Here is a 55,347-nt window from a genome sequence, read left to right as displayed (position 1 = left end):
GATTGGCGTGCTGGCATGCGTGCGGAACACGGCCACCGCCTGACGCAGTCCGTCGGCCTGTTCCTGCAGCGACATGGCCGCCGCAGCCGCCTGCTCCACCAGCGCAGCGTTCTGTTGCGTACCCTCATCCATGCGATTGACGGCCTGGTTGACCTGCTCGATGCCCGCACTCTGTTCGTCTGATGCCGAACTGATCTCGCCCATGATGTCGGTCACGCGCTTGACGGCCACCACCACTTCGTCGATCACGCTGCCAGCTTCCGCCACCAGCGTGGTGCCGTTTTCAACGCGGCCCACCGAATCGCTGATGAGTTCCTTGATCTCCTTGGCTGCCGTGGCCGAGCGCTGCGCCAGGCTGCGCACCTCGCCCGCCACCACCGCAAAGCCGCGGCCCTGCTCACCCGCACGGGCCGCTTCCACAGCCGCATTCAGCGCGAGGATGTTGGTCTGGAAGGCAATCCCTTCAATCACGCCGATGATGTCGGCGATCTTCTTGCTGCTTTCGTTGATGCCCGCCATGGTGTCCACCACCCGGCCCACCACCTCGCCGCCTTTCACAGCGATGTCCGACGCGTTGCCGGCCAGTGTGCTGGCCTGCCGGGCGTTGTCGGCGTTTTGCTTCACGATGCTCGTGAGCTGCTCCATGCTCGACGCGGTCTGCTCCAGCGACGAGGCTTGCTGCTCGGTGCGCTGTGACAGGTCCACATTGCCCGCGCTGATCTGCTGGGTGGCGCTGGCAATCGAATCAGAACCCGAGCGCACCTGCGCCACCATCTTCTGCAGACTCTCCTGCATACGCTGCAGGGCCATCAGCAGGCGGCCGGTTTCATCCGCACGGTTCACCTGGATGCTGTGTGTGAGATCGCCCTGCGTGATGTGTTCCGCCTGTTCGATGGCACGCGTCAGCGGCAGCGTGATCGAGCGGCGCAACGCCCACGTCAGCAACCCGCCCACCACGATGCCGCCCAGCAACAGACCGGTCGTCAGCGCGCTCAGACTGGCGTGCTCACGCTGGCCGTCTTCATAGCCAGACTTGGCAGCCGCCAGCTGCATGCGGTTGAGCGCCACCACCTTGTCGCCCAGTGGGCGATACAGGGCCGGCATCACATCCATCACCGTCTTGGTGATGGTCGTCTGGTCATCGGCCTGAATAGCGCGCATCAGCACCTCGGCGCCATCGCGCACGAAGGTGTTGCGCAACCCATCGGCTTCGTCGGCCAGCTTGCGCGCCTCCGATGAAGTCGGCAGCGCGCGGTAGCGCTTCCAGGCCGCATCGGATTGGCCGAGAAACATCCTGGCGCGCTCGATCGTCTTGTCCATGCCGGGCGCACCAGGCGCCATGGCTGCGCGATCCAGCACGATGCGAAAGCTCAGCAGGTTGGAATCGGAGTCGGCCAATGCCACAGCACCCGCCAGTTGCACGGCGTACGTGTCCTGCAAGCGTGTATTGGCGTGACGCATGCCGACAAGGCCCGTCACACCCACGATGACGGCAAGCACACCAATGCCCGCCATCATCAGCCCCAACCGGAGCCGGATGGTCATTCTGCTGAACATGGATTTCCCTCCCCTTTCAGCGCCGCACCTGTGATACGGCGGGCATTTGAGCGCCCGCCGCAAGGTGTCTTGTCGCCTGCCGGGCGCACTTGCGCACCCCGGCCAAACTGATCCGCTGTGCTTAAGCGGCTTCGGCCTCGTCGCACAGCGCCATGTCGGCCGACATCAGCAGGCGCTCGATGTCCACCAGGATCAGCATGCGTTCGTCGATCGAGCCCAGGCCACGGATGTATTCCGTATCCAGCGCGCCCGAGAACTCAGGCGCCGGCTTGATCTGCTGGCTTTGCAGCGTCAGCACGTCCGACACGCCATCCACCACGATGCCGACCACGCGGTCCCTCAGGTTCAGGATGATGACCACGGTGTACTGGTTGTACTCCACGCGGTCGAGCTGGAACTTGATACGCAGATCAACGATCGGCACGATGATGCCGCGCAGGTTGATCACCCCCTTGATGAAGTCGGGTGCATTGGCAATGCGCGTGACGGTCTCGTAGCCACGGATCTCCTGCACTTTCAGGATATCGATGCCGTACTCTTCGCGACCCAGGGTGAAGGCCAGGTACTCCTCCCCGCCGGTTTCCTCACCGATCGCATGTTCCTTGACTTCCATTGCGGCTCCCCTCGGCCCCGTCGGGCCACTAGATTGAATTCGTTGTCTGGCGACTGATCCCACACAGCACGGCGTGGCGCTTATGCGGCGGCCATCGCCTCGGTCGAGAACCGACCACCCGGTGCCTGCGCCATCTCTTGCTTCTCGCCAGTAACGGCACGCATGGCGTTTTCTGAATGGCCCGACCGCCCTTCTCGGGCCTCGCGCATGAGCGCCGACACATCAACGATCAGCGCCACGCTGCCATCGCCCAGAATGGTTGCCCCCGAAATGCCAGGCACCCGGCGGTAGTTGGTCTCCAGGTTCTTGACCACCACTTGTTGCTGGCCGACCAGCTCATCAATCTGCAGGGCGATCTTCTTGCCTTCCGAATCCAGGATGACGACGATGCCTTCCGACGGATCGGGCAGCGACGGCGTAATGCGGAAGCGCTCGTACATCGGCACCAGCGTCAGGTATTCGTTGCGCACCTTGAGCAGGCGTCCGCCGCCGGGCACCGCCTTGATGTCTTCCGGACGCGGCTGCAGCGATTCGGCCACGCACGACAGCGGCAGAATGAACACTTCTTCGCCGGTCTTGACCGACATGCCGTCCAGAATGGCCAGCGTGAGCGGCAGCACGATGCGGATGGTCGTGCCCTTGCCCTTCTGCGACTGGATCTCGACGTAGCCGCCCATCGACTGGATGTTCTGCTTGACCACGTCCATGCCCACGCCGCGGCCGGACACGTCCGTCACCTGGTCGGCGGTGGAGAAGCCCGGCGCGAAGATGAGCTGGTTGATCTCGTCGTCGGTCATGTTGTCCGACACGGGCAGGCCGCGCTCGCGGGCCTTCTTCAGAATCTTGTCGCGATTCAGGCCCTGGCCGTCGTCACTTACCTCGATGACGATGTTGCCGCCCTGGTGGGCAGCAGAGAGCAGCAATTGGCCGGTGGCATCCTTGCCGGCAGCCACGCGGGCCTCGGGCAGTTCGATGCCGTGATCCAGGCTGTTGCGCACCAGGTGCGTGAGCGGATCGATGATGCGTTCGATCAGGCCCTTGTCCAGTTCGGTCGATTTGCCGAACGTCGACAGTTCGACCTGCTTGCCCAGCTTGTGCGCCAGGTCGCGCACCAGACGCGGGAAGCGGTTGAACACGTAGTCCATCGGCATCATGCGGATGGACATGGCAGCTTCCTGCAGATCGCGTGCGTTGCGCGTGAGCTGCGACAGGCCGGCAAACAGACGTTCGTTCAACACCGGGTCGAACGAAGACGCGGTCTGCGCCAGCATGGCCTGCGTGATGACGAGCTCGCCCACCAGGTTGATGAGCTGGTCGACCTTTTCCACACCCACGCGAATCGACGTTTCGGCAGCCACTGCCGGCTTTTCTGCGGCAGCGGGACGCGACGGCATTGGCACGGCGGCGGCCGGAGCGGCCGGAGCGATTTCATTGGCAGCCGGAGCATGCACTTCGGTTTGCGCGGCGGCAGGCGTCGGGGCGGCAACCTGTGCTTCCACCACCGGCGCCGCAGCGGCCACCGCTGCCGGAGCACCACCACCCACGTGCGGCGTGATGACGATCTGGTCGGCATCGATGATGAAGCAACTCACCGCGATGATGTCGTCGGCAGTGCAGGTGCTCTGCAGCACGATGTCGCTGTTGCGGCCGGTGCGCACGTGGCTCACCAGGGTGCCCAGGTGCTTGAGTTCGGTGACGATCAGCTCGCAGTCTTCGTTGGAGACGTCGATCAGCTTGATGTCCAGGCCACCGTCGATGGCCACTGCCGGTGCAGCGGCCGGTGCCTCCGCCACAGCGGGTGCCACCGCAACGGGTTCGACAGCCGCCGGAGCCGATGCAGCGACAGGCGCTACCGGCGCTGGCTGTGCTGCTGTGGCGCCATCCTCGGCAGCCAGGCTGTTGAGCTTGGCCACCATGTATTCGAGCGTGGCCGTATCGATGGGGTGCTCTTGCCGGTAGGCATCAAGTTGGCTTTTCAACACGTCTTTCGTTTCCAGGAAGGCATCCACCATGTTCTCGCGCAACTGCAGGGTACCGGTGCGGGCGCGGTCCAAAATCGATTCCGCCACATGCGTGAGTTCCGTCATGTGGGTAAAACCGAAAGTTGCGGCACCGCCCTTGATGGAGTGCGCGCAGCGGAAGATGGCGTTCAGATCATCAGAAGAAGGGTTGGCGACATCGAGATTGAGCAGCAGCCGCTCCATGTCGACGAGCAGCTCTTCCGCTTCTTCGAAGAAGGCGCCGAAAAACTGGCTAAGGTCGAGGTTCATGTTGTGGTCTCTGACGTTAATGCGTGGAATGCGTGGATGCTGACCCGTGGGTCTGCGCATGCCATTCAAACAACTGCATGACGGAATCCGTCAGGCCATCGGGGTCGAACGGCTTGGGCAGGAAGCCCGTTGCACCAGCGGCACGCGCCTGCTCGCGGATCGTGCCGTCTGCCTCGGTGGTCAGCATCAGGATCGGTGTGCCGGCATAGGCCGGCAGCGATCGCAGCGCGCGGATCAGGGTGAGGCCGTCCATTGCAGGCATCACCTGATCGGTAATCACAAGGTGGTGAGGGCCATCGGTCTGCTTGCGCACGACCTCCAGCGCGGCAGCGCCGTCTGCGGCTTCCGTCACGGCAAAGCCGCACTCGCGCAGGCACGCGGCGATCATGCGGCGGATCGAGGTTGAGTCGTCCACCACCAGAATGTGTTTCTCGCTCATTGGCTACTTTCTCCCCCTGGGCGCTTATGGCTTGGCCGGAGCAGCCGCATCTGCACCAACCGCGGCCGCTCCTGTTGCACGTGCTGCTGCATCGGGCAGCGTGTCTTTACCGTCGTTGCGCAAGTCGGCCACCGGCTCGATCCCGCCCGAACGGACGGCTTCAGCGGCCCGTGCGTTGAGCACGACGATGCTGATACGACGGTTGATCGGGTTGAATGCGTTGGTCTTGTCCAACGGCACCGATGCTTCCAGGCCCACCACGCGACTCACTTTCTCGGGCTTCATGCCGCCCGCAATCAGCTCGCGGCGCGACGCATTGGCGCGGTCGGCCGACAGTTCCCAGTTGCTGTAGCCGTTCTGGGTGGCGTATTGCGTGGCGTCGGTGTGGCCCGACAGGCTGATCGGGTTGGGCACATCGTTGAGTGCCGAACCCAGCTCACGCAGGATGGTGCGCATGTACGGCTGCACCTCGGCGCTGGCGTTGGCAAACATCGGGCGGTTCTGCTGGTCGACGATCTGGATGCGCAGTCCTTCGCTGGTCATGTCGATCAACAACTGGTGCTTGAACTGGCTCATCACCGGGTTGGTCTCGACCATCTCGGCAATCTTCTGCTTGAGCTTGTTCAGCGCGGCATCGTCGGACTCGTCGCGAATGTTGCGCTGGCGCTGCACCGTCGGACTTGGGCTCGGATTCGGCTGCGGCATGTTCTGCTTGATCGCCGGGCTGCCGTTCAGGATGCTGGACTGATCGCCCGAACCGGCGCCGCCAAACAGCGCCACCTTCAGCGGCGTGCGGAAATACGTTTCCACCGACGACAGCTCGGCCTTGGTGACCGAGCTGAGCAGCCACATCAGCAGGAAGAACGCCATCATCGCAGTCACGAAGTCGGCGTAGGCGATCTTCCACGCACCACCATGGTGGCCGTGTGCGGCCTTCTTGTTGCGCCGGATGACAATGAAGGTCGGTGTGCTGGACTTGCTCATGGTCCGTTCCCGTCGGTCAGTACTGCGTCGTTAATGGCACGGCTCATTGGCCGCGCTCTTGAAATCGTGGTTCATCGCTAGGCCGTCTTGGCGCCGCGCACGTGGTCTTCCAGCTCGGCAAACGAGGGGCGCTCGGTCGAGAACAGCACCTTGCGGCCGAACTCCACGGCAATCGCCGGGGCGTAACCGTTCATGCTGGCCAGCAGCGTCACCTTGATGCACTGGAATAACTTGGTCGATTCTTCGGCGCGCTGCTCCAGCAGTGAGCCCAGCGGCCCGATGAAGCCGTACGCCAGCAAGATGCCGAGGAAGGTGCCGACCAGCGCCGAGGCGATCAGCTTGCCCAGCTCCGCCGGCGGCAGGCCGACCGAGCCCATGGTGTGCACCACGCCCATCACCGCGGCCACGATGCCGAAGGCCGGCATGGCGTCGCCCACCTTGGTGATGATGCGGGCCGGTTGTTCGGCTTCGTGGTGGTGGGTGTCGATTTCCTGATCCATCAGCGCTTCGATCTGGAATGGATTCAGGTTGCCGCCCACCATCAGGCGCAGGTAGTCGCAGATGAAATCCAGCGCGTGGTGGTCAGCCTGAATGGCGGGGTAGTTGGCAAACAGCGTGCTCTCGTGCGGGGCTTCGATGTCGGCTTCGATCGACATCATCCCCTCACGACGGATCTTGGACAGCACCACATACAGCAGCGCCATCACTTCCATATAGAGCGCCTTGGTGTACTTCGAGCCCTTGAACAAGCCCGGAATGGCCTTGACCGTGGCGTTGATGGCCTTCTTGTCGTTGCCGACCACAAAGGCGCCAATGCCGGCACCGAAGATGATCAGCAGCTCAGTCGGCTGGAACAGGGGCCCGAGGTGCCCCCCGGCCAGCATGTAGCCGCCGAACACCGAGGCGAGAATCACGATGTAACCGATGGCGACTAACACTGGGCGAACTCCTGAATTGGCGATCCTGCGATCAATACAAGGGGGAATAACGGCATCGCCCCGGTTTACTGAAGGCTTGGCGCCGGGTTTTGCTGCAAGGACGGGCGCTTGAGGACAACTGAAAATCGTTGTGCCGCGCCCCTCTTCACCAAGAACGGCATCAAAACGGGCGGCTTGAGCGTCATGCCGCTCCGGAAAGACCCGAAAAACGAGGCAAATCAAGCCGAATGAAAGAAAAAAGGGACGGAAATTGCTTTCCGTCCCTTCCTTCACGCGCGGCGGCAAAAAAAATGCCGGTCAGCTGCTTGCGCGGCGACCGGCCTACCCCCTTCCCCTTCTGTCCTGTCTGAGCCCCTGTGCTGTTCCTGCTCTGTGTTCTGTGCTCTGTACTGTCTTGTTATGTGCCGAACTGGCCGGCTATTGTTGTTGTGTTCCCGTATTTCCCGTCATTCCCCAGCAGGCATTCCCGTGCGTCCCGTGTCCCGCGTTCCCGTTTCGTACTGCTCAGGCGTCGATCGTCTTGTCTGCGACCGCATCTACCTGGCCAGCCACGCGCTTTTTCTTGCCTGCGCGTGAAGGCGGCTGGCATACGCCGCACACAAAACCATGGTGCAGGTCTTCTGCGTGGGCCACAAAGTGGCCCGTGCAGCGCGTGCACTTCACGGTGTGCAGCATCTTCCCCTCGAAGAACTTCAGCATCATCCACGCACGGGTGATGGAAAGCACTTCTTCCTGCTCGTGAACGTGAATGTGTTCCTGGTACAGCTTGTAGGCCGAGATCAGGCGGCGCACACCCGTGCTGCGGCTGTTCTCACCCAGAAAACGGTAAATGTTCAGGAAGATCGACGAGTGGATGTTCGGCGACCACGTCAGGAACCAGTCTGCCGAGAAGGGCAGCATGCCCTTGGGCGGCGATTCCCCGCGAATTTCCTTGTACAGCTTGACCAGACGCTCACGGCTGAGCGTGGTTTCCTGTTCCAGCAACTGCAGACGCGCACCAAGCGAAATCAATTCCGCTGCAAGGTGGATCTGCTCAACTTCATTCATGACGCTGGTATGACGCATGGCACTGCTCCCGCTTTGCTTCTGCTACCCATCCGAATCACGCTAAACCCGACGGAAAATCCGCCGCAAAAGGCTTAGCTGATCTGTTCAACCGCCTGACGCGCCAGCAGGATCGACATTTGCGATTGCTGCAGGCCCTTGTCACGGTGCGGCTGGGTCACCAGACCCAGGATGGCGTGATCGTCGAAGCGGAAGCGGCACAGCATCATGTTCGTGCTGGCCAGCTTGACGATCTGCGCGGGCGACATCGTCAACAGGATGTCTGCCAATTCTTCAGAGATGCCGAGGCGGAAAAGTGCGGCATCACGATCCTTGGCCAGCATCTGCTGGGCAAGCATCAAATAGGTGAGATTCAGCTCGCTGATCTCGGAAACAATGTCTTGCGTGTCCATGTATGTCCCGTCGTGTGCAGTAAAAGTACAACCTGCATCCGATCCCGCATGGTGCTGCCCGGTGGCGCTGTTGTGTTTCACGCCTACCCTCGCCGGGCGGTCACCAATCCCCACAGATCGGATGTTCCTGGCAGTCGGTACCGTCACCGGCACTTCCCGCCTCCTTCTTACTCACGTCGCAAAGACATGGCGAAGTTGTTTTCTGTTGAACACATTGTGGTTTGGCGACCGGGGTAAGTAAAGAAGGGGAGACCCCCACCTTGGAGGGGTGAGGTAAGCCATTTTCTTGTAGGCCAATTTCCTACAAAACTGTTAATAAATGTTGTAAACACGGCCCTTGCCGACACAACGAGCCTGGGTAGACCGTGCGCTAAAGCGGTCGTTTGACACGGTTTTACCCTAATCTTTGCCTGAAAAAAGCAATATTATTGCCTAAAGAAGACCAGATTCGACAAAGAAGGCGTCGCACTTCTGCCACTGTGAGCATCGGATGCCGGGTTAACGGTTTGTAGGACACTTCTTACCCCGTCCTACAGGTCGTGTAGGACAGTTCCGACTGCTTTTTGACTGGTTTTGTAGGAGCACTCCTACAGTCGAATGGCGATTTTGTAGGACACCTCCTACCAAAATGTATCTCTATTCAATACGTGTCTTATAAAGAGATACAAAATTGACCGCCTCGACAGGCTTGTCAGGGTCGGGAAGGAAGGCAACAGCACTTGTCCTACACGGCCGCACAGGAAAGTGCAGCATGGTCGACCGCCCGTGAGGGAACCATCGGAATTCCCGCGATTGCGCGTGGGCGCTGTCGTAGGACAGCCCCGCGCGTACAACCGTGTTCAGGAGTGTTGCAGCGCGGTCCAACGGGCCAGCAATACGGTGCCCGTGGCGGATTCAGTGATGACGAGTGACTGCCCGTCGGGTGCCAGCGCGACATTGGTGGTGGTGCGCCCCCGGCACGACGCGATGCGCACCAGCGGCTCGCCATGCGGGGAGAGCGCGAAGACTGCGCCCAGCGAGGCATGGGCGACGAACACGTTGCCAGCAGTGTCCATCGCCATGCCGTCGGGGCCGCTGGTGCCATAAAACTGCGCAAAGCGGCCAACCTTGCTGGTACTGCCGTCGGCCAGCAGCGGCAGGCGCCAGACAGCGTTGTCGCGTGTCATGGCAACGAACAGCGCAGATTCGTCCGGCGTGAGTACCAGCCCATTCGGGCTCGGTCCGTTGGAGAGCAGGCAATCGAGCTGGCCATCGGTGCGCAGGCGGTACACGCGGCCGGTCGGGTCGTGCAGGCCGGTCTGGCCTTGATCGGTGAAATAGACATCGCCGTTGCGGGCGACGATCAGGTCGTTCGGGCCTTTGAAGCGCTCGCTGTTGCGGCGCGTCAGGAAGGGGCTGACCACGCCCGTAGCCGGATCGAGTGACAGCACTCCATTCTTATAATCAGCAATCAGCAGCGTGCCGTCATGGCGCATCGCCAGGCCGTTCGGTTCACCATCGTATTCGGCCACCACAGTCCAATCGCCCTGCGGCGAGACCCGCAGGATGCGGCCATGCGGAATGTCGACCAGCCAGAGGTTGCCGTGCGCATCCCAGCACGGGCCTTCCAGAAAGCAATCGACCGGCGCCCCGCCCTTGTTTGCGCGCGACCATTCGGTCGGCACAGGGCGGCGCAGCGCGGCAGGCATTTCGGCATAGACCGTGGTCTCGACTGTCGGCCAATTGAAGTACGTCATGGCGCGGGTACCGCGTCAGCGCCGGATTCGGGCAGATGACGTGTGGCAGCACCGGTATAGCGGTACGGCAACTGACGCGGCATCGGGCCTTTGTTGCGCTCGCCGCGGCCGCTCTGCTCCCACGCGTGCGCGAGGATGCCGACTGCGCGCGACAAGCAGAACACGCCGCGCGCCAATGGCGCCGCAAACCCCAGCTCCGCGTAGATGACGGCGGTGGCGCCATCGATGTTCATCGGGATCGGCTTGCCCTTGCGCGCGGAGAGCAGCGCCTCGATGGCGCGGCCGATGGCGGCGTAGCGACCGCCTACCGCTGCATCCTGCGCAGCCGCGTCCACCAGTGCCAGCAAGCGCCCTGCGCGCGGGTCAACCGGATGAAAGCGATGCCCAAAGCCCGGCAGGTACTTGCCATGCGCGGCGATGAAGGCATCGACGCCTGCCGCCGTTGCCGCCTCCAGCGACGCACCATCAAACATGCGCGCTTCGATGTCGTGGAACAACTCCACCGCCTGCTGCCCCGCCCCGCCATGCACGTCATCCAACGCATTGAGCGCTGAGGCCATTGCACCGTTGAGCGGCAGGCCGCAGCTCGTCGCCATCTTGGCAATCGCAATGGAGGGGGCGTGCGGGCCGTGGTCAACCGAGGCCACCAGCGCGGCTTCCAGCAACGCCGCCTGGCGCTTGCTCGGCAGCTCGCCGCGCAGCATCAGCCAGATCATCTCGGCAAAGCCGATGTGGCCGATCAGCTCCTGGATCGGGTAGCCGCGCACGTGGATGCGGCCGGGTTCAATGTCGATGATGTCGGTGCGCCAGTAATCGGCAGCGAGGGCGGCAGCATCAAGAGGAGGCGTTGTTGTCATGGTCAGATGGCGCCTTCAGCGCGCAGCACTTCGATTTGGTCGGGGCGGTAACCGAGCTTGGCGAGCCAATCGTCGGTGTGTGCAGAGAGTGCCGGTGCGGGTGTCTGCGGGCATGGGTCTTCGCCCGATAGGCGAAAACCCGCACGCGTGACGTGCTGCCCGGCTTCCGGGAATGAGGTGACGAAGCCCCTGCCCGTCACCTGTTCATGCGCGAGCACGCCAGGCACGTCGAGCACCAACCCGGCGGGAACACCGGCGTCGATCAGCAGCGGTTCCCATTCGGCGGCGGGGCGCTCGGCCAGCGCCGCTTCCAACGCATCGTTGAGCGCCTGACGATGTTCCTTGCGTGCGTGGCGCTCGGCAAAGCGCGAGTCCGTGACCAGGCCGGGCTGGCCAATCACGCGGCACAGCGCGGCAAACTGCTTGTCTTCGTTAGCGGCAATGTTGATGAGCCCATCGCCCGTGCGGAACGTGCCGGACGGCGCAGCGGTGAAGTTCTGGTTGCCCATCGGGCGCGGGCTCACGCCGGCGTTCAGGTAGTTCGACACCACCCAGCCCATGGTGGCCAGCGTCGACTCCAGCATCGACACATCCACCATGCAGCCCGCACCCGTGCGTTGCGCGCCGAGCAGGCAGGCCGTGACGGCCAGCGCCGCCGTGATGCCGCCCACCGTATCGCTGATCGGATAGCCAACACGCAGTGGTGCCGATTCGTCGTCGCCCGTGACGCTCATCACGCCGGAGATGCCCTGGATGATCTGGTCATACGCGGGCCTTCCGCTCAGCGGGCCATCCTTGCCGAAGCCGGAGATGGCGCAGTAGACCAAGCGCGGGTTGACTTCACGCAGCACGTCGTAGCCAAGCTCCAGGCGGTCCATCACGCCGGGGCGGTAGTTCTCGATCAGCGCATCCGCCTGCGCCACCAGCTTGAGCAGAATCGCCCGCCCTTCCGGGTGCTTCAGGTTGACGGTGACGGACTGCTTGCCCGCATTGACGGCGACGAACGAGGCGCCCATTTTGCGGCGCGCCTGTTCCGGGTCGGCACCCAAGCGGCGGGCGAGATCGCCATTGCCGGGCACCTCGACCTTGATGACTTCCGCACCGAGCAAGCCCAACTGATAGCCGCAGAACGGCCCGGCCAGCACGTTCGACAAGTCGAGCACGCGCAAACCTGCGAGAGGCAAAGCCATGAAAACAACTCCTACAACTGCAGCGGCTCCGCCCCTCGCCCCTCTCACCCATTCAGGAGATGTTGGGCGTATTGGCGGAACCTAGGTTTTTTGAATGAGCTGAGCGGCGAGGCGCAACGGCGCGGGGTCGCCACCCAGCGTGGAAGTGATTTGCGCGGCGTGTTCCAGCACCGGGCCGCGCCACGATTGCAGCAACGTGCCGTCGATGCGCGAAGCCGGGCCGGCGAGGCACAGCGCCCCGCGCAGCGCCTGCTGCGCACCGAACACCGGCACGGAAATGCCGACCGTTTCCCGATCGCGCTCGCCAATCGACACGTAGTAGTAGTCGCGCCGGATCGCGTCGTACGTGGCGCCCTGCATGCCCGAGAACGCGCACAGCACGCGCCCGCCCGAGCCGCGCTCCAGTGGCAGCACATCGCCTTCGCGCACGTGATCACGGATCGAGTGGTTCGAATCCACGCGGTGCAGGCACACACGCACGTCGCGTTCGCGGATGTAGAGCGACACCGCCTCACCCGTCGCCTCTGCCAGCGCACGCATGTGCGGCAGCACCACGTCGCTCAGGCGCATGCTGCGCTGGTAGAGCGCGCCCAGCATCAGCGGTGCGGCGCCGATCTGGTAGCGGCCGTCTTCCAGACGGAACAGCATGCGGTGCTGGATGAGCGAGCCCGCCAGCCGCAGGATCGTGCTCTTGTAGAGCCCAGTGCGCGCGGCCAGCTCGGCCAGCGTGAGCGCGTAATCGCCCTGGCGGAACGCGAACAGGATCGAGAACGCACGGTCCAGCGCAGCCACACCCGACTGCCCCGGCGCGGCAGCGTCGCCCTCATTGGCAACGGGCAACGTGGTCTCGCGCTGGGCTGTTGAGGCGATTTGGCGTTCTGCAGTCATGACGATTGGGGGAAGGCGGCTCACTTGACCGTCTTCAAGGCTTGGTCGACGAAGCGGTTAGTGTACGTTTTACTCAGATCGATCTTGGCATTGCGGATCTTTTCGTCGTAGCTGGAGAGCACCGTCAGGGCCACCTTGGCATCCGTATCGGTCATCAGACCGTCCTTGGAGAAGATCGGCTTGGAGTGGCGCAGCGCATCCACAAACACGTCGCGGCCGCCCACCTGCTGCTCCTTGGGCATCTTGTCGGCAATGGCCTCGGGCGTGCTGGCGTCGATCCACCTGAGGGTGCGGATGAAGGCATTCACCAAGCGCTGCACGGTTTCTGGGTTCTTGGTCATGAAGTCGCGCGTGACGTACAGCGTGGCGGTCGGGTAGCGGCCACCGAACACGGCGTTCGAGCCCGCATCGGTGCGCGTATCGACCAGGAACTTGGCCGCGCGACGCTTCTCCAGCAGGCTCGCCACCGGGTCGAAGTTGACCAGCGCGTCGATCTCCTTGCGATCGAGCGCCACCATGCCCGGCGCGCCCGACCCCACGGCGATGTACGACACGTCGCTCACCTGCAGGCCGTTCTTGATGGCGTAGTAGCGCGCAAACAAGTCGGTGGACGAACCCGGTGCGGTGATGCCGATCTTCTTGCCCTTCAGATCCTTGCCGCTCTTGATGTCGAGATCGGGCCGCACCGCCAGCACGATGCCCGGCGTGATGTTGAGCAGCGCCACCGACACGATGTCCTTGCCCTGCGCCTGGATGTGGATGGTGTGGTCATAGAAGCCCACCACCGCATCGGTCGAGCCGGCAATCAGCGCCTGCAGCGCCTTGCTGCCGCCGGCCTGGAAGTTCTCCACCTTGACGTTCAGGCCCTCCTTCTGGAAGTTGCCCAGCGACTGGGTGAGCGGCACCGGCATGTAGTTCAGGATCATCGAGCCGACCGACAGGCTCACGTCTTTCTTTTCCGGCTCGGCTGCGCTGGCGGTCGTCATTGCGCCAATGGCGACGGCACACAGCAGGGTCGAAATCCATCGTTTCATGGTTGTCTCCGTGATGTTGTATCGGGTCAGGCACCGGCTTCCGGGTCCGCCTTCGGGCGCCACACCAGCAACTTGCCTTCGAGCGCATCGACACTGCGGTCCAGCGCAATCACGAAAGCCGACAGCACGACGATCCCCGAGAACACACCAGTGGCATCGAACACGCCTTCGGCCTGCGCAATCAGATGACCCAGGCCGGCGGACGAACCCAGGTACTCGGCCACGATCGCGCCCATCACCGCCATGCCGACGGAGGCGCGCAGGCTGGAGAGAATCCAGCTCGTGGCGGACGGCACATACACGTGGCGCAGCAGGCTGAGGCGGCTGGCCTTGAGCAGACGCGCATTGGCGAGGATCACGGGGTTCACCTCGCGCACACCCTGGTACGTATTGAAGAAGGTGATGAACAGCACCATCGTCGCGCCAAGCGCCACCTTGGAGGTCAGCCCCAGCCCGAACCACATCACGAAGATGGGCGCGAGCAGGATACGCGGGATGGCATTGACGATCTTGATGAACGGGTCCAGCACCTCGGCGGCCAGCTTGGACAGCCCGAGCCACAGCCCCAGGCTGATCCCCATCAGCGTGCCGATGCCGAACGAGAGAATCGTCTCAGCCAGCGTGATGGCCAGATGCGTGTAGATATCGCCGCCCGTGAACCACTCCCAGACGCGCGCGACGATGGACGACGGCATCGAGAAGTAGAACGGATCAATCACGCCCGCGCGGCCGAAGCCCTCCCACGAGCCGAACAGCACCACCACCACGGCCAGCTGGAACAGGCGGATCTTGGTCTTGTGCGCAAGGCCGGGGCGCGGCGTGCCCATGGTTGGCACGGCGTTAGTGCTGGACGGCATGGCTCTTCTCCACTTCGGTGCCGAGGATCGACCAGATCTCGCGATACAGGCGGATGAACGCGTCGGACATGTTGATTTCAGACACGTTGCGCGGGCGCGGCAGCGTGATTTCCACATCGCCGACCGGGCGGCTGGCGGGGCCGGCAGACATCACCACCACGCGATCGGCCAGGGCGATGGCCTCTTCCAGGTCATGCGTAATGAACAGCAGCGACTTGCGGTCTTCCTGCCACAGGCGCAGCAGCTCGCTCTGCATGAGGTGGCGCGTGTGCACATCCAGCGCGGAGAACGGCTCGTCCATCAGCACGATCTTGGGCGAGAGGATCAGCGTCTGCGCCATGCTGATGCGCTTCTTCTGGCCGCCAGAGAGCTGGTGCGGATAGCGCGACTCGAAGCCTGCCAAGCCCACCTTCTTCATCCACGGGCGAGCGCGTTCGCGTGCCTCATCCACCGGCATGCCCTGGAACACCAGGCCCAGCGCGACGTTGTCCAGCGCCGTCTTCCAGGGCAGCAGCGAGTCCTGCTGCATCATGAAACCGGCATTGCCATTGAGCCCGGTCAGCGGCTCGCCAAACACGTTGACGGTGCCGCCGGCCGGCTTAAGCAGCCCCGTCACAGCATTGAGCAGCGTGCTCTTGCCGCAGCCGGTCGGGCCCACCACCGCCACGAACTCGCCTTCACCGATCGACAGATCGACGCCCTGCACGGCCGTGAAGCTACCAAACCGCACCGACACCTGATTGAGCTGAACGGCAGGCAAGCCAGCGTGCAGCCGACCGCTGGCGGCCTGGGAAGAGGAAAGCATGGGCGTCTCCTTGAGCGCGTCGATCATCGCGCGTTCTGTTTAATAGAATATAGTTCTATTTTATATAGCAACCAAAGCCTAGGTAAGCCGCGTAAACCCGCAAAACGGATGCCGCTCACTGTGACTCCTCACATAGCCGCACGGAATTCCCTCAATTATGTTCCTTATGAAAGAACATAGTTCTGTCTAATGGAATTTATGAACTATCCAGGCGACGGGAAATATTTGCCAGCCAACCCTAAAGTTTTCCGTCCACCTCCCGTTCAAGGGCGTACTGACCAGCGAGATGGCAATGCAACTCTCTTCCCCCTCCGTTTCCAGCACTGCGGGCACCGGCGCCACGGGCGGCGGAAGCAGTCCGGCCACAGAAATCGAACGCCTGCAGCGCCAGCTCAAGAACCTGCAGAAGTCGATGGCGGATTTGCCCAACCAAGGGCTGCCCCCCGACCAAGCCAAAGAGCAGGCCCAACTCCTCAGTCAGCAGATCCAGATCGTGCAGGCGCAGATCGCGCGCCTGCAGGCCCAGAAGGGTCTGGAGCAGGCCGAAACCCAACTCGAGAACCGTCACAGCGAATCGAGTTCCAGCAAGACCGAGGTCGCGGCCAAGGCACGGACGACAGACAAGGTCACCGGTTCGTCGTCATTGACCGATGCCCGGCTGCAAGCGCAGAAAGCCGCCCAGGCAAGCCACCCAGCCAGCGCTGAAGCCATCGAACCGGCGGAACCGCCCCTGGTATCGGTCAAGGTCTGACCGACGGCATTTCGGCGGCGGCCCTGTTTTGATGGCGCACCCGCCGATCTCCACATCGCGCATCCGCCACACCCTCCCAATGAGGGGAGGCCGGCGTGCATCGGCAACAGCGACAATCGCCGCGCTGCCGCGATAGGTGCGGTATCGAGAACCCGCATGACCGCCGCCAGCGACGCCCTCCCTCCCACTCACCCGTCAGACCCGAACGCGCCAGCCGACCCGCAGCAGGTGCGCATGCCGTCCCGCAACTTCTTCGCCCGCCACTGGCGCGGTGACTACAGCCTCGTCCGTTCGTATTGGTTGCATACCGCGCTGATGCAATTCGGTGTGATGGCGCTGAGTGCCGGCGTCACACACGCCCTGGCACACAATGCGCCGGCACGCGCGGCCTCGTCGGCGCTGCTGGTGATCTACGTGCTGGGTGTGGTGCTGTGGGTCTGGGCGGTGGTCGGCACGTGGCGTTCGGCCGAGCGCGAACAGGCACGCAACCGGCAAGCGGGAATGACGAGCCTGTGGCCGTTCGTTGCCAAACTGATGATCGCGCTGGGTGCCATTGGCACAAGCTCGCGCGTGATCAATGACGTGCCGCGCCTGGAGGCGCACCTGCGCACCGCGCTCGGCGAGCAAGCCGCATCGCCCTTTACCGTGGTCCCGCAACGTGACGGCCGCGCGGTGCTCTTCACCGGCGGGATGAACGATGGCGCAGCCGATGCGTTGGAAGCTGCGCTGCGCCGCGCGCCCAACGCCACCGCCGTCGTGCTGCGCTCCGAAGGCGGCTGGCTGCGCGAAGGCGCACTGGTGGCCGACGTCATCCGCCGCCACCATCTGCGCACCTATGTGGAACGCGCCTGTGCCTCAGCCTGCACGATCGCCTTCCTGGCGAGCGAAGACCGTGCCGCCGCGCCCAACGCGCGCATCGGCTTCCATCGCCCGCGCGCCGTCGGCGCCAGCCATGACCAGACGCCCGGTGCCACCGACAGCGAGCTGTGGCGTGCCTATACCGCCGCCGGCCTGCCCGACGCGTTCATTCGCCGCGTGCAGGACACGCCCTTTGACCACATGTGGTTCCCCACCGCGCAGGAGCTGCTGGACAACCATATCGTCACGCGCGTTTCGCCCGGCGGGGAATACGCCACGATGGCCACCCAACTCACCACGCGCGATGCGCTGGCCGCCGAGCTGCGCAGCGTTGCGCTCTATGCGGCGCTGGAACGCAAATACCCCGCCCACTTCAGCCGCCTGCTCGACACCGTATGGCAGGCCCTGCAGCGCAATGCCGGCGATGCCGAGGTCATGGCGCTGCTGCATACGCAGTCGGCCAAGCTGTATCGCGCGCTCATCCCGACCGCGCCGGACGTGCTGCTGTTTGCCAACGCGCAACTGACCATTGAGGAAGCCCAGGCACTGCAACGCCTGAGCCCCGAAGCCTGCGTCGCTTACCTGGACGGCACGGCCGATGCCGGCGCTGCGGCCGCACGCTTGCCGCGCGCATTGATCACGCGCGAGCAAACCCTGTTCTCCGATCTGGTACAGGCAGCAGACCCGGAACACGTGCCCGTCGTCACCCGTGCGCAGGCCCTGCCAGCGCTGCAGCTGGCCGTAGCAGCCCTGCCGCTGCAGGAGCAACGCGTGCTGACCTTGCCCACGCTGCGGCACACAACACCGCCCGCCGAGCGTTGCCAGGCATTGATCGCTTTCGCGCATTCCATCCTGGCCCTGCCGGAAGCCGAACGTGCACTCGCGTTGCGTGGCATGTACGCACGCGCGTCTGCCCCAGACATGTAACGCTCTCTGCCCGTCGCGCAGCCATCGTCCAGATCACCGGCCGCCGGTGCGTGGGGGGGGCGGCGCTGCCGGCATGACTAGGACGCACGCAGCGCGGCAAGCGACGCCCGCTGACGGCCCTGTCCGTCAAAGTTGTCGGGCAGCAGCCACTGCTCGAATGCCGCACGCAACGGGGGCCAATCGGCATCGATGATGGAAAACCACGCGGTATCGCGGCTGCGGCCCTTGTAGACCACCGCCTGCCGGAAGATACCCTCGAACTCGAAACCCAGCCGCAGCGCGGCCTGCCGGGAAGGCGCATTCAGCGTGTCGCACTTCCACTCGTAACGGCGGTAGCCAAGCTCGTCGAACACGTGCTTCATCAGCAGAAACTGCGCCTCGGTGGAAGCCGGCGTGCGCTGCAGCAAGGGCGAGAACGTGACGGCACCCACCTCCACCACGCCGTGGTCCGGTGTGATGCGCATCAGCGCCAGCGTGCCGACCGCGCGATCGGTGCGCGCGTCAATCACCGCGTACTGCAGCGGATCACGCTTTGCGGCGATGCGCTCGATATAGGCGCGAAACACACCGGCATCGGCAAACGGACCCTCCATCAGATAGGTCCAATCGCGGCCGTCCTGCGCGTGGCCAAACGCCTCGAACAACGCGTCGGCATGGCGCGCTGCATCCAGTGGTTCCAGCCGGCAGTAGCGTCCGGCCAACGGCACATGCGGCGGCAACGGCCGCGGGCTCCAGTCCGGCAAAGCGTTGCCGATAGGCTGTTGGTAGGGATTGAGCGTGGTGGCAGTCATACGAAACCTGGGGTTCGGACATCAGTGCAGCCTGTACCGTACCGAATTTCGTGGCTCCGTGAAAAGAGCCATCCGCTCGTAACACAATAGAACCACGGCCGGCAGCACCTTATGTGGATTAGTCCATTCGGCGCCCCGCTACGTGGCAATAGCGCCCGGCAGCATGAGTCGATATTGTTGGCGACCGGGGGAGGACAGCGCCAGGAAACGGCGCGGGCACGCGCTTTGCCACGCGCAAGGCGAGCGTCCGCATGCGAGATGCATCGTTCCATCGGCCAACGCCTCGGCCAGCTGTCCTCTTTCAGGAGCCCACGCGTGGCGCCATTGTTCAACAGGTGGATTCGCCGCCACGGCCGATGCGGATCCGCCTTCATGTTGTGGATTGCCCTTGCCTGCCTGGCGCCATGCAACCCCGCGCTGGCCGGCCCAAAGTTCGCCAACCTGGCCACCGTACGCGTCGACACCGATGCAACCGTTGCCTTGCCGCGTACGTGGGGGCCACTTCGGTTGGGCCAGGATGCCCCCATCCCATCTGTTGCTGGGACGATTAACTCACCGTTCGGGCCGTCGCGGCTGGTGTTTGCGCAGCAAGCCACGCCATCCGAAGGCTTTGGCCTGGTGACTGTGCGCAAATCCGATTTCGAAAAAGGCACGCCGCAATATCTGGAGAGCATTCCCCCGCGCCATCTGGCGATTCTGCTCAACCATATGGAATCGCGAGTACACGGCGACCTCCCCGTCTGGGCCGCGCGCCTGATCCGCGGCAAAACCCCTGCGCAACGAAGACTGGGCGAGCGCCACGTGATCTACTGGGAAGGCGAGTGGCACACGTCCAGCAACCAGACCGCGATGGTCCGAGGCTATGCCTTCTTCGGCAACGGTGCGGTGTATCTGCTGCGGGTATTCGGGGCGGCTGGGCATAACCAGCCCACGTTCGCCGAGGAAGCCCACTTTGCCGATGCGGTGGCGGCCACCTTCCGCATGAAATAGGCCACGCCGAAAGTCGCGCATTTTGTTGCGTAGCAACATCACGCGCCGGGGCGTCGACCCGTCAGCACGCAAGCGCAGGCCGCGCCACGCAAGGCTTGAAATTTGTTGTTACCTTTGGAACAGTCTGTTCACCCCGAACCATATTGTTCTCCCGCATTGCAACACCTAAACTTCGCTCCAGTTGTCCAGACATCGATTGCCTGGACATACATGCAAGTGTTGCAAGGAGAACAATCATGAAATGGTTGGATATTGGCGCCGTCATGGCTGCCTGGATCGCAAGCTGCGTCGCAGCAGGCTGGCTCATCAGCGCAGCCTCCTTCCTGGCCTAAAGCCCAAATGGGGTTCGACCCGCCCCAGAAGTCAAAACGGCCGAGCAGGACCCCTTCCCGCCCGGCCTGAATTCAAGTCGATTGGTTCGTCAGGCGCGTCTCAGGCGCCTTTAGCGTCCGCCCACTGGACGAATCGGTCGACAAACCCCTGCAGGAACTGGCGCGTGCGCGCCTCCGTCACCCCGCCCTGGGCGTCGAACGGTTCCCCCGCAAAGTGAAAGAACACCTCCGGCAACGGCACGATCTGCACGCCGACGGCCGAGAGCACGTTGCGCAGTTGCGCCTGCGCCAGGGCCGTACCGATCGCCCCGGGTGATGCCCCCGCAATGCCCGCGGGCTTGCCGCCCCACACACTCTGGCCGTACGGCCGCGAACCCCAGTCGATCGCGTTTTTCAGCACGCCCGGAATGCCGCGGTTGTATTCCGGCGTGACAAACAGCAGCGCCTGCACGCCAGCCACCTCGGCCTTGAAGCGCTGTACCGGCTCGGGCAGGTTGCCGTCCAGATCCTGGTTGTACAGCGGCAGCTCGCCAATTTCGATGATCTTGGCGGTGGCGCCCGCCGGTAGCAGCCCGATCAGCGCGTGCGCCAACTGGCGGTTGAACGACGCCTTGCGCAGGCTGCCGACGATGACACCGATAATCAGATTGCTCATGAGGACGCCTCGCTCGACAAAGGTTCCGGGGGTGTTGAACGTCGCGCAGCCTCGAGGGCGGCGCCCTATTCCGCCCGCGCCGGTTCGGCCAGCGCAGCGCGCTTGTTCAGGCGGTCAATGAGGCCGAACATCAGCGGGTTCAGCAGGATCGACAGGATGGCCGCCGCCAGCAGCAGGCCGCGGGCACGCACCGGCAGGATCTCCAGGCTGATGCCCAGACCAATCAGGATGAACGAAAACTCGCCGATCTGTGCAAGGCTGGCGGAAATCGTCAGAGCCGTGCGATTGGCATGGCCGAAGGCGCGCACCACGGCAAACGCCGCCAGCGACTTGCCCACCACCACGATCAGCACAGTGCCCAGCACCGCCCAGGTATCGTCAACCAGCACGCTCGGGTCGAACAGCATGCCGACCGACACAAAGAACAGCACCGAGAAGGCGTCGCGCAGCGGCAGCGATTCTTCCGCCGCGCGCTGACTGAAGGGGGATTCGGCCAGCACCATGCCGGCAAAGAACGCACCCAGCGCAAACGACACCCCAAACAGCACCGTCGCCCCGTAAGCCACGCCCAGCGCGGTCGCCAGCACCCCCAGGCGGAACAGCTCACGGCTGCCGGTCATGACAATGCGTTCCAGCATCCACGGAATCACGCGGCGGCCCACCACCAGCATCAGCGCGGCAAACGCCACCACCTTGCCAAGCGTAATGGCCAGCACCTTGACGATGTCCCACGCGCCCACGGTCGTGCTGCCAGCCCCGCCCAGCGCGCCCGAGAGCGCCGGCAGCAGCACCAGTGTCACCACCATCACGAGGTCTTCCACGATCAGCCAGCCGACAGCGATATGGCCTTCGTGCGAGCCATCAATGCCACGGTCTTCCAGTGCCTTGAGCAGCACCACCGTACTGGCCACCGACAGCGCCAGCCCGAACACCAGCCCGGGACCCCAACTCCAATCGAGCAACCACGCCAGCCCCATGCCCATCAGTGTGGCGAGTGCGATCTGCCCAAGCGCGCCCGGAATGGCGATGGATTTGACCGCCAGCAGCTCCTTCATCGAGAAATGCAGCCCCACGCCAAACATCAGCAGGATCACACCCAGCTCGGCCAGTTGCGGCGCCAGGCTCTGGTCTGCCACGAACCCCGGGGTGAACGGCCCGGCAACGACACCAGCCACCAGATAGCCCACCAGCGGCGGCAAGCGCAGGCGATGCGCGATGGTGCCGAAGATGAAAGCCAGCACCAGGCCACCAATCACGGTGGAGATGAGCGGGGTGTCGACGTGCATGCGTTCCTGTGACGTTGGGGCGGATTGAAAGACGGGGTGGACCAGCGGAACAGCGGGATCGGGCCTGCGGGCCCTTGTGCGACAACGGTGGTGCCAATTTGTTCACGGTGCGTCACAACTATAAGGGATGCGGCTTGGCAAACCTTACGAAGCAAATGTCATGCAGAAGACATCGCAGCCACCGCGCCGCTCCTACACTGCGCCGCAGACCCGCTCCCGTCGGGCAGACCAGGAGACAAAACACATGCGCTACGCCAACAAAGTCCTCTCTGTGGACGAGGCCATTGCCCACGTCCGCAGCGGCAGCCGGCTGATGCTGGGCGAATTCGTGGGCGCCGGCGAGCCCGCCTGCTGCATCGAGGCACTGCTCGCCAGCAGCATCAACCAGCTCACCCTCATCGCCAACACATCTGGCCTGCGCGGCGGCTTTCTCAAGGCCAGATTGTTTGCCTCGGGCCAGTTGGCGGAGTACATCGGCACGCACGTCGGCACCACGGATGAATCGACACAGGCTTACCTGAGCGACAGCGTGCGCGTGGCCGAGTTCTTCCCGATGGGCACCTGGGCCGAGAAAGTGCGCGCGGGCGCGCTGGGCCTGGGCGGCGCACTCGTGCCGGTGGGCGTGGGCATCCTCGACCAGCCGGGGATGTTCCCCGCGCGCGGCACCCCCAAGCAGACGCTGACCGTGGACGGCATGACCTGTTTCGTGGAGCCTCCCCTGCGCGCCGACGTGTCGATCATCAAGGGCTGGCGCGCCGACACCTTCGGCAACGTGGAGTTTCGCGGCACGGCGCTGCAGAACCAGCGCGACATCGCCATGGCGGGCGACTACACCATCGTCGAAGTGAATGAGATCGTGGAAGTGGGCACGATCCCGCCCGAGCGCGTCGGCTGCCCGGGTGTATTCGTCAACGCCGTGGTGCAAGGTTTATCGCTGGAAGACCAGCACGCGCTCTACAAGCAGCACTGGACCAAGCTCGGGCGCCTGCCGGCCACTGCCCAGGCCTGATCACCCGATCACAACGACAAGGAGACCGCCATGCACCCGCTGCCCGAGCACCCCAAACAACGCATTGCCGCCCGCTGCGCGCAGGAATTGCGCGCGGGCGAAGTCGTCAACCTCGGCCTGGGCATCCCGACGCTCACGGCCAACTATCTGGATGCCGATGCCGGCGTCATCTTCCACACCGAGAACGGCGCCTTCGGCTTTGGCGGACGCCCCGCGCTGGACGCCATCGACAGCGACGTCACCAATGCCGGCTGCGAGCCTATCACCCTGCCGCCTGGCGCAGCCATCATGGATCTCGCCACCTCGCTGGGCGCGATGCGCAACGGCTACATCGACGTGACCATCCTCGGTGCGCTGCAGGTGGATGCGCTGGGCAACCTCGCCAACTGGGCGTGCGAGCGCAACGGCAAGTGGTGGCCCGGCATCGGTGGGGCGATGGACCTGTGCTACGGCACGCGCAAGGTGATTGCCGCGCTGGCCCATACCGACAAGCACGGCAACTCGAAGATCCTGCCGCGCTGCACGCTGCCGCTCACGGGCCAGGGCTGCGTCAAGGTCATCGTGACCGAGCACGCGGTGTTTGACGTGACCGACGCGGGGCTTGTACTGCGCGAAATCCTCTCGCATGCGACACTCGCCGACATTCGCACCATGACAGCCGCCCCCTTCACACTGGCGCCGCTGCTGCAGATGCGTGCCGCTTAAGGAACGTTCATGCCCACCACTGTCGACTGGTTCTTCGATGTCATCTCGCCGTTTGCCTACCTGCAGCTTGAGCAGTTCGACCGGCTGCAGGCGGCGCACGACATTGTCATCCGCCCACGCCCGATTGTGCTGGGCGCACTGCTGAACCACTGGGGCCAGAAGGGCCCGGCGGAGATCGGCGCCAAGCGGGTGTTCACGTACCGGCACGCACTCTTCCGCGCGCAACAGCTTGGCATTCCGTTCCGCATGCCGCCTGCGCATCCGTTCAACCCGATCAAGGCGCTGCGGCTGACGATTGCGATGGGCGGCTCGCTCGATGCCGTGCGCGCGGTGTTCCGGCATATCTGGCGTGATGGGCAGGATGTTGCATCGCCCGAAGGCTTTGCCGCACTGTGCGAGGCCATCGGCTTTCCTGAAGGCATGGCGGCCGTTGAGCAACCCGCCGTGAAAGACGCCCTGCGTGCGAACACGGATGCCGCCATTGCACTCGGCGTATTTGGAGTGCCCACACTGGTGCATGACGGCGAGCTGTTCTGGGGTGAGGACGCCACCGCCCTGTTCCTGCAGTGCCTCACGACCGACTGGCTTGCCACACCCGAGGCACAGCGCGTGAGCACGTTGCCAGTGGGTATCCAGCGTGGCTGAACACGACACCAACTCGCGCCCCGGCATCAGCCGTGCGCGGCTCGCGCATATTGCTGCCTGGTCGATCGACTTGCCCGGCGACGAGGCCGACCGCGCCTGCGCCGGCATCGTCGAAAGAACCTACGCGCGTGGCGCCTGCATCTGCCCGAAGAACACGCTGCTGGAAAGCTGGACGGGCGTGGTGACCGGCCTGATCAAGATCGGCACGGTGTCGCCCGAGGGGCGCAGCGTCACGTTCACGGGCGTGCCGGCCGGCGGCTGGTTTGGCGAGGGCACCGTGCTCAAGAACGAGCCGCGCCGTTACGACATCATTGCGCTGCGCGACACGCGCATGGCCTTCATGGAGCGCGCCACCTTCATGTGGCTGGTCGAGAACAGCGTGGCCTTCAACCGCTTCCTGGTGAAACAGCTCAACGAGCGGCTCGGTCATTTCATGGCGCTGCTCGAATACGACCGCCTGCTCGATGTCACGCCACGCTTGGCACGCTGTATTGCTTCACTGTTCAATCCGGTGCTCTACCCCGGCGCGGGCGACCATCTGGAGATCACGCAGGAAGAACTCGGCCTGCTCTCCGGCATGACGCGGCAGGTTGCCAACCAGTCACTGAAAGCACTGGAGAAAGACGGCGTGGTGCGACTGGAATACGGTGGCGTAACGGTGGTGGATCTGGAGCGCCTGCGCAGCTATGGCGCCTGAGAGCTCCCGGCTCTGTTAAGGAATCTTCATCCGATACAGTCGCCAGCAGCCGCTAGAATCGCGGCACTACAAGACAAGATCGTTACGCTGCGGCACGCACACTGCGCCGCCCGCAGCCGGAAGAGGAACCAGGGCGACGCACCGCGTGCGCGCCTGCATCTATGCTGCCGATTCATCTGCTTTCCACCGGCAAGGCGCTGCCGGCACAACGGGTCACGTCCGCAGAGCTGGATACGCGCCTGGGCCATTCAGCCGGTTACGTACGCAAGAAGTCCGGCATTGACGTGCGTCACCATGCCACGCTTGCCGAGTACCAGTCAGAACTTGCCGCTGCCGCCGTGCGCGATGCCCTGCACCGCGCCGATGTGTCCGCTGCCTCCATCGACCTGCTGATCTCCGCCTCGGGCGTGCAAGAGCAGGCACTGCCCAACACGGCCACGCGCATCCTGGAGCCCGCGGGGCTGCCCGCCGGCACACCCGCCTTTGACGTCAATGCCAGTTGCCTGAGCTTTGTCACCGCACTACACGTGGCGGCCAACCTGCTGACGACGGGCGCTTACCGGCGCATTGCCGTGGTGGCATCGGACCTTGCCTCGCGCGGCATCAACTGGAACGATGCAGAGACGGCGCTGATCTTTGGCGATGGTGCGGCCGCGGTGATTGTCGAGGCTGCATCTGCAGCGTCCGGCGTCGGCATCCACGCCTATCGCATGGAGACCTACCCGGCCGGCAAGACTTTCTGCGAAATCCCCGCCGGTGGCACACGCCGCAACCCGCGTACGGGGGCTCAACCGTCCGACTATCTGTTCCACATGGATGGCAAGCGCGTGTTCAGGCTGGCTTCACAGTTGATGGATGGCTTTCTTGAGCGCCTGTTTGCGGACAGCCGCTACACGCTGCGCGATATGCACGTGGTCGTGCCGCACCAGGCCAGCCACCTTGGCATGCAGCACTTGCGCAAACGATTGGGCGTGCCTGAAGCCGCCGTGGTCGACATCTATGCGCAGCACGGCAACCAAGTGGCCGCGTCGATTCCCACTGCGCTGCATGAAGCCGTCACGCGTGGGCGCATTGAGCCGGGCCGCCCAGTGCTGCTGGTGGGCACCGCGGCGGGGCTGACACTCGGCGGCATGGTGTTGACACTATGACGACACTGGTGACCGGCGCCACGGGCGGGCTGGGTCGCAACGCTGTCGACGCGTTGCTGGCACAGGGTGTGCGCGTGCGTGCCACCGGGCGCGATGCCGCGCAGCGAGAAGCCTTTCTTGCACGCGGTGCCGATTACGTGCCGGCCGATCTTGCACGCCTCACGCCAGCTACGCTGGATGCACTGTTCGAGGGTGTCGATACGGTCTGGCATTGCGCGGCGCTGTCGTCGCCGTGGGGTGCCTATGACGACTTCCATGCAGCCAACGTGCTCGCCACGGCCGCCCTGGCCGAAGGTGCGGTCAAGCACGGCATCCGGCGCTTCGTGCACATCTCCACGCCGTCGATCTACTTCGACTACCGGCACCACGCGAACCTGCCCGAGACCTATCGCCCCGCCCGCTTCGCCAATCACTACGCGGCAACCAAGATGCTGGCGGAAGACGTGATTCAGCAGCACGCTGCTGCGCAAGACACCACGCGCTTCGTCATCCTGCGCCCACGTGGGCTGTTTGGCCCGCACGACCGCGTGGTGCTGCCGCGCATCCTGCATCTGCTGAAGCTGCGTGGCGGCACGCTACCCCTGCCGCGTGGCGGCGCCGCGCGCATGGACCTGACCTATCTGGAGAACGTGGTGCACGCCATGCAGTGCGCCACCACGGCCGACGTGCCCAGCGGCGCCGCGTACAACATCACCAACCATGCGCCTGCTACGCTGCGCGATCTGCTGGACCAGTTGCTGGGGCAGCAGCTTGGCCTGCGCTACCGCATTCGCGCTGTGCCGTATCCGGCCATGGCACTTGCGGCGCGTCTCATGGAATCGGCCAGTAGCATGACGCACCGCGAGCCGCTGCTCACGCGCTACAGCGCCGCTGCCCTGCATTACGACATGACGCTCGCCAACGACCATGCGCGCGCCGAACTCGGCTACGTGCCGCCCATCGACCTGGCGGAAGGCATCCGCCGCACGGCCCACTGGTTACGTGAACATGGCAACCGCATATGGCAACGCTAACGGTCTTTGAAGCCGGCTATTGCACGCACACGGCCTGCGTGGCGCTGCGCGGCGCGGGCCTGCGCACGTGTGCGTTTCCGGCGCGCGCATGGCTGATCGAAACCGCCGGCCGCCGCTGGCTGTGGGACACGGGCTATGCGTCGCACTTTCACGACCACACGCGCAACGGCCTGTTTGCGATCTACCGCAAGGTCACGCCGGTGTACTTCGATACGGCGGAGTCAATGGCGGCACAGCTTGCGCAGCAGGGGCTGCGGCCAGCCGACCTGGATGGACTGATCGTCTCGCACTTCCACGGTGACCACGTGGCCGGCTTGCGCGACTTTCCCGGTGTGCCCGTCATCTGCTCGGGCGAGGGCTGGATGCACCTGCGCGCGCTGCGTGGTGTCTCTGCGTTGCGGCGTGCTTTCGTGCCGGGGCTGATTCCCGAGGACTTCGAAACACGCACGCGCTTTGTCGAGCAGTTCGAACAGGTCACGCTGCCGCCCGAGCTGGCGCCGTTCACATCTGCATGGGCCTTGCCCGACAGCAACGGCGACGTGCTGCTCGTGCCGCTGCCTGGTCACGCCGCCGGGCACATCGGCGCGTTTGTCAGCACGCACGATGGCTGGGTGCTGCTGGCGGCCGATGCCGCGTGGTCACCACTGAGCTATCGCGAACTGCGTGGGCCGTCGGTGCTGGCCTATTCGATCATGGAAGACCGCCACGCCTACTTCGACACGCTGCGCAAACTGCATGCGCTCGACGCGGGCGGCCACGTACGCATCCTGCTTACACACGAGGGCGCGCTGTGACTGCATTCCACCGCCTGCTGTGGTCGTACTGGCAGACGCGCCGGTTGCGGCCAGCCAACCGTGCCGCGCTGGAGGCGCACCAGCAGCACGAGATTGCGCGCTTCACGCGGCGTGTGCTCACGCGCAGCCCGTACTTTCGCGCCTTCGCATCCAAGCCGATGCGCGAGTGGCCACTGATGGACAAGGCCACCATGATGGCCAACTTCGACACCATGAACACCGCCGGCCTGCGCCTGGACGATGTGTTGGCCTGCGCGCGCCAGGCCGAGCAGTCGCGTGACTTCCGGCCGATGGTGGGTCCGTATTCGGTGGGCCTGTCTTCCGGCACATCGGGCGGACGCAGCGTGTTTGTCGTCAGCCCTGCAGAGCGCGCCCAATGGGCCGGCGTCCTGCTCGCCAAGCTGCTGCCGCGCGGGCTGCTGCACGGGGAGCGCGTCGCCCTGTTCCTGCGTGCCAACAACAACCTGTACACGGCGGTGCGCAACCCGTGGCTGACGTTCGCGTTCTTTGATCTGTTCGCGCCGTTCGAATCGCACCGCGCGCCGCTGGAGGCGTTGCAGCCCACCATCGTCGTGGGGCCCGCGCAGGTGCTGCGCGCGCTGGCGCTGGAAAAGCTGGCTGGCCGGCTCGACATCGCACCGGTGCAAGTGCTTTCCGGCGCCGAGGTGCTGGAACCGATGGACCGCGTGTTGTTGGCGCAGGCATTCGGCAACGTGGGCGAGGTCTACCAGGCCACCGAGGGCTTCCTGGGCGCCACCTGTGCGCACGGCACGCTGCACCTGAACGAGGCGCACGTGCACATCGAGCCGCAGTGGCTGGACGACCGCCGCTTCGCGCCCATCGTCACGGATTTCACACGCAGCACGCAGCCCATCGTGCGTTACCGGCTGGACGACATCCTCATCCGCCAAGACCCCGCGCTACCGCCCTGCCCCTGCGGCAACCCCGCCATGACCATCGAGCGCATCGAAGGCCGCTGTGACGACACGCTCGTGCTGCCTGCACACGGCGGTGGCACCGTTACGCTGTTTGCGGATGTATGCTCGCGCGCCCTGGCGCAAGCGCTGCCGCTGCTGGCTGACTACCGCCTGGTGCAAACCGACGCGCACACGCTGGCACTCTCCGTCAGCCCCACCAGTGCTGACATCGTCCGTGCGTGCCAGGCGCATCTGGCAGACGTGTTTGCCTGCCAGGGCGTCGACATGACGCGTGTGACATGGCACCCGGCACCGCAAACTATTGCGATCGACTTCACCACCAAGCGGCGCCGCATCGTCCGGCTTGCCGCATCGGGAGCCGCCCAATGAGCCCGCTCGCCGCTCGCCTGCGTCATATGGCGCTGGGCTGGTGTTCAGTCGGCCTAGTCTACGGCACATGCGGTGTACTACAAGGTGCGGGCACCGTGGTGCCCGAGACGGCGCTGGACCGTGCCATCCCGTTCAGCACGTCGGGCATCTGGCTGTACCTGTCGTTCTTTGCGCTGATTCCGCTGGCGTATCTGCTGGCTGACATGCACCGGCTGCGCTGGCTGGAACGCGCCATGCAGATGAGCGCCCTGGTGAGCGGCGCAGTCTTTCTACTCTGGCCGACCACGCTGCACTACCCGCCGCTGGCCGACGGGTCTCTGCCGGCCAGCGTGCAACGCATGCTGATGGCCATGGATTCGAGCCAGAACTGCCTGCCTTCGCTGCATGGCGCGCTCACGGCGCTCTCTGTCTGGGCGCTGGCCGATGCGCGCAAGCCCATCCGTACGTTGCTGGCAGCGGCGTGGGGGCTCGGCGTGCTGTATGCAACCATCCAGACACGCCGGCACGTTGCGCTCGACCTGTCTGCCGGCGTGGCGGTGGGCGTACTGTGCGGCGTGGCCGCGCGCCATTGGCTCGCGCGGCGCGCTCCTACCCTCTCGATTGAAACCGTATCGACATGAATGCATTTGCCCTACCGCTGGCCCTCATGCTCGGCTGCGTGCTGCTGGAGCTGGCTGCACTCAAGTGGTGGCGCGGCCAGCCGCTGCCGTGGCGCGACGTCATCCTTAACCTGAACTCCGGTCACGTGCTGATGTGGTTGTGCCGCGGCCTGGAGGTGGCTGGCTTCACCTGGCTGTATGCCAATGCCAGCCTGCATTGGGTGGATGGCTGGCACCCGGTCATCGGCTGGGCCTTTGCCTTCGTGGCGTGGGACCTGGGCTTCTACTGGCTGCACCGCATGCACCATCGGTTCGGCTTCCTGTGGGCCATCCACGCGGTGCATCACGAGGGCGAACACTTCAACCTGTCGCTGGGGGTACGCAATGCGTGGCTGTCGTCGCTGACCTCGTTGCCGTTTTTTGTGCCGCTGGCGCTGCTGGGCGTGACGCCCGAGATGTTCGTGGCGGTATCCGGGCTGCACTACTCCGTGCAGTTCTACAACCACTGCGGGCTGGTGGGCAGCTCGGGCGTGCTCGACAGGTTCATGGTCACACCAGCCAACCACCGCGTACACCACGGCTGCAACCCGGAATACATCGACCGCAACTTCGGCGGCACGCTGCTGCTGTGGGACAAGCTATTCGGCACCTACCAGCGCGCCCTGCCCGACGTACCGATCCGCTACGGCGTGCACACACCCACACACAGCGACAACCCGTTCTGGGCCAACATCGTGCCCGCACTGCACTGGCTCGGCCTGCGCGCCCCGCATCTGCAGCGCAACACGCGCGTGACACCGGTCGGCTGGATTGCCACCGGCGGCGTGTTGCTCTTTGGCGTGGTGATCGACTACGTGCGTACCGATGGCCTCTGGCTGGGGCACTGGCAGGCCGTGTGGTTTGCCCTCATCCTGCTGCTGACGGTTGCCCTGGGCGGCCTGTCGGACGGGCGCGCATGGGGCCGCTGGCTGTGGTCTTTGCTGGCGATCGCACTGCCTGCACTCATGATCGGTGTGTGCGGTACTGGCGATGCGCTCTCCAATGGCCTGGCCGTTGCGCTGGGTGTACATGGCCTCGCTTGCGCCCTGTGGCATGCGCTGCGTACGGGCACACCGTTGCAATCTTCACCGCATGCCAAATCTCAGTAAGCTCCGCTACGCCTCACCGCGCGCATCTACGCTGGCGGATGACCTGCGCAGTGCCGCGCATGGCTACCTGCAGGCAAACGGCGACCACCGCTTTGCCGATCTCGGCCTGATCGTCAAAGGCCTGCTTCTCGCGACCTGCGCAGCGCTGCTCTATGCCGCCATGGTCACGGCTGCGAGCCCGGTCGTCTTCGTGCTGGCCTATCTCGCGTTTCCGTTCTTCGCGATGCTGCTAGCCATGAACGTGCTGCACGATGGCGCGCACCGGGCGCTGTCGCCATGGGCGTGGCTGGACAGCGCCATGATCCGGCTCACCGCCATCCCGCTCGGCATCGAGCCCGCATACTGGACGGTGCGCCACGTGCACTATCACCACGCGCACGCCAACATCGAGCACTACGACCTCGACACCGCCGCCAACCGCTTCCTGCGGCAGACGCCGTTTCAGCCGTGGTATCCGCAGTTTCAGTATCAGCATTGCTACTGGCCGTTGATCGCCGCGCTGTCGCTGCCATACATCAACTGGATCTATGACTGGTCAGACCGCCTTGGGCTCACCGCACTCAAAACAGACCGCGTGCTGCCGGGCCTGCGGGGCTGGGCAACCTTTCTGTGCGCAAAGGCGCTGCATCTGCTGATGGCCGTGGCCGTGCCGGCCTGGGTAGCACATCGGATGGGCCTCGGCTGGGGCTGGGTGGCGTTCGGCTACCTTGTCGGGCAGATGCTCGCGTCGTGCGTACTGGTGGCGCTGATCCTGGGCACGCACTGGGCCGACGTGACGTTCTATCTGCCGCCCGAATCCGGTCGGTTGCCGCACACGTGGCATGAACATGCCTTCCACACCGCATGCGACTGGCAGCCGCAACCGGCGTGGATCGGCTACTGGCTGGGCGGCCTGAACTGGCACCTCACACACCATCTGTTTCCGACCTACAGCCATCGGCACTATCCAGCGCTGGCCGCACGCATAGCAGAGGTTGCACGCCTGCATGCGCTCGACTACCGCACGCTCACCTATCCAGAGCTCCTGGCCGCACAACAGACCTTTCTGCGCGCGATGGGTGAGCGACCAAGCTGACACGCAAGCCATCACCGCACGCGCACCTCAGTTGCGCACCTCGACCGCATGCACGGCGTCGAGAATGACCTTCGCCACCTCCTGCGGCCGCGACTGCTGCGGCACGTGGCTGGTCGGCAAGCTCGTCACCTTGGCACCGATCTTCCTGGCCATGGCGCGCTCCAGGTCCGGCTGAATCATCCGATCGTGCTCGCTGACGATGAACCACGAGGGCTTGCTCTGCCATGCAGCCACGGTGGTCCGCTCACCAAATGCCGTTGCCTTGATGGGCCCCTGCGTGGCGGCCATCACGCGCGCCTGCGCAGCCGGTACGTCCTGCGCAAAGTCGCTCGCCAGCGCTGCAGCGGGTAGCGAGAGATAGCCGTTGGCATCCGCCACCAGCTTGCCGATGCCGGGCGCCGGTGCGTAGTCCTTGCCGACCTCTTCCGTCGACTGGCCGGCATCCGGCGCAAAGGCTGCCACATAGACCAGCCCGGCAACCTTGCTGTCCGCGCCGGCCTCGGTGATGACCGTGCCGCCCCACGAATGCCCCACCAGCACGACCTTGCCGGGCTGGTTGCCGATGGCGCGGCGCGTGGTGGCCACATCGTCGGCCAGCGAGTTCAGCCCGTTCTGCACAGCCTGGACTTTCACACCCTTGACCTGCAGCAGCGGAATGACCTTGGCCCAGTCCGAGCCATCGGCAAACGCGCCGTGCACGATCACCACGGAAGTCTGGTCGGCGTCCGCCGCCAGGAGCGGTGCGCTGGTGGCCATACCCAGTGCAAGCAATGCGAGGGAGACAGCGTTGCGTTTCAACATGTCGATTCCAGAGTCGTTGAGCGAGTGTGTGGTGGATGGGTGGTTCAAGCGTGGGCGCCGTCGTAGTAGGGATCAGCCGTGCGGGCGCCGTCTGTGTAGATGTCGGTCGAGCGAGCGCCTTCGGTGTAGGCGTCGCGCGCCTCCTGAACAGAACGCGCACCTTCGGTGTACGGGTCGCGTGCGCCGCCAAACGCGGTGGCAGCGTGCGCACCAGCGGCAGCAACGGCGAGTGCAACAACAGCAAAAGACTTGACGAGATTGCGGGCCATGATCGTTTTCCTCAGAAGGATGAGTTGGGGAGTACGCGGCCCGGTGTTGCTTCGTATCGGTTCAACGTCAGGCCACGGAATGCATTGAAGCGTGCGGACGTATCCCGCACGTAGCAGGCAGCAGCCCGTTTTGTCTGATCGTGTACCGCCGCCATGGCCGGATACATGCGCATACAAAACCCCAGTCACCGAAGCCTGTTGGTACACAGCGATACAAATCGGCAGAACCGTGAAACATGCGGGATACACCGCAGCCGCCTAATGCAGGGAACGAGGCAGGACCACTCCTCGCCCCCCCTCGTCATCCATCCTTGATTTCAGGAGTTCCCATGCAACCGATTCGAATCGCCGCTGCCCTGCTCGTGCTCGGAAGCACCTTTGCTTCGCACAGCGCGTTGGCCCAGTCAGACGGCGTGCAACGCACCGACCTCGTTCACAAAAACCTGAGCGCGAATGGCTATGAAACCCTGCAGGTGCGGGTCGATTTTGATGAGAAGGCGTTCGCCCCCAACCACGCACATCCGGGCGAAGAGATCGCCCACGTGCTGATGGGTTCGCTTGAGTACCGGCTCGACGGCAAGCCGCCGGTAACGCTGCAAGCCGGTGAGTCGTTGTTCATTCCGGCCGGTGTCGCGCATTCGGCAAGAAACGTCGGCAGCGGCAAGGCATCGGAGCTGGCGACTTACGTGGTCAGGAAAGGCGAGCCGCTCGTCCAGCTCGTCCGGTAAGCGCATTCATCCAACCACCCGAACACCTGAAGGGAGAACCCATGTCGAACGCCGTCAACCTCCGTCGCCGCCGTCTTCTTGGCACCACCATCGCTAGCATCGGCGTGCTCGATCTCGGGCTGGCCGAGCTTGTGCATGCGCAGCCCGCGCCATCCACATCGAATGCGCTGTCGGCTGGTCAGGCCAATCCGTTTGGCACCCTGCATCAGATTGATGCGGGCGTACTCAACATCGGCTACGCAGACCTGGGCCCGAGAAACGGCCCCGCCGTGATCCTGTTGCACGGCTGGCCGTATGACATTTACAGCTATGCGGAGGTGGCGCCGGCACTGGCCGCCGCCGGCTATCGCGTGCTCGTGCCGTACCTGCGCGGCTATGGCACCACGCGCATCCGCTCGGCAGAGACACCGCGCAATGGGCAACAGGCTGCGCTGGCGGTCGACATCATCGCGTTCATGGATGCGCTCAAGATCGAGCAAGCCCACTTTGGCGGCTACGACTGGGGGGCACGCACGGCAGACATCATCGCGGCGCTGTGGCCGGAACGTTGCAAGACGCTGGTTTCGGTAAGCGGCTACCTGATCGGCAGCCAGGAGGCCAACCGCAAACCGCTGCCACCAGCGGCGGAGTTTGCGTGGTGGTATCAGTTCTACTTCACGACCGAGCGCGGCGCGCAAGGCTATGCCGCCAACTGCAAAGACTTCAACCACCTGATCTGGAAGCTCGCCTCGCCCACGTGGAAGTTTGACGACGCCACCTACGACCGCAGCGCCAAGGCGTTCGACAACCCAGACCACGTGGCCGTCGTCATCCACAACTACCGCTGGCGCCTGGGGCTTGCCCAGGGTGAATCGCAGTTCGATGCACTGGAAAAGCGCCTAGCCGCTGCACCGGCGATTACGGTGCCCACCATCACCATGGAAGGCGATGCCAACGGCGCACCGCACCCGGAGCCGGCTGCGTACGCAAAGAAGTTCACGGGCAAGTACCAGCACCGGAACATCGGCGGTGGCATTGGGCACAACCTGCCGCAGGAAGCGCCCAAGGCATTTGTGCAGGCGATGCTGGATGTGGTGCGGCTTTGAAGAAAACAGCAATCCGGTGATGCACGGGAAGCCGATCACCGGATTGCGCACTCACAAGGCGGATATCAACCCCTGCGGCAACCCGCGTGTCACCACCAGCAGTGTCATCACGGCTGGCATGGCGGCGGCGGCCAGTACGGTCTGCGCCGCGGTAATCCCTGCCATGAGTGGCGCATCACCGCCGAGCTGGCGCGCCATGATGTAGGACGACGACGCCGTCGGCAGCGCCTGGAACAGCAGCGCGACCATCAGCGCCACATCGGTCAACCCGATGGCGTGGCCCACTACCAGCGTCAACGCCGGCATGGCCAGAAACTTGACGAGCGACGACACGGCCACCGGTTGCACCCACGAGCGCACACCGCTGAAGTTCAGCGCCGCCCCCACGCATAGCAGACCGAGCGGCATTGACGCCGCACCGAGCGAACGCACCGCAGGCTCGATCAAGCCTGGAACCTGCAGGCCGGCGATCTGCATGCCGATGCCCAGCACACACGCCACCACCAGCGGGTTCGTCACGATCTGGCGCACGAGCGCCTTGCCGCTCAGCCTCACCGAACCGAAACGCGCAAACACCAGCACGCACAGCAGATTGACGGTCGGCACGATGGCCGCGTTGCACACAGCGGCCAACGCAATGCCCTTGGCACCGAAGAGCCCCGCAGCCAGTGACACGCCCACGTAGTTGTTGAAACGCACGCCACCTTGAAATACGGACGTGAAGGCCGCGCCGTCCACACCCATCCAGGGCCGGGTCAGCACCAGGGCCACCGCCACCACCACCGTTGCCACGATCAGCGTGCCGGCCAGCGGCAACACCGGCAACGCCTGCAAGTGCGCACTCGCCAGGCCATGCGTGAACAGCGCAGGCAGCAGGACGTAGTAGCAGAGCCGCTCAGCCTGCGGCCAGAACGCATCTGCAATGAAACCGGTGTGCTTGAGCCCATAACCGAGCGCAACCAGGAGGGCAACCGGCGCCAGGGCCAGCAGGATCGCGGCGGTCATGGCCGGACTCCCGCGCAAAGGTACGCAACCAATATGGAAGACGTGTGGGAAGAGATGCGCGACAACATGGCGATGCTCGATCAGAACAGGAACACCGCCAAGCTATCACGCCGTGACAGCAGCAATCATTGTGATTGATCGTGCAATCAACGAGAAATACTCATGGCAGATTCGACCACCGCATCGGCCAATGCCTGTGTGAAGCGCTCTGCCGGACGCGATTGATGTTCAAGCAGAACGACGGCCCGGCGCGTCTGCGGCTGGCCGAACGGCAGGCGTGTGATGGGCGGCAGCTGCGTCAGCACGGCATCGGACAGCGCCACCACGGCAGCGCCCAGGCCGCTCGCCACCATCTGCACGATGGTGTCCTTGTTGTCGAGCACCATCTCTTCGCGCACCCGCACGCCCAGGCGGCGCAGTTCCGAAGCGATCATCCGGCCGGCCCACGCCTGCGCGTCAAACCGGATGAATGGCAGTTCGGTCAGCAGCGCACGCGCGTCGTGCTTTGCGTACTGCGGCGGGGCCAGCAACCAGAAGCGGTCTTCATAGAGCGTTGACCAGACCAACTCGGCCGGATGCGGCCGCACGGGCTGCGAGGTGATCGCCGCATCCAGCTCGCCATCAGCCACGCGCTGTGCAAGCTCGGCCGACATGCCGGCCGCCACGTGCACGCGCAGCCCTGGGTGATCACGCCGCAAGGTCAGCAGCGCATTGGGCAGCGGCCCGGACAGCGCGGTCTGGATGGCGCCGATACGCAACCGGCCGACCAGCGATTTCTCGTCGCTCAGCGCATCAGGAATCCGGTCGTACAGGGCCAGGATCTGCTCGGCCTGCGCAAGCACGATGCGCCCCGCTTCCGTGAGCGAAGGCTCGCGGCGCGAGCGATCGAACAGGCGCACGTTGAACTCCTCCTCCAGTGATTTGACCTGCAGGCTGACCGCCGATTGCGTCAACCCGATGGCTTCACCCGCGCGGGCAAACGTCCGGTGGCGGGCAATGGCGACGAGCGTTCTCAGTGCGCGTAAAGACATGATCAGGAGCGAGATTTGATCGGATGAGGATAGCGCATCGCACGCACGTGCAAACGCTATCGGCGTAGCTTGATGGCCTGCGCTTGCCGCCACAGCGCGGCAGCCGCGGGCGACAGCCGACGCTGGTTCAGGCAAGCCAGCCCGACGCGGCGTAACGTGCGTGGCGTGATCTTGCGCACCACTACACCCGCGTGCTGCTCGGGCAGCGCCAACGACGCGACGATCGACACGCCCTGCCCACGCGCCACGAACTCCAGAATCGACAGCAGTTGCGACAGCTCATGCGTGACTTTGGGTTGAACGTTGGCCCGCGCAAACATGCGCGCCACCAAGTCTTGCGAGCCGGCATGGGTGAGGATCAGCGGATACCGCGCCAGCGCGCGCAGATCGACGGAATCGGCCTGCGCCAGCGGATGCTGTGCCGGCACGATGGCAACAAGCTCGTCCACTGCCAGCGGCAGCGTATCGAATTGCGGCTTGGGCAACGTGACAACAGCAAGCTCGATGCAGCGTTCAACCAGCTCCTGTTCGATTTCCGCATCGGGCTTTTCCGTGACGTACACCTCGATGCCGGGGTGGCGCTCCTGAAAACGTTCCAGCAGCGGCGGCAGCAGCCGCAGCGATGAGCTGGCGCCAAACGAGCCGATCCGCAGCATGCCACTCTGCAGGCCAGTACTGGCAGCGGCTGTGGCCTGGATCAGGTTCAGCGCCGCAAAGAGATCCCGCACATGCGGAAGAATCTGCTGCCCCGCGTGCGTCAGCTCAACCGCCTGCGCATTGCGATCCACCAGCGCGGTGCCCAGCGCGGTTTCCAATGCACGCAATGCGTGGCTTGTTGCCGACGGCGTCATGCCGATCCGGGCACCAGCGCTGGCCATGCCGTCGGCACCGGCCAGTGACAACAGCAGTTCCAGTTGACGGAGGGTTGGGGTCTGCGGTGCCAGCGGCTTCTTCATGTTGAATGAAAACTCAATTGAGCTTGAACAACATGAATTCTAGATTGACAGGCATTCACATTGATAGCACTCGCAAGAGGCACGCCGCATGTTCTCCACCACCGTCTCCACCCTTCGGCCTTCCCCCATTCAAGTCATGGCCGAACGTACGCGCCAGGCCGTGCAAGCCGGCCGCAGCATCGTCGACATGACGCTGGGAGAGCCCGACTTTCCGACACCCGAGCACATTGGCGAAGCCGCCATGCGCGCGATTGCCGAAGGGCAAACCCGCTACACCCCGATCAATGGCACCGTGCAGCTGCGCGAAGCCATCGTGCGCAAGCTGCTGCGCGACAACGGCCTGATCTATACCCCGCCGGACATCAGCGTGGGCTGTGGCGGCAAGCAGGTCATCTACCAGGCATTCCTGGCTACGTTGAACCGGGGGGATGAGGTTCTGATTCCGGCGCCATACTGGGCCTCGTATGCGGACATCGTCTCCATGAACGGCGGCACGCTGCGGCCGCTGCTCACATCGCCCGAAACCGGCTACGCGCTCCAGCCCGAAACCCTGGAAGCCGCAATCACGCTGCGCACCAAATGGCTGGTGCTGAATTCGCCCAGCAACCCGAGCGGCACGGCCTACACCGCCGACCAGTTGCTGCGCTTTGCCGAGATTCTGCGCAACAGCGCCAACCAGCGGTTCTTCGTTCTCGTCGATGACATCTACGAGCACATCCTGTACGACGGGCGCCGCCCTGCCACGCTGGCAGCCATTGCACCGGATCTGGCACCGCGCATCCTGACAGTGAACGGCGTATCCAAGGCCTATTCCATGACGGGATGGCGCGTGGGGTACGCGTGCGGGCCGCGCGCCCTGATCGAAGCGATGACCAAGATCCAGATGCAGATCAACTCGCATACGTCATCCATCTCGCAAGCGGCAGCAGCGGCCGCACTGGATGGCCCGCAGGAGGAGGTCGTGCGTCGCTGCGGCATTTTCCAGGCGCGGCGGGATTTCCTCCTGCAGCAGTTCGCAGCGATCGATGGGCTGCGTACACCCAGGCCGGAGGGTGCCTTCTACCTGTTTCCGGATGTGCGCGCCTTTATCGGCCGCAGAACGCCCAATGGCAGCGCCGTTGACGATGATGTTGCGCTGGCGGCCTATTTGCTGGAACAGGGCGTGGCCGTTGTGCCGGGGTCTGGCTTTGGCATGCCCGGCTTCCTGCGGCTGTCGTATGCGACATCGGATGCGCAGCTTGCGTTGGCAGCGGATCGGATAGCGACAGCGCTGGGGACGCTTGCGAAATGAATGGACCGCGGCTTGAGAGAGCCGCCTTCATTTACACGATGAATGACCAGTCATCAATACAATAAATTTCAAAAATAGACGCCAAATCGCTAAGCTGGGTCCCCCAACTTAGCGAGCAGACGATGGCGGAGCTTTATCTCGTACGGCATGGACAGGCCTCGTTTGGCGCGGCCGATTACGATCAGCTCTCCGAACGCGGCGTGCAACAGAGCGTCTGGCTTGGCGAATACTTCGCACAGCGCAACATCACCTTCGACCGGGTGATCTGCGGCACGCTACGCCGGCACGAGCAGACCGTCGACGGCATCCGGCGCGGCATGGGGCACCCCGGCCTCAGCTACGAACAGCACGCCGGCCTGAATGAATACGACTTCCAGGGGCTGTTCGCTGCGCTCGGGGGTGACTTTCCCGAACTGACACGCATGGCCTCCGGGTCGATGCGCGACCACTACCGCGCGCTCAAGCAAGTGCTGCAACTGTGGTCCGAAGACAAGATCCGAGGGGCCGTTCCGGAGACCTGGGCCGCGTTCCAGCAGCGCGTGGCCGATGCACGCGCCGCCATCCAAGGTGGCGGTGGACAACGGGTGCTTGCGGTCAGCTCAGGCGGGCCAATTGCAGTGACCGCACAGCAGGTGCTAGCGGCACCGGCGGCCAGCGCCATCGCACTGAATCTACAGGTGCGCAACTGCAGCATCTCGCAGTACTTCTTCAACGCCGAAGCGTTCCAGCTCGCCACCTTCAACGGCATTCCGCACTTGGACCATTCTGAGCGGCACGATTTTCAGACCTACGGCTAGGCGCTCCACACGTTTCATCATGACGAACGACCCGCAGCAACTCGATATCGCCACGCTGGCGCGGTATCTGCAAGACCATATTCCCGGCTTCGAGGGCCCCGTCACTGCCGAGAAATTTTCCGGCGGCCAGTCGAACCCGACCTTTCTCCTGCGCACGCCAACAGCCCGCTACGTATTGCGCCGGCAGCCGCCGGGCGAGCTGCTGAAGTCTGCTCACGCAGTCGACCGCGAGTTCCGCATCCTGAGCGCGCTGTCTGGCACGGCGGTGCCGGTGGCGCGCCCGTATCACCTGTGTGAAGACCGCACCGTGATCGGCAGCCTGTTCTACGTGATGAGTTTCGAAGACGGGCGCATCTTCTGGAACCCCGCCCTGCCTGAACTCTCGCAAACAGACCGGACCGCTGCCTACGATGCCATGCTGCACACGATGGCGGCGCTGCACGACATCAACGTCGAGGCCGTTGGGCTGGCCGACTACGGCAAACCCGGCAATTACTTCGAGCGCCAGATCGGCGTCTGGACCAAGCAGTACCGCCTGGCGGAGACGGAACGGATTGACGCGATGGAGCGGCTCATCGAGTGGCTGCCCTCGGCCTGCCCGGCGGATGACGGCAAGCCGACCCTCGTGCACGGCGACTTCCGCCTCGACAACATGATGTTCGAGCCCAACAGCACGCGCGTGAAGGCGGTGCTCGACTGGGAGCTGTCGACACTAGGCAATCCGCTGGCAGACCTCGCGTACTTCTGCATGTGCCTGCGGCTGCCGTCGGGCTCGCACATTCCGGGGTTGGCCGGCCAGGACCGCGAAGCTCTCGGGATTCCGCAAGAGGCAGAGATGGTCGCGCGCTATTGCGAGTTGCGCGGCCTGCCGCCCATCGAGAACTGGCACTTCTATCTGGCGTTCAGCTTCTTCCGTCTCGCGTCCATTGCACAGGGTGTGAAGCGGCGCGCGCTCAACGGCAACGCCTCCAGCACGCAGGCCAGCAAGGCCGGCGACATGACCGGCCCACTGGCCGAAGCAGCTGTACGCCTGATCGACACCCAACACTGACACCACCGCGGTCAACCCGATTCCAACCATTGGAGGAACACAGCATGAGCACCAACCTGTTCGACCTGACCGGCAAAATCGCCCTGGTAACCGGCGCAAGCCGCGGCATTGGTGAGGAAATCGCCAAACTGCTCGCCGAGCAGGGCGCGCACGTGATCGTGTCCAGCCGCAAGCTGGCCGATTGCGAAGCCGTTGCAGAGAGCATTCGCGCAGCCGGCGGCAAGGCCGAAGCGCTCGCCTGCCATGTCGGCCGCATGGAAGACATCACGGCCACGTTCGAGTACATCCGCCGCACGCACGGCCGGCTCGACATCCTCATCAACAACGCGGCCGCCAATCCGCATTTCGGGCACATCCTCGACACCGATCTTGGCGCGTACGAGAAGACGGTGGAAGTGAACGTCCGCGGCTACTTCTTCATGTCGGTCGAAGCCGGCAAGATGATGAAGGCGCAAGGCGGCGGTGCGATCGTCAATACTGCATCGGTCAACGCTCTGCACCCGGGCGACAAGCAAGGCATCTACTCCATTACCAAGGCAGCGGTCGCCCACATGACGCGCGCGTTCGCCATGGAATGCGGGCCATTCGGCATCCGCGTCAACGCCTTGCTGCCGGGCCTGACCAAAACAAAGTTTGCCGGTGCGTTGTTCGAAGACAAGGCGACCTACGACCGCTGGATCAGCCAGATCCCGCTGCGCCGCCACGCCGAGCCGCGCGAGATGGCCGGCACGGTGCTCTATCTGGTGTCTGATGCAGCAAGCTATACCAACGGTGAGTGCATCGTCGTGGATGGCGGCATGACGGTCTGAGGACCTGTCTGCTCAAACCAGCTCAAATCAATCGGCTGCGTCGCGCATCAGGGTCATCAGTTGTTCGCGCAGCCACTGGTTGCCGGGGTCCCGGTCGACACTGCGGTGCCAGTAGCAGTGCCATTCAAGATCGGGAATCTCGAACGGCAGCTCAAGAATGCGCACGGGATAGCGCTGCAGCAGCCTGAGTGGTGCAGTCAGCACCAGATCGGTCCGCATGGCGATCAACGGCGCAACCATGTAGTGCTGAACGCGCATCCGGATGTTCCTGCGCAGACCGAGCCGCGTGAGCTCCGCATCCACATACCCGCTGCCCTTGCGACGGCTCGACACGTGGATGTGCCCCATCGCCAGATAGTCCTCCATCGACAGCACGCTGCCTTTGAACGGATGGTCATGGCGGATCATGCAGGCATAGCGGTCCCGCCCAAGCGCCGTCTGGCATAGCTGTGGGTCTGCAATGAGCGGAGCATCAATGGCCAGGGCGATGGAGCCGTTTGCAAGCGCAATCGGCACCTCGGCGCGGTCGGTGTAGTAACTGCGGATGTGCATGCCGGGCGCCTGTTGCTGGAGCCGTTCGCCAAGCGCGGGCAGCACTAGGGCTTCAGTCAGGTCGCTCATGCTGACGGGAAAGACGCGTTCCGACGCAGCCGGGTCAAACACATCGCCTTCATGCGCGCTGGCATCGAGCAACTGCAGTGCTTCGCGCACGCGGCCGATGATGTTTTCCGACATCGGTGTCGGTACCATGCCGGCGGGGGTGCTGACGAACAGCGGGTCATTGAAGGTCTTGCGCATGCGTGCCAGCGCGTTGCTGACGGCAGGTTGTGTAATGCACAGCGTTTCCGCCGCCCGCGTCAGGTTGCGGTGGTGGTAGATCGCTTCAAATACAACGAACAGATTCAGGTCAACCTTCGAAATGCGCATCGCCATGCCTCCTCGGCAGGGATCATAAGCGCTATCGAACACATGGCACCCATCGCCCATTGAAGGAACGATCAACGTGAGCACCCCTGCTGGCAAATCCATTCCCCATGCACCCGTCCAGCGCGTCGACTTTGGCCGCGTGTCTGTCTTCTTTGGCGAGAAGAGCGGAAAGTATCCCGACGGCAATCAGGTGCTGATCCGCGGCTCCGATACGCGCGCTGCATTCGACACGCCCATCGTCTCGAATCACATCGGGTCCGAGTTCGACGCGACCGAACTGGTCGTGATGGGCCACGCGCACGAAGACCACATGGCGGGCCTGCATCGCCTGCCTCATGCCAGCGTGTATGTGAACGAAGCTGATCTGACCGCCGTGCACAGTTGGGACGGCATGGTTGCCCATTACGGTCTGGACGAGGCACATGCCCCGGCCATGCTGGCAAACATCCAGCGGGATTTTTTCTACGTCCCCCGCCCCGATGCACTGGGCTACGCGGACGGCGCCTCATGGGATGTCGGCCAGACAACGATTCGCGCCTTCCACATGCCGGGTCACACCGCCGGCCACACCGTGCTGCTGGTCGAGCCGGAGGGCGTGGCCTTCATCGGGGACATCGACTTGACCGGCTTCGGGCCCTATTACGGCGATGCCTGCTCCAGCCTGCATGACTTCCGCCGCAGCCTTGCGCGGCTGCCGGAGATTCCGGCCAAGGTATGGGTCACGTCCCATCACCGGGGGGTCTATACCGATCGCGCGCACTTCCTGCGTGATCTCGCGGCCTACACGGCCAAGCTAGATGCGCGCGAGCAGCGCCTGCTGACATTGTTGAAGGCGTCACCCAAAACGCTCGAACAGCTGGTCGAACAGCGGCTGCTGTATCCCCCCGACTACGAGAGCCTATGGGCAGTGAGTGCCGAAACCCGCACCATCTCACAGCACTTGAGCGAGCTGCTGGCCGACGGCCGGGTGCAAGTGGACGCGCAAGGCGTCTACCGACCAAGCTAAGGCTGTCGACAGACAGCGGGCCAAGGCGCGGGTTTTCCTGAACTGCGGCATCAGAGTCATCCCCCTACAATGTGTGGTCATATAGATGAATAGTTGACCAACACGGTCCCCATGCCCGCCGACCTCCGCCTGCCCCGCTACCAGCAATTGCGTGACGACCTGGCCGCGCAGATCGCTCAACAGCACTGGCGCCCGGGTGACGCCATCCCCACCGAAGCCGAACTTGCGAAGACCTACAACGTGGCCGTCGGCACCGTGCGCAAGGCAGTAGATGTCTTGGTGGCCGAGGGGCTGCTGGAGCGCTTCCAGGGGCGCGGCACCTTCGTGCGGCGGGCCAGCTTTGCCAGCTCCCTCTTCCGCTTCTTTCGCTTCCAGAGCGAAACCGGCGAGCGACGCATCCCCGAGAGCCGCATCCTCAAACGCGACGTGCTCGACGCGCCCTCTGCGCCCGCCGCGGGTCTGCAGATCGAAACCGGCGCGCCGGTCATCCGCCTGACGCGCCTGCGCCTGCTGGACGGCGCACCGCTGCTGGCCGAAGAAATCTGGCTGCCACACGACCGCTTTGCGGACCTCGCCACGCTGGAACTGGGTGCCTTTGGCGATCTGCTCTACCCGCTGTACGAATCGCACTGTGGCCAGATCATCGCGAGCGCCGAAGAAACACTCACCGCCGAGGCCGTCAACGCCACCTATGCGCGCCTGTTGCGCATCCAGGCCGGTGATCCGGTCATGGTGATCGAACGTGTGGCACGCGGCTACGACCGCACGCCACTGGAGTGGCGGCGCTCGCGCGGCGCAGCGGCGCACTTCCGATACCACGTCGACATTCGATAGCGCCGCAGACGCCACACCCCATACCTACAAAACACAAACAGGAGACAACACCCATGCAGGCGAACCCTCCGCCGTTGCTGGACGTACGCGGCGTGACGCTGCAGTACAAGACGCGCCAGCATCTGGTCACGGCCACTTACCGCGTCGACTTTCAGGTCTACCCCGGCGAGCGCTACATCCTGCTGGGCCCGTCGGGCTGCGGCAAATCGACGTTGCTCAAGGCCATTGGCGGCTACCTCACGCCCACCGAAGGCGAGATCCGCCTGAAGGGCCAGCCCGTCACCAAGCCAGGGCCCGATCGCATGATGGTGTTTCAGGAGTTTGACCAACTCCTGCCGTGGAAGACGGTAAAGGAGAACGTGCTGTTCCCGCTGCTCTCCACAGGCAAGCTGGGTGCACGCGAGGCGGAAGAACGCGCGCTGCACTACATCAACAAGGTCAACCTCACCAAGTTTGCGGACCACCATCCGCACATGCTCTCGGGCGGGATGAAGCAACGCGTGGCCATCGCACGCGGCATGGCGATGGAGCCCGACGTGCTGCTAATGGACGAGCCGTTTGCCGCGCTCGATGCGCTTACGCGCCGCAAGATGCAGGACGAACTGCTGCAACTGTGGGACGAGACGCGATTCACTGTGCTGTTCGTCACGCACTCGATTCCGGAAGCGATCCGCTGCGGCAGCCGCATCCTGATCCTCTCGCCGCATCCGGGCCAGGTACGCGCAGAACTGCCGAGCCTCGCGCGCGGCGACGACGACCCCGAGCGCTTCAAGGCGCTTGAAGCCGAAATCCACAACATGCTGTTCGACCGCGCGGTGGAGGAAACCCATGCAGACTGAAACCCTTTCCATGCCCACCGCGAACGTGAGTGACCGCGAGCCGGTGTACCGCACGCCTGTGGCGTTCGAGCGCATCGGCGTGGTCGAAAAGCCGCTGTCGATTGCGGAGCGTTTGTATGAACAGGCATGGCTGCGCAAGCTGGTGATCCTGATTGTGCTGGCACTGGTGTGGGAAGGCGGTGCGCGCTGGCTCGACAACCCACTGCTGCTGCCAACGTTCTCCGACACGGCGCAAGCGCTGTGGGCTGGCCTTGCCAGCGGCACTCTGTTTGCGCGCATCGGCACCTCCATGCAGACGTTGCTGGCCGGCTACGCGCTAGGCCTCGCACTGTCGTGCGCGCTGGTGGTGCTGGGCATCAGCAACCGGCTCGGCCAGGACTTCCTGGAAACGCTCACCGCCATGTTCAATCCGTTGCCGGCCATTGCCCTACTGCCGATCGCGCTGGTGTGGTTTGGCCTGGGCAACGGCAGCCTGATCTTCGTGATCGTGCACTCGGTGGTGTGGGCCGTGTCGCTCAACACGCATGCGGGCTTTCTGTCGGTGTCGAACACATTGCGCATGGTGGGCCGCAACTACGGCCTCTCCGGCATGGGGTACCTGACCAAGATCCTGATTCCGGCAGCGTTCCCCTCCATCCTCACTGGCCTGAAGATCGGCTGGGCATTCGCATGGCGTACGTTGATTGCGTCGGAACTGGTGTTTGGCGTCAGCTCCGGCCAAGGCGGCCTCGGCTGGTACATCTACGAAAACAAGAACCAACTGCAGATTCCGGAAGTGTTTGCGGGCCTGCTGACCGTCATCATTATCGGCCTGCTGGTGGAGAACCTGGTGTTCCGCACACTGGAAGCGCGCACCGTAAAGCGCTGGGGCATGCAGAACTAAGCCGGACAAACCCTGGCGCCAACCCAAGCACACCAACGGTTTGGCCGTACCCTGCCCTAGATGGCGCCTTGGATTTTTGTTGCAGAGAGGAAAAAGGAAGGGGAACTGTCTGAGCGCAGCGAGTTTTCCCCTTCCCCTCTCTGCGACAGAAATTCAAGGGATGGGTCGCCATCTCGGGCGCGCCTTTCTTTGCTCCCTTTCTTTGGCAAGACAAAGAAAGGGAGTCGGCCCCGGCAGGGGACGAAACACAGGATGCACCACCAACATAACGATCAACGAACACAAGGAGACACCAGATGCAGCAAACCCGCCGCAACATCCTCCGCCTCACCATGGCAGCCACGCTGGCAGCATCGCTCTTCGGCGGCGTCATCAACGCAGCGCACGCTGAAGCCAAGGAAGTCCGCATCTCCCACGGCTACGGCATCCTCTACCTGCCCATCATGGTCATGTCCAGCGAGCACCTGCTGGAAAAGCAGGCCAAGGCCGCCGGCCTGGGCGACGTCAAGGTCAGCTACCGCATTCTCGACGGCGGCAACGTCATCAACGACGCCATGCTCTCCGGCGCGCTCGACATCGCCTCGCTGGGCGTGCCGGGCTTCCTCACCCTGTGGGACAAGACACGCGGCAGCGCCATGGAAGTCCGCGGCCTGTCGTCGCTCAGCTCATCGTCGATGTACCTGATGACGCGCAACCCGAACGTAAAGACCTTGGCCGATTTCTCGGACAAGGACCGCATTGCCGTGCCCGGCATCAAAACGTCACTGCCAGCCGTGGTGCTGCAGATGGCCGCCGCCAAGACCTTCGGCGACAAGCAATTCAACAAGCTCGACCCGATCACCGTACCGCTGCCCCACCCGGACGCCACCGCCGTCATGCTGGCCGGCGGCAGCCAGATCAACAGCCACATGGCATCACCGCCGTTCTCATATGCCGAGGCCGCAGCGCCCGGCCTGCACCGCGTGTTCAACACGGTCGACGTGCTCGGCAACATCACGCTGGACATGACCTACACCAGCAAGAAGTTCTACGAAGCCAACCCGAAGCTGTCGGCAGCATTCGTGGCGGCGCTGGATGAAGCCAATGCACTCATCGCCAAGGACAAGACGAAGGCGGCGCAAATTTACATTGCGCAATCGAAGGTGAAGAGCTCGCCGGACGAGGTGAAGAAGATCCTCGACGACCCGGATTCGCGCTTCACGACCACCCCGGTGGGCGTGGCACACTACGCCGAATTCATGCAGCGCGTGGGCACCATCAAGAACAAGCCGGCCGCGTGGAAGGACCTGTTCTTCCCGACGGTGCAGAACCGGCAGGGTTCCTAAACGACAACGCGACAACGCGCCGCACGCAGCATTCGCACGGAGGCATCCATGACCCTACGCATCGTCCGGCTCGGCGAGCCGCGCCAACCCGATGAAGGGCTGCGCATCGGCACCGTGCGGCGCCCGCCGCGCGGCGTGCCCAAAGAAGAATTCGCCAGCCGCGATTTCTACGATGTCTGGATGCCTCTGCTCTCTCCCACGCCCGAACTCGTCAAGCAGGCCCAGGCCGCACAAGCCGCGCACGATGACAAGGGCTGGCAGACGTTCGTGCGCCACTTCCGCACCGAAATGCGCGACGGCGATGCGGCACGCACGCTCGACATGCTGGCCGCGCTGTCACATCAGACCAACCTCTCGGTCGGCTGCTATTGCGAAGAGGAAGCCCATTGCCATCGGTCCGTGTTGCGCGCGTTGTTGACGGAGCGCGGCGCGAACATCGCTGACTAGGACGTCTTCGCATTGCACGCTGCATCTTCGCCGCCCAGCACAAGGAGTCTTCATGCCCCGTATTCCAAGCGCATCCCGTCTCCACATGGCTTCCGCTGCCATGCTTGCATTGGCATGGACCGCAACGCAGACCGCCTTTGCGCAGACCGTACCCGACACGCTTCAACCCGCCGGCACCCACCACACCGTTGCCAGCCTGTCGGCAACCGGCGTACAGATCTACGTCTGCAAGCGCGACGGTGACAAACCGCTCGCGTGGGCATTCAAGGCACCGCTGGCGGATCTGTATGACGCGTCCGGTAAACTGGTCGTCAAGCATGCCGCCGGCCCGAGCTGGGAAGCGCCCGACGGCAGCAAGATCACGGGCAAGGTCATGCGGCAGGCAGCCAACACGGCAGAAGCCGGCGCTATTCCGCTGCTCCTGCTGCAAGCAACCACCGTTGGCGGCTCAGGGCTATTGAGTGGCGTGCACTATGTGCAGCGGCTGCAGACACACGGCGGCATCGCACCCGCACAACCCTGCACGGAAGAAGGGCAGGAAGGCCGCAGCCCATACCTGGCGCAATACGTCTTTCTCGACTGACATCGCCGTCGACATCACCTGTGCCGTACCCTGCGTGGGTGACGCCGCATCACTGGGGCAGACCTATAACGAAGACACGCGCGACCGGCACCCTGCCGCATCCTGCCATGTCATGCCGTCGCCGTTTCAGGAGTCCCATCATGGGCCGCCGCTACATTGATTGCCGCGCCTTCCCCAGCGAGAACAACTGCTCGGTCGCCATCAGCGCCGACAGCGATACCGAGTTGCTGGAGGCCGCCGTGCAGCACGCTGTGTCCGTGCACAAGCACACCGACTCGCCCGAGCTGCGCGCGCAACTGCAGACCCTCTTCAAGGACGGCACCCCCTCCGCCGAACGGCCGCCCATGGCGACCGCGTGACGGTAGTGGTACCCCGCTCCGCCTTCAGCTGCGCGGAATGCGACGTTGATATTCGTCGTGCAGCCGCGCAAACGTCTGCCAGAAGCTGACAGGGCTGCGCTCGGCCAGGCGGTCAGCCAGTACCCCAAGGTGGGTGTGCCAGCCGCCCGACACGCTGACCATCTCGTCGCGATTGGGCAGGCGGGAATGCGTGACGGTCAGGCGCACGTCATCGCCTTCCTGCGCGAGTTCGAAGCGCACCTCCGATGGCACCTCACCGCCGCCGGGCCACGTATAGGCGAGCAGATGCGGCGGGGCATAAGCCAACACACGCGCGGTCATCAGGTGCTCTCCGTCGTACCGCGCAAACTCGGGCGGCGGCGGGTCGTCGTGGCCAGTCAGCTTGCTGTTGTGAAAACGATGCTCGACGCTGCCACCCACGTGCGGCTCGATCTCGCCATAGGCCAGCCATTGGCCGCGCTTGTCGGAATCCACCAGATAGCTCCACACGCGCTCGATGGGCCCAGGCAGCACGCGCTCCAGGCGCACGGTGTCGGATGCAATGCGGGTGCCGTAGTCATTCATCGTTCTCTCCTTGGTGAAATGCATGCGGCGCCAGTCAAACGGCCGGCCCACGCGTCATGGCTTGGGTGGTACTGGTGCCTGTTCTGTCGCCACCTCGGCACGCAGCGCGGCTTCCAGGGCATCGAGCCTGCCGCTCCAGAACTGCTCGTAGTGGCGCATCCACTCCATCCCGGCGTGCATGGGCATGGCGTCGAGGCTGCAGACGTGCGTACGGCCCTGCACGCTGCGCCGCACCAGGCCGGCTTTCTCCAGCACCTTGATGTGCTTGGAGGCGGCGGCCAGTGAAATATCGAACGGCGCCGCAAGATCACCCACGGTACGGGGCTGTTCAGCCAGGCTGTGCAGCATGGCCCGCCGGGTCGGGTCGGCCATCGCATGGAAGACCGCGTCGAGCTGATCGGAAGAATATTTAACCATGTGGTTGAATTTAGTTCGCAAACACCGAACTGTCAACCAAATGGTGAAATGTTTTTGAAGCGGGGGAATGACGGATAACGGCGCTAGCGGCGCGCGGACGATGCCAGCATCAACCGCACCACATCGCACTGGCTATGCGTGTTGGTCTTGCGATAGACGTGCTTGAGGTGCGTGCGCACCGTGTCGAGCGAAATACCCAGCGTGCGCGCAATGCACGCCGGATCCGCACCGCGCGCGAGGAGATCGGCCACGTCAGCTTCGCGCGGGGTCAGGCGAAATGCGTCGGTCAGCCACAGGCTGGGGGATTGCGCAGGCGCGATGCCGGCACGGGCAGCAACGCGTTGCCAGCAAAGCGGCAGCGCTTGCGCAAGATGCGGCAGCAGGTCCCGCGGCGCTGAACGCTTTGCCGACAACGGCACGCCATGCACGCGATAGTCCAGCCACACCGCACCGCGCACTTCAGCATCGGCCAGCGGCCACGCATCCACCCCATCGCAACGTGCCGCATGCAGCAGTAGATCCGCCGTATGCGCACCTTGAGAGGCCGCCCAATGCAGACGACCATCCACCCGCCAACGGACCATAGCCGCAGCATGATCCGCGCTGCAGACATCGCGCAGCACGTTCATGATGCCCACGGCATCACCCGCGCACGCCGCTTCGTAACACCGGCGCAGCACGGTTGCCGAGGCATGGGATGGCATGGCGGCAAAACGCGGCATGGATGGATGCCCAGTACAGACTGCTAGAACTCGCGGCCGGTCGGCCCCGAGAGACCCATTGCAAAAAGGGATTTCATTATAGAAAGCGCGCCTGCCGGCGCGCTGAGGCGTTTGCCCTAGGCCGGAATCTCAGGCCAGCGCGCGGCGCGCCATCCACCTGGCCCGCAAGTGGTCGTATGCGAGATTGAAGAAGAAGGTGTACGGCAGGAAGAACAGCATGATGCCGATGTCGATCACGAAGGCTTCCCACAGGCTCACGTTCAGCCACCATGCGCCCAGCGGCACCAGCATGATGACCAGGCCGCCCTCGAACAGGCAGGCATGCACGACTCGCACGGCCAACGTGCGTGTGAGCTTGTAGCGATGCTCCACACGCTCGAAGAGCGCGTTGAAGATCATGTTCCACACCATCGCAACGCCGGCAAACATGAGGGTCAGTGCACCCATGTGTGCAAGCGACACGCCCATCAGCCAGCTGAACAGCGGCGCACAGATGATGGTGGCGAGAAGCTCGAAGGTCAGCGCGTGGAAGACGCGCTCAACAGGGGTTTTGGCTGGGACTTGCATGGCAGGGCTCCGATGAATGGGCGTGATTTTCATCGGCAAAAGCAAGTCTATCCAGTTCGATAGTATCGGTTTTTCCGATATATTGAGCGGATACCGCCACCTGGAGCCCACCATGCGTCACTCCCCTGAAGCGCTGCTGGCTTTTGCAGAAGCCGCCACGCTCGGTTCGTTCTCGGCGGCGGCGCGCAAGCTGGGCAAACGGCAATCGACCATCAGCGAGGCGATCGGCAACCTGGAGATCGACCTGGGCCTGACGCTGTTCGACCGCAGCACGCGCCAGCCGACCCTTACCGAGGCCGGCCACGCCATGCTCACGCAGGTGCGCCGCGTGCTTGAAGCCGGCGAGCGGATGGACCGCCTGGCCGCGCAGATGGCGGGCGGCCTGGAAGCGCGCCTCACCCTGGTGGTGTCCGACACGTACCAGTCCGACCGCTACGAGCAAACCCTCGCTGCGCTAGAACAGCGCTTTCCCGACCTGGAACTCGAATGCCTGATCGCCGAGTACGAAGACGTGGTCGACATCATCCAGCAGGGCCGTGCTCAGTTGGGGCTGGTGGCAACGCAGCCGGCCTATCCGCCCGACATTGGTGCGGCCACCATTGCCGAGCAGTCTGAAATCGGCCTCTTTGTCGGGCGGCAGCATCCGTTCGCGCAATACGGTGATGCAGAAGTGCCGCACGCGGTGCTGCGCGAGACGCGCGAGTTGCGCCTGAATACCTTTGTCGATCCGGTCGGCCCGCGTGCGGAGACCACGCCCGTGCGCAGCCTGCGCCGGTGGTCTGCGCCGAGCTATCTGATGCTGCTGGAAATGGCCGTGCTGGGCTTTGGCTGGACGGAGCTGCCACGCTGGCTGGTCGACCACTTTGCCGCTGACCGCTTGCATGAGGTGCGCGCACGCGGCTGGCCCCGCCAACTACCGGTCGATGTAGTGTGGTCACGCAAGCGCACGCTCGGCCAGGCCGGCGCGTGGCTGCTGGAGACGATGCTGGCGGAGACGGCGTAAGCGCGGCTTACTCGTCCAGCCGCTCGATGATCAGGCGCGAGAGCCGCGCCGTCTGCTCTTTCGAGAGCGAGAACTCCACACCAAACGACGGAAATGCAGATGCCGGCGCACCCAGCGCAGGCGAGCCGCTGGCGACACGCCCCGTGATGGAGAAGTCTTCTTGCTGCCCATCCACGTAGGCGCTGAAGTCCAGGTTCAGCCAATCGCCGGGCTGGAACACGGCACCAACGCTTTGCACCAACGCACCGTTGAGGCAGATATCGCGGATGATGGCGACACGGTCTGCGGCCGTTGCCGGTTGCCCCTCCGCGCGCATCGTCGCACCAATGCGAACCTGCACGCGCTTTGCCTTGCGCAACTGCACCTTGTGCACCTTGGTCGGCATCGCAAGAACGATGTATGGCGAGGGAAACTGCCCCAACGCCGCCACGCTGCACAGCATGCTGACCACCGCGCGCCCAGAGAAGCCGCGCAGCAGCAGCACATCACGAATCTCGGGACGCAGCGTGCGCTTGGCATCGGCGGGCTGCGTGATGAACAGCGCCTCGCCTTCGATGTAGCCAATCAAGCGGCACGGCAAGGGGCCTCGCACGGGGGCGGATTTTTCCTGAACCTGCAGGATGGTGCCGATCGACAGGCCGGTTGCGCCCAAGCGCGGCTTACCCTCTGCCGCTTCGCCCGGTGGCGCGACGGTGACATCGCCTGGCTGGTCGGAGACCATCACCGGGCCATGATGAAACAACAGTCGCGCGTCTTCCGTATCAGGCACAACCGCCCCAGCCGGCAACAGCAGCCTTCCTCCACTGTCCGCCAGGGCAAACGGCAGTGGCTGGCCAATCGGTACGTCTTCCTGCGTGAGTTGCCGTGTAGGCTGGGTCATAGCTGGCGTTAGGGCGCGTGTTTCAGAGTTATATCCAAGGCCTGTGCCTTGGCAGGTATGACGACCATTTTGCAACAATGGCTGGCAAACGCGCGGAGATCAACTGCTGCGCGTTGCCCTTTGCCTGACACACATCAACACCAAGCGTTTGCGTCACCCCGCCAGCGCGGTCGCTTCAATCTCGACGGCCAGACCGTAGTGCAGCGTCGGCACCGGCACCACGGCGCGCGCCGGGCGCAACTCGCCAATCCAATCGCGGTACAGCGCGTCGAAGGCTGGCCAATGCGTTTCCATGTCGGTCACGTACACGCGCACCTGTACGAGGCGCGTGCGGCTGGTGCCCGCAGCCGCGAGCACCGCGTCGAGGTTGGCGAGCACCTGACGCACCTGCGTCTCGAACGGCGCATCGACCAGCTTCTCGCCCGTGGGCGTGACCGGAATCTGCCCTGCCACAAACACGAAACCATGGGCGCAGACAGCGTGTGAATAATGCCCAGCCGGCGGACGCAAGTCCGGCGCGTTCAGGTAGCGCGCGTCGCTCATGCGGCCACCTCCTTGCCCTTGTAGATCATCGTGCCTCGGTGGTGTCGGTGGCTGGCGGCATTCGCGGCCGTGCGCATCCCCGCTGTGCGGGGCCCCTGCTTACTGCTCATACCGCCCCAGCACGAGCTTGGCGAAGTGCTGCAGGTCCACATTGCCGCCCGAGAGAATCACGCCGACGCGTTTGCCGCGCACGTCCACCTTGCCGGTCAGTGCAGCAGCAGCGGCCAGACCGCCGGTGGGTTCGACCACCGCCTTCATGCGGCTGGCGAAGAACTGCATGGTGCTTACCAGTTCTGCGTCGCTCACGGTGACGATGTCGTCGACCAGCTCGCGGATCACTGCAAACGTGTAGTTGCCCAGATGCTGGGTCTGCGCACCGTCGGCCAGTGTCTTGGGCGTATCGATGTGGACGATTTCGCCCTTGCGGAAGCTCTGCTGGCCGTCGTTGCCGGCCTCGGGTTCCACGCCGATGATCCTGCACGCTGGGTTCAGCGCGCGCACCGCCGTGGCGGTGCCCGAAAGCAGCCCGCCACCGCCCAGCGGTGCGAGCACCACGTCGAACGGGCCCGCCTCTTCGATCAGTTCCTTAGCGGCCGTGCCCTGCCCGGCCATCACATGCGGATGATCGTACGGCGGGATGAGCGTCAGGCCGTGTTCTTCCGCCAGCTTGCGGCCGATGGCTTCGCGGTCTTCGGTGTAGCGATCGAAGAACACCACCTCACCGCCGTAGCCACGCGTGGCTTCCACCTTCACGACCGGTGCGTCCTTGGGCATGACGATCACGGCGCGCATGCCAAGCAGCCGTGCCGACAGCGCAATCGCCTGCGCATGGTTACCCGACGAGAACGTGATCACGCCCGCTTTGCGCTGCTCCGGCGTGAACTGCGACAGCGCGTTGTACGCACCGCGAAACTTGAATGCGCCCATGCGCTGGAAGTTCTCGGCCTTGAAGAACAGCTCGGCGCCGGTCGTGGCGTTGGCGGTGCTCGACGTCAGCACGGGCGTCTTGTGAGCAACGCCTTGCAGGCGGGCGTGGGCGGCAACAACGTCGTCGTAGGAAATGGGCAGACTCATGGCGGGCTCAGGTTGGAGTGTTCTCGGGAAGGTAGGTGTAGACAGTGGAGCGCGCTACGCCCAGCGTTTGCGCAACCTCTGACAGCGCGCGGCGCAGGTTCAGCAGGCCGCTGGCCTCCAACTCGCGCATGGCTTCGCGGCGCTGGTCCAGCGTCATGGTCATGGGCGTGGTGTTGCGTGCGGCGGCAAAGCGTTC

General features: G+C 64.2%; 61 protein-coding genes (2 of these 61 only partly in view). 29 read left to right on the top strand and 32 right to left on the bottom strand.

Annotated elements, in window-relative coordinates:
• From R2N11_RS13370 to R2N11_RS13300, 15 genes are all read right to left on the bottom strand, one after another.
• Positions 1–1,557 carry the 5' portion of a methyl-accepting chemotaxis protein gene (locus R2N11_RS13370; protein ID WP_316681377.1) on the bottom strand. It extends 294 nt beyond the left edge of the window, so the window shows 1,557 of its 1,851 coding nt (coding positions 1–1,557); the start codon lies at positions 1,555–1,557; its stop codon lies beyond the left edge, outside the window.
• A gap of 121 nt (positions 1,558–1,678) precedes the next feature.
• On the bottom strand, positions 1,679–2,170 hold the full coding sequence (locus R2N11_RS13365) for a chemotaxis protein CheW (RefSeq protein ID WP_199033050.1): 492 nt from the start codon (positions 2,168–2,170) through the stop codon (positions 1,679–1,681).
• An 80-nt stretch (positions 2,171–2,250) separates the two neighbouring features.
• Positions 2,251–4,440: a chemotaxis protein CheA gene (cheA, locus tag R2N11_RS13360; RefSeq protein WP_316681376.1), complete on the bottom strand. Its 2,190-nt coding sequence runs from the start codon at positions 4,438–4,440 to the stop codon at positions 2,251–2,253.
• Between the two features lie 16 nt (positions 4,441–4,456).
• Entirely contained in the window at positions 4,457–4,879 is a 423-nt protein-coding gene (locus R2N11_RS13355) for a response regulator (protein ID WP_199033052.1), read from the bottom strand.
• Between the two features lie 24 nt (positions 4,880–4,903).
• On the bottom strand, positions 4,904–5,863 hold the full coding sequence (gene motB / locus R2N11_RS13350) for a flagellar motor protein MotB (RefSeq protein ID WP_316681375.1): 960 nt from the start codon (positions 5,861–5,863) through the stop codon (positions 4,904–4,906).
• Positions 5,864–5,940: 77 nt separating this feature from the next.
• A complete protein-coding gene (gene motA, locus R2N11_RS13345) occupies positions 5,941–6,801 on the bottom strand; it encodes a flagellar motor stator protein MotA (RefSeq protein ID WP_124380605.1) in 861 nt (286 codons plus the stop codon).
• Between the two features lie 504 nt (positions 6,802–7,305).
• Complete coding sequence (gene flhC / locus R2N11_RS13340; protein ID WP_199033164.1) at positions 7,306–7,866, bottom strand: flagellar transcriptional regulator FlhC; 561 nt, start codon at positions 7,864–7,866, stop codon at positions 7,306–7,308.
• A gap of 74 nt (positions 7,867–7,940) precedes the next feature.
• The gene (gene flhD / locus R2N11_RS13335; RefSeq protein ID WP_004627783.1) at positions 7,941–8,258 is read right to left on the bottom strand and encodes a flagellar transcriptional regulator FlhD; all 318 of its coding nucleotides are present in this window, start codon (positions 8,256–8,258) and stop codon (positions 7,941–7,943) included.
• A gap of 839 nt (positions 8,259–9,097) precedes the next feature.
• On the bottom strand, positions 9,098–9,994 hold the full coding sequence (locus R2N11_RS13330) for an SMP-30/gluconolactonase/LRE family protein (protein WP_316681373.1): 897 nt from the start codon (positions 9,992–9,994) through the stop codon (positions 9,098–9,100).
• A complete protein-coding gene (locus R2N11_RS13325; protein ID WP_199032109.1) occupies positions 9,991–10,851 on the bottom strand; it encodes a citryl-CoA lyase in 861 nt (286 codons plus the stop codon). Before R2N11_RS13325 ends, R2N11_RS13330 begins: the two co-directional genes overlap by 4 nt.
• A gap of 2 nt (positions 10,852–10,853) precedes the next feature.
• On the bottom strand, positions 10,854–12,041 hold the full coding sequence (locus tag R2N11_RS13320) for a CaiB/BaiF CoA transferase family protein (protein ID WP_316681372.1): 1,188 nt from the start codon (positions 12,039–12,041) through the stop codon (positions 10,854–10,856).
• 81 nt (positions 12,042–12,122) lie between these two features.
• Positions 12,123–12,929: an IclR family transcriptional regulator gene (locus R2N11_RS13315; protein ID WP_199032111.1), complete on the bottom strand. Its 807-nt coding sequence runs from the start codon at positions 12,927–12,929 to the stop codon at positions 12,123–12,125.
• A 20-nt stretch (positions 12,930–12,949) separates the two neighbouring features.
• Positions 12,950–13,963, bottom strand: a complete 1,014-nt coding sequence (locus R2N11_RS13310; RefSeq protein WP_316681371.1) for an ABC transporter substrate-binding protein — start codon at positions 13,961–13,963, stop codon at positions 12,950–12,952.
• Between the two features lie 26 nt (positions 13,964–13,989).
• Positions 13,990–14,820, bottom strand: a complete 831-nt coding sequence (locus tag R2N11_RS13305; RefSeq protein WP_430715442.1) for an ABC transporter permease — start codon at positions 14,818–14,820, stop codon at positions 13,990–13,992.
• Entirely contained in the window at positions 14,804–15,625 is an 822-nt protein-coding gene (locus R2N11_RS13300) for an ABC transporter ATP-binding protein (protein WP_316681370.1), read from the bottom strand. Before R2N11_RS13300 ends, R2N11_RS13305 begins: the two co-directional genes overlap by 17 nt.
• A 292-nt stretch (positions 15,626–15,917) precedes the next feature.
• Here R2N11_RS13300 and R2N11_RS13295 point away from each other — a divergent pair, with 292 nt between their 5' ends.
• Positions 15,918–16,376 carry a FlxA-like family protein gene (locus R2N11_RS13295; RefSeq protein WP_199032113.1) on the top strand — a complete coding sequence of 153 codons (459 nt, stop codon included), beginning with the start codon at positions 15,918–15,920 and terminating at the stop codon, positions 16,374–16,376.
• Positions 16,377–16,532: 156 nt separating this feature from the next.
• Entirely contained in the window at positions 16,533–18,161 is a 1,629-nt protein-coding gene (locus R2N11_RS13290) for a COG3904 family protein (RefSeq protein ID WP_316681369.1), read from the top strand.
• 77 nt (positions 18,162–18,238) lie between these two features.
• Here the strand turns inward: R2N11_RS13290 and R2N11_RS13285 are convergent, their stop codons facing one another.
• Positions 18,239–18,952: a GNAT family N-acetyltransferase gene (locus R2N11_RS13285; RefSeq protein WP_199032115.1), complete on the bottom strand. Its 714-nt coding sequence runs from the start codon at positions 18,950–18,952 to the stop codon at positions 18,239–18,241.
• Positions 18,953–19,324: 372 nt separating this feature from the next.
• Between R2N11_RS13285 and R2N11_RS13280 the strand changes: the two genes are divergently transcribed.
• Positions 19,325–19,942, top strand: coding sequence for a hypothetical protein (locus R2N11_RS13280; RefSeq protein ID WP_233177090.1), 618 nt, complete (start codon positions 19,325–19,327; stop codon positions 19,940–19,942).
• A gap of 432 nt (positions 19,943–20,374) precedes the next feature.
• On the opposite strand, the gene R2N11_RS13275 is transcribed toward R2N11_RS13280, so the two are convergent.
• Together R2N11_RS13275 and R2N11_RS13270 are read right to left on the bottom strand one after the other, a co-directional pair.
• Positions 20,375–20,929 carry an NADPH-dependent FMN reductase gene (locus R2N11_RS13275; protein WP_199032116.1) on the bottom strand — a complete coding sequence of 185 codons (555 nt, stop codon included), beginning with the start codon at positions 20,927–20,929 and terminating at the stop codon, positions 20,375–20,377.
• 65 nt (positions 20,930–20,994) lie between these two features.
• Positions 20,995–22,215: a cation:proton antiporter domain-containing protein gene (locus tag R2N11_RS13270; RefSeq protein ID WP_199032117.1), complete on the bottom strand. Its 1,221-nt coding sequence runs from the start codon at positions 22,213–22,215 to the stop codon at positions 20,995–20,997.
• A 244-nt stretch (positions 22,216–22,459) separates the two neighbouring features.
• On the opposite strand from R2N11_RS13270, the gene R2N11_RS13265 reads away from it, so the two are divergent.
• From R2N11_RS13265 to R2N11_RS13215, 11 genes are all read left to right on the top strand, one after another.
• Entirely contained in the window at positions 22,460–23,224 is a 765-nt protein-coding gene (locus R2N11_RS13265) for a CoA transferase subunit A (RefSeq protein ID WP_199032118.1), read from the top strand.
• Between the two features lie 30 nt (positions 23,225–23,254).
• The gene (locus tag R2N11_RS13260; protein ID WP_316681368.1) at positions 23,255–23,929 is read left to right on the top strand and encodes a 3-oxoacid CoA-transferase subunit B; all 675 of its coding nucleotides are present in this window, start codon (positions 23,255–23,257) and stop codon (positions 23,927–23,929) included.
• A 9-nt stretch (positions 23,930–23,938) separates the two neighbouring features.
• On the top strand, positions 23,939–24,574 hold the full coding sequence (locus R2N11_RS13255; protein WP_199032120.1) for a 2-hydroxychromene-2-carboxylate isomerase: 636 nt from the start codon (positions 23,939–23,941) through the stop codon (positions 24,572–24,574).
• Complete coding sequence (locus tag R2N11_RS13250) at positions 24,567–25,271, top strand: Crp/Fnr family transcriptional regulator (RefSeq protein WP_199032121.1); 705 nt, start codon at positions 24,567–24,569, stop codon at positions 25,269–25,271. Before R2N11_RS13255 ends, R2N11_RS13250 begins: the two co-directional genes overlap by 8 nt.
• A 161-nt stretch (positions 25,272–25,432) precedes the next feature.
• A complete protein-coding gene (locus R2N11_RS13245; RefSeq protein ID WP_316681367.1) occupies positions 25,433–26,419 on the top strand; it encodes a 3-oxoacyl-[acyl-carrier-protein] synthase III C-terminal domain-containing protein in 987 nt (328 codons plus the stop codon).
• Complete coding sequence (locus tag R2N11_RS13240) at positions 26,416–27,432, top strand: NAD-dependent epimerase/dehydratase family protein (RefSeq protein ID WP_199033298.1); 1,017 nt, start codon at positions 26,416–26,418, stop codon at positions 27,430–27,432. Before R2N11_RS13245 ends, R2N11_RS13240 begins: the two co-directional genes overlap by 4 nt.
• Positions 27,420–28,226, top strand: coding sequence for an MBL fold metallo-hydrolase (locus R2N11_RS13235; protein ID WP_199033299.1), 807 nt, complete (start codon positions 27,420–27,422; stop codon positions 28,224–28,226). The genes R2N11_RS13240 and R2N11_RS13235 overlap by 13 nt, the downstream gene beginning before the upstream one ends.
• Positions 28,223–29,533, top strand: coding sequence for a F390 synthetase-related protein (locus tag R2N11_RS13230; RefSeq protein ID WP_316681366.1), 1,311 nt, complete (start codon positions 28,223–28,225; stop codon positions 29,531–29,533). The genes R2N11_RS13235 and R2N11_RS13230 overlap by 4 nt, the downstream gene beginning before the upstream one ends.
• Entirely contained in the window at positions 29,530–30,153 is a 624-nt protein-coding gene (locus tag R2N11_RS13225) for a phosphatase PAP2 family protein (protein ID WP_316681365.1), read from the top strand. Before R2N11_RS13230 ends, R2N11_RS13225 begins: the two co-directional genes overlap by 4 nt.
• Positions 30,150–31,280 carry a sterol desaturase family protein gene (locus tag R2N11_RS13220; protein WP_316681364.1) on the top strand — a complete coding sequence of 377 codons (1,131 nt, stop codon included), beginning with the start codon at positions 30,150–30,152 and terminating at the stop codon, positions 31,278–31,280. Before R2N11_RS13225 ends, R2N11_RS13220 begins: the two co-directional genes overlap by 4 nt.
• Entirely contained in the window at positions 31,264–32,355 is a 1,092-nt protein-coding gene (locus R2N11_RS13215; protein WP_316681363.1) for an acyl-CoA desaturase, read from the top strand. The genes R2N11_RS13220 and R2N11_RS13215 overlap by 17 nt, the downstream gene beginning before the upstream one ends.
• 27 nt (positions 32,356–32,382) lie before the next feature.
• Here R2N11_RS13215 and R2N11_RS13210 read toward each other — a convergent pair whose 3' ends face one another.
• Positions 32,383–33,156 carry an alpha/beta fold hydrolase gene (locus R2N11_RS13210; protein ID WP_430715441.1) on the bottom strand — a complete coding sequence of 258 codons (774 nt, stop codon included), beginning with the start codon at positions 33,154–33,156 and terminating at the stop codon, positions 32,383–32,385.
• Between the two features lie 44 nt (positions 33,157–33,200).
• On the bottom strand, positions 33,201–33,425 hold the full coding sequence (locus R2N11_RS13205) for a hypothetical protein (protein WP_316681362.1): 225 nt from the start codon (positions 33,423–33,425) through the stop codon (positions 33,201–33,203).
• Positions 33,426–33,754: 329 nt separating this feature from the next.
• Here R2N11_RS13205 and R2N11_RS13200 point away from each other — a divergent pair, with 329 nt between their 5' ends.
• Together R2N11_RS13200 and R2N11_RS13195 are read left to right on the top strand one after the other, a co-directional pair.
• The gene (locus R2N11_RS13200) at positions 33,755–34,153 is read left to right on the top strand and encodes a cupin domain-containing protein (RefSeq protein ID WP_199030699.1); all 399 of its coding nucleotides are present in this window, start codon (positions 33,755–33,757) and stop codon (positions 34,151–34,153) included.
• A gap of 41 nt (positions 34,154–34,194) precedes the next feature.
• Positions 34,195–35,238: an alpha/beta fold hydrolase gene (locus R2N11_RS13195; RefSeq protein WP_316681361.1), complete on the top strand. Its 1,044-nt coding sequence runs from the start codon at positions 34,195–34,197 to the stop codon at positions 35,236–35,238.
• A 51-nt stretch (positions 35,239–35,289) separates the two neighbouring features.
• Here the strand turns inward: R2N11_RS13195 and R2N11_RS13190 are convergent, their stop codons facing one another.
• From R2N11_RS13190 to R2N11_RS13180, 3 genes are all read right to left on the bottom strand, one after another.
• Entirely contained in the window at positions 35,290–36,243 is a 954-nt protein-coding gene (locus R2N11_RS13190; protein ID WP_316681360.1) for an AEC family transporter, read from the bottom strand.
• A gap of 146 nt (positions 36,244–36,389) precedes the next feature.
• Positions 36,390–37,274 carry a LysR family transcriptional regulator gene (locus tag R2N11_RS13185; protein ID WP_199030702.1) on the bottom strand — a complete coding sequence of 295 codons (885 nt, stop codon included), beginning with the start codon at positions 37,272–37,274 and terminating at the stop codon, positions 36,390–36,392.
• A 56-nt stretch (positions 37,275–37,330) separates the two neighbouring features.
• A complete protein-coding gene (locus R2N11_RS13180; protein ID WP_199030703.1) occupies positions 37,331–38,230 on the bottom strand; it encodes a LysR family transcriptional regulator in 900 nt (299 codons plus the stop codon).
• Positions 38,231–38,318: 88 nt separating this feature from the next.
• Between R2N11_RS13180 and R2N11_RS13175 the strand changes: the two genes are divergently transcribed.
• The 4 genes from R2N11_RS13175 (at position 38,319) to R2N11_RS13160 (ending at position 42,178) form a co-directional block, all read left to right on the top strand.
• Positions 38,319–39,521, top strand: a complete 1,203-nt coding sequence (locus R2N11_RS13175; RefSeq protein ID WP_316681359.1) for a pyridoxal phosphate-dependent aminotransferase — start codon at positions 38,319–38,321, stop codon at positions 39,519–39,521.
• Between the two features lie 122 nt (positions 39,522–39,643).
• A complete protein-coding gene (locus R2N11_RS13170; RefSeq protein ID WP_316681358.1) occupies positions 39,644–40,318 on the top strand; it encodes a histidine phosphatase family protein in 675 nt (224 codons plus the stop codon).
• A gap of 19 nt (positions 40,319–40,337) precedes the next feature.
• Complete coding sequence (locus R2N11_RS13165; RefSeq protein WP_316681357.1) at positions 40,338–41,369, top strand: phosphotransferase; 1,032 nt, start codon at positions 40,338–40,340, stop codon at positions 41,367–41,369.
• A 44-nt stretch (positions 41,370–41,413) separates the two neighbouring features.
• The gene (locus tag R2N11_RS13160) at positions 41,414–42,178 is read left to right on the top strand and encodes an SDR family oxidoreductase (protein ID WP_316681356.1); all 765 of its coding nucleotides are present in this window, start codon (positions 41,414–41,416) and stop codon (positions 42,176–42,178) included.
• A gap of 27 nt (positions 42,179–42,205) precedes the next feature.
• On the opposite strand, the gene R2N11_RS13155 is transcribed toward R2N11_RS13160, so the two are convergent.
• Positions 42,206–43,105 carry a LysR family transcriptional regulator gene (locus R2N11_RS13155; RefSeq protein ID WP_316681355.1) on the bottom strand — a complete coding sequence of 300 codons (900 nt, stop codon included), beginning with the start codon at positions 43,103–43,105 and terminating at the stop codon, positions 42,206–42,208.
• Positions 43,106–43,181: 76 nt separating this feature from the next.
• Between R2N11_RS13155 and R2N11_RS13150 the strand changes: the two genes are divergently transcribed.
• The 8 genes from R2N11_RS13150 (at position 43,182) to R2N11_RS13115 (ending at position 49,381) form a co-directional block, all read left to right on the top strand.
• The gene (locus R2N11_RS13150) at positions 43,182–44,111 is read left to right on the top strand and encodes an MBL fold metallo-hydrolase (protein WP_316681354.1); all 930 of its coding nucleotides are present in this window, start codon (positions 43,182–43,184) and stop codon (positions 44,109–44,111) included.
• A 111-nt stretch (positions 44,112–44,222) separates the two neighbouring features.
• Entirely contained in the window at positions 44,223–44,945 is a 723-nt protein-coding gene (locus R2N11_RS13145) for a GntR family transcriptional regulator (RefSeq protein WP_199030708.1), read from the top strand.
• 53 nt (positions 44,946–44,998) lie between these two features.
• Positions 44,999–45,784: an ABC transporter ATP-binding protein gene (locus R2N11_RS13140; RefSeq protein WP_048933644.1), complete on the top strand. Its 786-nt coding sequence runs from the start codon at positions 44,999–45,001 to the stop codon at positions 45,782–45,784.
• Positions 45,774–46,667, top strand: a complete 894-nt coding sequence (locus tag R2N11_RS13135; RefSeq protein ID WP_199030710.1) for an ABC transporter permease — start codon at positions 45,774–45,776, stop codon at positions 46,665–46,667. The genes R2N11_RS13140 and R2N11_RS13135 overlap by 11 nt, the downstream gene beginning before the upstream one ends.
• Positions 46,668–46,963: 296 nt before the next feature.
• Positions 46,964–47,992 (top strand): ABC transporter substrate-binding protein, encoded by a 1,029-nt coding sequence (locus tag R2N11_RS13130; RefSeq protein ID WP_316681353.1) that lies wholly within the window; start codon positions 46,964–46,966, stop codon positions 47,990–47,992.
• A 48-nt stretch (positions 47,993–48,040) separates the two neighbouring features.
• Entirely contained in the window at positions 48,041–48,439 is a 399-nt protein-coding gene (locus R2N11_RS13125; protein WP_199030712.1) for a DUF488 domain-containing protein, read from the top strand.
• Positions 48,440–48,491: 52 nt separating this feature from the next.
• Positions 48,492–49,022: a DUF3455 domain-containing protein gene (locus tag R2N11_RS13120; RefSeq protein WP_199030713.1), complete on the top strand. Its 531-nt coding sequence runs from the start codon at positions 48,492–48,494 to the stop codon at positions 49,020–49,022.
• A gap of 140 nt (positions 49,023–49,162) precedes the next feature.
• Positions 49,163–49,381, top strand: coding sequence for a DUF1059 domain-containing protein (locus R2N11_RS13115; RefSeq protein ID WP_199030714.1), 219 nt, complete (start codon positions 49,163–49,165; stop codon positions 49,379–49,381).
• Positions 49,382–49,405: 24 nt separating this feature from the next.
• Here the strand turns inward: R2N11_RS13115 and R2N11_RS13110 are convergent, their stop codons facing one another.
• The 4 genes from R2N11_RS13110 to R2N11_RS13095 form a co-directional block, all read right to left on the bottom strand.
• Positions 49,406–49,945: an SRPBCC family protein gene (locus R2N11_RS13110; protein WP_199030715.1), complete on the bottom strand. Its 540-nt coding sequence runs from the start codon at positions 49,943–49,945 to the stop codon at positions 49,406–49,408.
• A 54-nt stretch (positions 49,946–49,999) separates the two neighbouring features.
• Positions 50,000–50,362: an ArsR/SmtB family transcription factor gene (locus R2N11_RS13105; protein ID WP_316681352.1), complete on the bottom strand. Its 363-nt coding sequence runs from the start codon at positions 50,360–50,362 to the stop codon at positions 50,000–50,002.
• A gap of 83 nt (positions 50,363–50,445) precedes the next feature.
• Positions 50,446–51,084, bottom strand: coding sequence for a helix-turn-helix transcriptional regulator (locus tag R2N11_RS13100; protein WP_199030717.1), 639 nt, complete (start codon positions 51,082–51,084; stop codon positions 50,446–50,448).
• A gap of 129 nt (positions 51,085–51,213) precedes the next feature.
• Positions 51,214–51,651, bottom strand: a complete 438-nt coding sequence (locus tag R2N11_RS13095) for a multidrug/biocide efflux PACE transporter (RefSeq protein ID WP_199030718.1) — start codon at positions 51,649–51,651, stop codon at positions 51,214–51,216.
• A 112-nt stretch (positions 51,652–51,763) separates the two neighbouring features.
• Here R2N11_RS13095 and R2N11_RS13090 point away from each other — a divergent pair, with 112 nt between their 5' ends.
• Positions 51,764–52,654, top strand: a complete 891-nt coding sequence (locus tag R2N11_RS13090; RefSeq protein WP_199030719.1) for a LysR family transcriptional regulator — start codon at positions 51,764–51,766, stop codon at positions 52,652–52,654.
• Positions 52,655–52,661: 7 nt separating this feature from the next.
• On the opposite strand, the gene R2N11_RS13085 is transcribed toward R2N11_RS13090, so the two are convergent.
• The 4 genes from R2N11_RS13085 to R2N11_RS13070 all read right to left on the bottom strand — a co-directional run.
• A complete protein-coding gene (locus R2N11_RS13085; RefSeq protein ID WP_199030720.1) occupies positions 52,662–53,534 on the bottom strand; it encodes a PilZ domain-containing protein in 873 nt (290 codons plus the stop codon).
• 153 nt (positions 53,535–53,687) lie between these two features.
• Positions 53,688–54,077: a RidA family protein gene (locus R2N11_RS13080; RefSeq protein WP_199030721.1), complete on the bottom strand. Its 390-nt coding sequence runs from the start codon at positions 54,075–54,077 to the stop codon at positions 53,688–53,690.
• Between the two features lie 99 nt (positions 54,078–54,176).
• Entirely contained in the window at positions 54,177–55,151 is a 975-nt protein-coding gene (locus tag R2N11_RS13075; RefSeq protein ID WP_199030722.1) for a threo-3-hydroxy-L-aspartate ammonia-lyase, read from the bottom strand.
• Positions 55,152–55,158: 7 nt separating this feature from the next.
• A protein-coding gene (locus tag R2N11_RS13070; protein ID WP_199030723.1) for a helix-turn-helix transcriptional regulator crosses the window boundary here: on the bottom strand, positions 55,159–55,347 show its 3' end. The gene runs 456 nt beyond the window's last position; only the last 189 of its 645 coding nucleotides appear in the window; its start codon lies beyond the right edge, outside the window; the stop codon is at positions 55,159–55,161.

Origin of the sequence: Ralstonia flaminis (assembly GCF_958415495.1) — a bacterium.
GTDB classification, from domain to species: Bacteria; Pseudomonadota; Gammaproteobacteria; order Burkholderiales; family Burkholderiaceae; genus Ralstonia; species Ralstonia flaminis.
Note: the sequence above shows the minus strand (reverse complement) of the source record. Positions and strands in the feature narration are given on the sequence as shown.

Bases quoted from the DNA above. Each gene is read 5' to 3' on its own strand.
- R2N11_RS13365 (WP_199033050.1), bottom strand. From the start codon at position 2,170: ATGGAAGTCAAGGAACATGCGATCGGTGAGGAAACCGGCGGGGAGGAG.
- cheA (WP_316681376.1), bottom strand. From the start codon at position 4,440: ATGAACCTCGACCTTAGCCAGTTTTTCGGCGCCTTCTTCGAAGAAGCG.
- R2N11_RS13355 (WP_199033052.1), bottom strand. From the start codon at position 4,879: ATGAGCGAGAAACACATTCTGGTGGTGGACGACTCAACCTCGATCCGC.
- motB (WP_316681375.1), bottom strand. From the start codon at position 5,863: ATGAGCAAGTCCAGCACACCGACCTTCATTGTCATCCGGCGCAACAAG.
- flhC (WP_199033164.1), bottom strand. From the start codon at position 7,866: ATGCGTCATACCAGCGTCATGAATGAAGTTGAGCAGATCCACCTTGCA.
- flhD (WP_004627783.1), bottom strand. From the start codon at position 8,258: ATGGACACGCAAGACATTGTTTCCGAGATCAGCGAGCTGAATCTCACC.
- R2N11_RS13330 (WP_316681373.1), bottom strand. From the start codon at position 9,994: ATGACGTACTTCAATTGGCCGACAGTCGAGACCACGGTCTATGCCGAA.
- R2N11_RS13325 (WP_199032109.1), bottom strand. From the start codon at position 10,851: ATGACAACAACGCCTCCTCTTGATGCTGCCGCCCTCGCTGCCGATTAC.
- R2N11_RS13320 (WP_316681372.1), bottom strand. From the start codon at position 12,041: ATGGCTTTGCCTCTCGCAGGTTTGCGCGTGCTCGACTTGTCGAACGTG.
- R2N11_RS13315 (WP_199032111.1), bottom strand. From the start codon at position 12,929: ATGACTGCAGAACGCCAAATCGCCTCAACAGCCCAGCGCGAGACCACG.
- R2N11_RS13310 (WP_316681371.1), bottom strand. From the start codon at position 13,963: ATGAAACGATGGATTTCGACCCTGCTGTGTGCCGTCGCCATTGGCGCA.
- R2N11_RS13305 (WP_430715442.1), bottom strand. From the start codon at position 14,820: ATGCCGTCCAGCACTAACGCCGTGCCAACCATGGGCACGCCGCGCCCC.
- R2N11_RS13300 (WP_316681370.1), bottom strand. From the start codon at position 15,625: ATGCTTTCCTCTTCCCAGGCCGCCAGCGGTCGGCTGCACGCTGGCTTG.
- R2N11_RS13295 (WP_199032113.1), top strand. From the start codon at position 15,918: ATGCAACTCTCTTCCCCCTCCGTTTCCAGCACTGCGGGCACCGGCGCC.
- R2N11_RS13290 (WP_316681369.1), top strand. From the start codon at position 16,533: ATGACCGCCGCCAGCGACGCCCTCCCTCCCACTCACCCGTCAGACCCG.
- R2N11_RS13285 (WP_199032115.1), bottom strand. From the start codon at position 18,952: ATGACTGCCACCACGCTCAATCCCTACCAACAGCCTATCGGCAACGCT.
- R2N11_RS13280 (WP_233177090.1), top strand. From the start codon at position 19,325: ATGTTGTGGATTGCCCTTGCCTGCCTGGCGCCATGCAACCCCGCGCTG.
- R2N11_RS13275 (WP_199032116.1), bottom strand. From the start codon at position 20,929: ATGAGCAATCTGATTATCGGTGTCATCGTCGGCAGCCTGCGCAAGGCG.
- R2N11_RS13270 (WP_199032117.1), bottom strand. From the start codon at position 22,215: ATGCACGTCGACACCCCGCTCATCTCCACCGTGATTGGTGGCCTGGTG.
- R2N11_RS13265 (WP_199032118.1), top strand. From the start codon at position 22,460: ATGCGCTACGCCAACAAAGTCCTCTCTGTGGACGAGGCCATTGCCCAC.
- R2N11_RS13260 (WP_316681368.1), top strand. From the start codon at position 23,255: ATGCACCCGCTGCCCGAGCACCCCAAACAACGCATTGCCGCCCGCTGC.
- R2N11_RS13255 (WP_199032120.1), top strand. From the start codon at position 23,939: ATGCCCACCACTGTCGACTGGTTCTTCGATGTCATCTCGCCGTTTGCC.
- R2N11_RS13245 (WP_316681367.1), top strand. From the start codon at position 25,433: ATGCTGCCGATTCATCTGCTTTCCACCGGCAAGGCGCTGCCGGCACAA.
- R2N11_RS13240 (WP_199033298.1), top strand. From the start codon at position 26,416: ATGACGACACTGGTGACCGGCGCCACGGGCGGGCTGGGTCGCAACGCT.
- R2N11_RS13235 (WP_199033299.1), top strand. From the start codon at position 27,420: ATGGCAACGCTAACGGTCTTTGAAGCCGGCTATTGCACGCACACGGCC.
- R2N11_RS13225 (WP_316681365.1), top strand. From the start codon at position 29,530: ATGAGCCCGCTCGCCGCTCGCCTGCGTCATATGGCGCTGGGCTGGTGT.
- R2N11_RS13220 (WP_316681364.1), top strand. From the start codon at position 30,150: ATGAATGCATTTGCCCTACCGCTGGCCCTCATGCTCGGCTGCGTGCTG.
- R2N11_RS13215 (WP_316681363.1), top strand. From the start codon at position 31,264: ATGCCAAATCTCAGTAAGCTCCGCTACGCCTCACCGCGCGCATCTACG.
- R2N11_RS13210 (WP_430715441.1), bottom strand. From the start codon at position 33,156: ATGTTGAAACGCAACGCTGTCTCCCTCGCATTGCTTGCACTGGGTATG.
- R2N11_RS13205 (WP_316681362.1), bottom strand. From the start codon at position 33,425: ATGGCCCGCAATCTCGTCAAGTCTTTTGCTGTTGTTGCACTCGCCGTT.
- R2N11_RS13200 (WP_199030699.1), top strand. From the start codon at position 33,755: ATGCAACCGATTCGAATCGCCGCTGCCCTGCTCGTGCTCGGAAGCACC.
- R2N11_RS13195 (WP_316681361.1), top strand. From the start codon at position 34,195: ATGTCGAACGCCGTCAACCTCCGTCGCCGCCGTCTTCTTGGCACCACC.
- R2N11_RS13190 (WP_316681360.1), bottom strand. From the start codon at position 36,243: ATGACCGCCGCGATCCTGCTGGCCCTGGCGCCGGTTGCCCTCCTGGTT.
- R2N11_RS13185 (WP_199030702.1), bottom strand. From the start codon at position 37,274: ATGTCTTTACGCGCACTGAGAACGCTCGTCGCCATTGCCCGCCACCGG.
- R2N11_RS13180 (WP_199030703.1), bottom strand. From the start codon at position 38,230: ATGAAGAAGCCGCTGGCACCGCAGACCCCAACCCTCCGTCAACTGGAA.
- R2N11_RS13175 (WP_316681359.1), top strand. From the start codon at position 38,319: ATGTTCTCCACCACCGTCTCCACCCTTCGGCCTTCCCCCATTCAAGTC.
- R2N11_RS13170 (WP_316681358.1), top strand. From the start codon at position 39,644: ATGGCGGAGCTTTATCTCGTACGGCATGGACAGGCCTCGTTTGGCGCG.
- R2N11_RS13165 (WP_316681357.1), top strand. From the start codon at position 40,338: ATGACGAACGACCCGCAGCAACTCGATATCGCCACGCTGGCGCGGTAT.
- R2N11_RS13160 (WP_316681356.1), top strand. From the start codon at position 41,414: ATGAGCACCAACCTGTTCGACCTGACCGGCAAAATCGCCCTGGTAACC.
- R2N11_RS13155 (WP_316681355.1), bottom strand. From the start codon at position 43,105: ATGCGCATTTCGAAGGTTGACCTGAATCTGTTCGTTGTATTTGAAGCG.
- R2N11_RS13145 (WP_199030708.1), top strand. From the start codon at position 44,223: ATGCCCGCCGACCTCCGCCTGCCCCGCTACCAGCAATTGCGTGACGAC.
- R2N11_RS13140 (WP_048933644.1), top strand. From the start codon at position 44,999: ATGCAGGCGAACCCTCCGCCGTTGCTGGACGTACGCGGCGTGACGCTG.
- R2N11_RS13135 (WP_199030710.1), top strand. From the start codon at position 45,774: ATGCAGACTGAAACCCTTTCCATGCCCACCGCGAACGTGAGTGACCGC.
- R2N11_RS13130 (WP_316681353.1), top strand. From the start codon at position 46,964: ATGCAGCAAACCCGCCGCAACATCCTCCGCCTCACCATGGCAGCCACG.
- R2N11_RS13125 (WP_199030712.1), top strand. From the start codon at position 48,041: ATGACCCTACGCATCGTCCGGCTCGGCGAGCCGCGCCAACCCGATGAA.
- R2N11_RS13120 (WP_199030713.1), top strand. From the start codon at position 48,492: ATGCCCCGTATTCCAAGCGCATCCCGTCTCCACATGGCTTCCGCTGCC.
- R2N11_RS13115 (WP_199030714.1), top strand. From the start codon at position 49,163: ATGGGCCGCCGCTACATTGATTGCCGCGCCTTCCCCAGCGAGAACAAC.
- R2N11_RS13110 (WP_199030715.1), bottom strand. From the start codon at position 49,945: ATGAATGACTACGGCACCCGCATTGCATCCGACACCGTGCGCCTGGAG.
- R2N11_RS13105 (WP_316681352.1), bottom strand. From the start codon at position 50,362: ATGGTTAAATATTCTTCCGATCAGCTCGACGCGGTCTTCCATGCGATG.
- R2N11_RS13100 (WP_199030717.1), bottom strand. From the start codon at position 51,084: ATGCCGCGTTTTGCCGCCATGCCATCCCATGCCTCGGCAACCGTGCTG.
- R2N11_RS13095 (WP_199030718.1), bottom strand. From the start codon at position 51,651: ATGCAAGTCCCAGCCAAAACCCCTGTTGAGCGCGTCTTCCACGCGCTG.
- R2N11_RS13090 (WP_199030719.1), top strand. From the start codon at position 51,764: ATGCGTCACTCCCCTGAAGCGCTGCTGGCTTTTGCAGAAGCCGCCACG.
- R2N11_RS13085 (WP_199030720.1), bottom strand. From the start codon at position 53,534: ATGACCCAGCCTACACGGCAACTCACGCAGGAAGACGTACCGATTGGC.
- R2N11_RS13080 (WP_199030721.1), bottom strand. From the start codon at position 54,077: ATGAGCGACGCGCGCTACCTGAACGCGCCGGACTTGCGTCCGCCGGCT.
- R2N11_RS13075 (WP_199030722.1), bottom strand. From the start codon at position 55,151: ATGAGTCTGCCCATTTCCTACGACGACGTTGTTGCCGCCCACGCCCGC.